This window comes from Escherichia fergusonii ATCC 35469 (assembly GCF_000026225.1).
GTDB lineage: Bacteria > Pseudomonadota > Gammaproteobacteria > Enterobacterales > Enterobacteriaceae > Escherichia > Escherichia fergusonii.
The window spans coordinates 346,029-403,523 of sequence record NC_011740.1; the positions used below are offsets into that span (position 1 = coordinate 346,029).

Sequence of the window (57,495 nt, forward strand, 5' to 3'; positions counted from 1 at the left end):
CAAACCATTATCAATTCGTTGACCTTTGGCGGTAAAGAAATGGCCTAAAATCTCGCCTATTGCCCCCGAGGCTGATATCGCATTAATTTCACTCACGTCGATCATCCCGGCCTCCACCAGCTGAGCTGCGGGTTCCACAGTACCAATCCCCACTAATTTCATTGCGCTACCCATTGCCATATCAAACACCTGACGCACACCGTGTTGAGAAAGCATCACTTCTTTGTCTTCAACACTATTGGCGATGAATGGCACGGGCATCATATAAGCCTGAGCTCCGGTTTTTTCGGCAATGCGATGCATAACATCATGGGGATTGAGGGCGTAATTGCGCGTCAGGCAGCCGAGCAGCGAAACAAAGCGCACCTGATGGGCATCGATTTGGCGTAGCTGATGAATAGCAGCAGAAAGGGTTCGCCCATGGCCCATTCCTATGGTGATATCAGGATGATTTTTCAGTATGTTGCGAAGGTAATCCGCGCCTGCCATCCCCAGTGCGCGGACCGGGAGTCCTTCCTCTGCGGTATCCGGCGCCACACAACAAAATGTGAGGCCGAAGCGTTTTGCTAACTGCGACTCCAGTTCTACGCAGGCTACAATATCACCCTCGATACTGACCTTAACCGCGCCTTCAGATACGGCGCGGGCAATCAGTCGATGCGTTTTCACCGATGGCAATCCCAGCCGTTTTGCCACTTCCGCCTGGGTGAGACCGCCAACATAGTGCAGCCATGCCGCACGCAAACTAAGTGTCTCGTCGCTATCCATATATTTCATCTCTTGTTCCAGACTTTTTACAGCGTTCAGATATTCAAATCCTCAACGCCGGTATCAATATAAGGCGCCCAGTAGGCAACGCTTTCGGCTATTTCAGCGCAAGTCAGGCTGTCGGTCGGTTCCCGTTCTTTGAAACTCAGTTCCAGGCATATCTCATTATCTTTAGCGCCGCCACGGGCCAGGGCATTCAGTAACGCTTCTGGCTGAATGCGACCGTGTTTATTGTACTGAGCAGTAAAGGGGCGGTGCCCACCTTTATCCTGCATACTTTGCTTTATATGAATAATAGGCGAGTAGCGGGGAACGGCTTGCGCCCAGGCATACGGATCATAATCCCGCGGATCGGGTGAGGTGACATCACCATGATCAATATCTGCCATCATCCACATGGGAATGGCAAACGGGGCCGCGCTCAGTCTGTTTTGCAGCGCCAGACAAGCGGGGATGGTTTCACCGAACTCGCGGCCTATACTCATTGGTTCCCAGAAGAGATATTTTAATCCGGCAGATTTTGCGTGTTCTGCCACTTCTCCCCAGCAATCAATGGCGATGTTAATCAACGCTTCCCGCTGCTGTGGGTCGTTGTGATCCTGTTGCGTGAAAATCGCAAACTGTGAACCAATGGCGTCACCGCCAAGTTCAGCCGTGATATCCGCAAAAGTTTTAAACCAGTCGATGTAGTAACGGCGTACTGACGCATCCGGATGCCCGAAATGGTTTAGCCGACCATAAGGCCCGGTCATACCGGATGTCACACGTACCCCGGTGGAAAGCTGGGCTTTTTTCATTCGCCGCAGCATCTGGGCGATCGTCGACGCAGGCCAGCCTGGGTTGATAAATTCATGAGTAAGCTGAATATCCCGAATACGAATTTGCCGGGCAATGGTATTAAGCAGATCTTCCGGCGTCGCAATCCGGTTAACCAATGGATTGGTATTTAAAGACAAAGAAAGCGCCATTATTCTCTCCTTAGCTGGCTTTAGCCTGTAGTGGCGAATGTCTGGTGGCGGTAAACCATCCGCTAAAGGCCCGTTGCTCATCGTCGCTAAGGTGAAGACCATGCTTGGTCCGTCGCCAAAGAATATCATCCGCCTGTTTCGCCCACTCTTTTTCGATGAGGTAACGCGCTTCGGCTTCATAAAACAGACCGCCGAAGTGCAGGCCTAACTCCTCAAGGCTCGTAGCTTCCCCTAACAGCTGTGGCATCCGCGCGCCATACAGACGGGCGTAATGCTTACACAGATGCTGAGGTAACCAGTTGTAACGGCTTTTCATGGATTGCAGGAAAGTTTCAAAATCGGCATCGGCTATTTCTCCGCCGGGCAGCACTGCTGTGCGCGTCCAGTCGGCACCCATGTGCGGAAAAAAGGGTTTCAGTTTTTGCAGGGCGTGTTCCGCCAGTTTACGGAAGGTGGTGATTTTCCCGCCAAACACATGGAGCAACGGCAATTGTTGTTGCTCATCAAGCTCAAACACATAGTCGCGCGTTACTGCCGAAGGGTTACCTTTGCCATCATCAAACAGTGGCCTGACCCCGGAAAAACGGGTGATGACATCACTGGCGCAGAGCTGAATTTTGAAATAACGATTAATCACATCCAGCAGATATTGCTGCTCGCTGTCATCGGCAGTCACGGAGTCAGCATCACCTTCCCAGGGAATATCGGTGGTGCCAATCAGTGCCTTATCGCCTTCATACGGGTTAATAAAAATGACGCGTTTATCGTTATTTTGCATCAGGTAGGCTTGCTGACCTTCCCAGAATTTCGGCACGATGATGTGTGAACCTTTCACCAGACGAACGTTGCGGCTGCTGCGGGTTTGGGTCACCTGGTTGATTATCTCCAGAACCCAGGGGCCAGCCGCATTGACCAGCGCTTTGGCACGCAGCGTCTGTTGTTCACCAGTTTGAGTGTTTTGTAATGTGATAACCCATGCGTCGGCAGCGCGGTGGGCGGAGATACAACGCGTACGGGTGAGAATAGTGGCTCCGTGCTCGGCGGCGTCCAGTGCGTTCAGTGAGACCAGTCGCGCATCATCTACCCAGCAGTCGGAATACTCAAACCCTTTGCGATACGCATTTTTGATTGGCGCGCCTTCCGGATCTTGATGTAAATCGAGGATCCGTGTACCGGGAAGTTTTTTACGCCCACCCAGGTGGTCATATAAGTAAAGCCCCATACGGACAAGCCATGCCGGACGATCGCCTGGGCTATGCGGAAGGACAAAGCGCATCGGCCAGACAATATGCGGTGCCGCATTTAACAACACTTCGCGTTCGATAAGCGCTTCACGGACCAGACGAAATTCATAATATTCCAGATAACGTAACCCGCCATGTACCAGCTTGCCGGAACGAGAAGATGTGCCCTGGGCCAGATCGTCCTTTTCACACATGGCGACAGATAGCCCGCGCCCGGCGGCATCACGTGCGATACCCGCACCGTTGATGCCACCGCCAATAACAAACAGATCAAGAATCTTTTCACTCATGGCTGACTCCATAAATCAAATTAACATGCGGCTGACGGGGGATTTAATACATTCCAGGCTGGTGGCAGTTCGCGGCGAAGTTGCTGGTAGCAGTTAAATAAATGCTGGTAACGGTCAGTCAGCGCGGAAGATGGGGGTTCAGGGGCATCGAGAAGCGGTGTTACCCATGTTGCAATGCACTGTTCCATGGAGGGATACGCGCCGATAGCGACGGCAGCCATCATTGCCGCTCCGGCGGCACCCGCTTCTTCACGTTTGCTGCTGCGAACTGGCACGCCAAGGCAGGCTGATAGCACCTGACGAAGCTGTGGCGAACGAATCGCGCCACCGGTAAGACGTAATTCGCCGGGCAATTGCTCACCCATTGCCAGATAACAATCCCGTGCGGCAAAGCCGATCCCTTCAATGACGGCGCGAACCAGATCCGCAAAACCGTGGCTATAACTCAGGCCAACTAAACTTGCCCTCGCATTCGCATTGACGAAAGGCCCACGTTCCCCGGCTTCGGAAATATAGGGGTGATACAGCAAGGCACCGGGTTTTGCCTCACTGAGCCAGCGATCAAGATGCTGGACCAGTCTGGCGTGGCTGACTTCGCAACCAAAGCTTGCCAACAGCTCACTGGCGACATGTAATAGCCAGTCGAGATTAAGGGTCGATGCCATATTGGTTTGCACCTGGGTGACATAACCAGGGCAGGGCAGTTGAATGACATACCCTGTTTGCTCACTGTTAAGCCACACGTTGTCGGTCGATACGCTACGAAGATGCACGCCTGTTGAGCCGACAATCGAACAGGCGGTATTTGCCTCGCCGGTATGTACGCCTGCTCCCAGCGCCGTCATCACCATATCGACATAACCCAGACTGACGGGCGTCCCGGCGCGTAGCCCGGTAAGCGCCGCGGCCTCTTTGGTTAACGCGTGGGTGATGTTACTGCCGTCGATAATCTCAGGCAGAAGATGGTGACGATGCTCAAGCCCCAGCGCCGCAATAACCAGATCGTCATAGCGTTGGTGGCGAAAATTACCAAAGGTAAAACTGGCTTCGGAAGGATCGGTCGCCCGGATACCCGTTAAATTCAGATACAGCCAGTCTTTGCAATGGAGCGCCACCTCGCTGTTGTCCAGCAACTGCGGATAAAAGCGGTCCATATGCGCCATCTGCGCACTTTGCTGACAGGTATTTAACCCTGTTCCCGTTGCTTCAAAGCGTGCACGCGCCAGCGGTGAGCGCGAAAGAGTCTCAACGGTAGGCGCGGCGCGGGCGTCCAGCCAAATCCAGGCGTCATCGACCGGGCGGTTTTGGTGGCCCACCAGCCAGGTGCCGTCGCCTTGCCCGGTGACAGCAATCGCAACCACACGCTCAGCCAGATTTTCCACACGTTCAGCAAGTTTGCGGATAGACACCACGGCATCCTGCCAGGTCTGTTCCATGGACTGTTGCGCTGCGCCGCCCGCACTGCGTGAATAGCTATTGCGTACGGAAGCGCACTCTATTTGTTCACCCTCAAGATCAAACGCCACGGCCTTTACGACTGAAGTGCCGGAGTCCAGCCCAAGAATGATGTCACGATTATCCATCGATGCCTCTGTTATCAGGTTGACCGCAGTGGTTGCAAAAATAGTTGTTAATTACGTGTAACTTTTATTGAGTAATAACGTTACTTAACATTTATCACAAACTTAACATTACTGGTGAATTATTTTTCTTAAGTGGGAATAAATTTCACTCAGGAGAGCGGGCTGGATCACAAATTTGCCGCGTTAAGCCGATTATTTCCGCTAGTGAGCCGCCGTGTTATGGGGAGTCTGATGAAATGTTTATGAGATAAAAATGTTAGATCCAGATCGCGCTATCGATAAAAACAAACGTCTTGCAGTTGACAACCAGGCAACAAACGAACAATTCTCATCACATATAGTTATCTTATCTATAACATTGGGTCGGGACAATACGCCTGTGCCAACTGTCTGTGAGGTCAACATTATGTCTGGTGTTTCCGCACTTGCTTCTCAACATTCACGTCGTCGCGCCAGGCGCTTTACGGTTATTGGCATCGTGATTGTCGCGGTATTTATTGCAATGGCCGCCGATACAAAGGTGGTCAAAATAAGTGAGCAACAGACTGAAAAAGAAGGGATTTTTTCCGCTGAGATCTATGGAGATAAAACTTTTCCCGGCGTTAAAAGCAGCATCGAATCCCGAGCGGTGGATGCCACGCAACTCGCCGAAGCGCTAAAAACGAATCAACCCGAGGCCGTCAAAAAATATGGCGTTGGTTCGACGTTACCGGTGATCCCGGTGCGCTTTGAGGGGCTGGTGGGAGAGGGCAAATCCGGTATTTATAACATTCACGTGGAAGGTTTCCCTGAAGATGTGAAATTACGCCTGCAAACTGGCCCGGTATTAACCGGCACGGAATTACGTGATGCCACCGGGGAGATTCATTTTGGCGATTTCACTAACCAGATCGAATATCAAAATGCGGGGGCCGCGCTTAACCGGACATTAAAAAATACGCTGCTGGATAAGTTAGATCGCGAAACGCTGCCGGGTAAAAATATCACTGTGGTTGGTGTATTTCGTCTGTTAACTCCAGGCAACTGGTTAGTTGTTCCTGTTAGTCTGGAGGCGAAATGAAACAGCTAAAATTACATCCCGCATTGACGAAAGGTGAAATTATTCTTTCTGCCCGCAATGTCAGTAAGGTTTATGGCTCCACGCATGCGCTGAAAGGCGTTAACTTTGATATCCGACGCGGCGAAGTGACGACCTTATTTGGTGAAAATGGGGCCGGTAAATCGACACTGATGAAAATTCTTTCCGGCATTATTACCCCCAGCAGCGGTGAGATTGTCCTTAATGGTGAAGTCAAAATATTCGACTCTGCCAACGATGCGCGAAATAACGGTATTTCTATTATTCATCAGGAGTTAAATCTCGCCCCGAATATGAATGTGCGCGATAACATTTTTATCGGGCGGGAAATCATAACCTCGGGCGTGGTGGATTATGCCGAAGAATATCGCATCACCGAATTTTTGATGCGTTCCCTGGAAGAAGATATTGATCCGCTAACACCAGTGGAAAACCTTCGCCTCGGGCAGCAACAAATCGTCGAAATTGCCCGCGCGTTGTCGGTGAATTCGCAAATCCTCATTATGGATGAACCGACATCGGCGCTGAGTGCGGCGGAAGTCGATGTGTTATTCCAGGTTATCCGCGATCTCACCAGCCACGGCGTTGCCATTGTTTATATCTCTCACCACCTTGAAGAAGCGCTGGAAATTACCGACCGGGCCGTTGTACTGCGCGATGGCGTGATGACGGCGTATGCACGGCGCAATGAGATCGATCTCGACTGGATTGTGCACAACATGGTTGGTGAGCACTTTGACCTGGGATCGCCGCCCGAAGGCTATGCGTTCGGGTCGCCTGCGCTGGCAATTAACGGCCTGACGGTGAAGGGGAAAGCAGGAATTCGGCTTGTCGATAACCTCTCGCTGGATGTTCGGGCCGGAGAAATTGTCTGTATTTATGGCCTGATGGGGGCCGGACGCACGGAGCTTATGGAGTGCGTTGCGGGGCGTTTATCCCAATCTTCCGGCACCATTCTTCTTGAAGATCAGGATGTTTCCTCTCTCTCCATCTCACAGCGTATCGCCAGTGGGCTGGCTTTAGTGCCGGAAGATCGCCAGCGAGACGGCTTAGTCCAGACAATGAGCGTGGGCGAAAACCTGACGCTTTCCAGCATTAACACCTTTATTCGCGGGCTGATGTTATCGGCACGAAAGGAAAAGCAGCTCATCGCGGACAGCATTCGTACCGTAACCGTCAAAACGGCGGGGGGAGAGGCGGCAATCGGTTCTCTTTCTGGCGGCAATCAACAAAAAGTGGTCATAGGCAAAATGTTAGCCACCAATCCGAAGGTGATTTTATTAGATGAACCCAGTCGGGGAATCGACATTGGGGCAAAAGCGGAAGTTTTCCGTTTACTGGCGGAAAACGCCAGAAAAGGCTTAGCCGTGATCTATTCCACATCAGAAGTCGGTGAGTGTCTGAGTATTGCTCACCGGGTGGTGGTGATGAGTAAAGGACGCATTTCGGCAGTGTTTGATTCCGGGGTAAGCAAAGAGCGCATCATGGCGGCTTCCGGTGAGTCCGTGGTGGCACAACAATGAAAACGGGAGCGAAAACCATGACAGACAGAACCCAGTCGCTGGCGGACATTCAGCCAGAGATAAAACTACGCACCAAAAAAGGCCCAGGGCTTGCGCATATCCTGCTTGAAGGCCGCGCATTTATCGCCTTACTGGTGATTATTGCGGTGTTTTCATCACTCTCGCCAAATTACTTTAGCGGCGCAAATTTCCTGACGATGGCCTCGCATGTGGCGATTTTCGGCCTGCCAGCCATTGGTATGCTGCTGGTGATCCTTAATGGCGGTATCGATCTCTCGGTTGGCTCCACGCTCGGGCTGGCGGGAGTATGTGCCGGTTTCATGATGCAGGGGATCAATATTGAAGCGCTGGGCGTCGTGCTTTATCTCCCGGTCTGGGCAGTTGCGATTCTGACACTTGCCGTCGGCGCACTGGTGGGGCTGGTCAACGGGATATTGATTGCATGGTGTCGGGTACCTGCTTTCGTGGCAACGCTCGGATCTTTATATGTCGCCCGTGGCATTGCTTTACTCATTACTAACGGCCTGACCTACAACAAGCTCTCGGGCAGTGAATCTCTGGGAAATACCGGTTTTGACTGGTTAGGATTTAATCGAATCTTCACCGTGCCGATTGGCGTATTGATTCTGGGGATCGTCGCGCTGGCCTGTGGTTTTTTGTTGAGCAAAACGGCGTTTGGTCGTTGGCTTTATGCCTCTGGTGGTAACGAACGCGCGGCGGAGCTGTCGGGCGTTCCGGTGAAACGCGTCAAAATCAGCGTCTACGTCCTTTCCGGGATCTGCGCTGCCATGGCCGGACTGGTGCTTTCGTCTCAGCTAACCTCTGCCGGTCCGACGGCAGGCACGACTTACGAACTTACCGCCATTGCTGCCGTTGTGATCGGTGGGGCTGCGCTGACCGGCGGGCGTGGCAACGTGCGCGGCACACTTCTCGGCGCTTTTGTTATCGGTTTTCTCTCTGACGGTCTGGTCATTATTGGTGTGTCTGCGTATTGGCAGACCGTATTCACGGGAGCGGTGATTGTTCTGGCAGTGCTGCTCAACACCCTGCAATACGGTCGTCGGGGGCGTTAGTGAGTTTTTATCCAGCACGGAACCCGGTTGTATCCGTTCTGAAATCGTTCCAAAACTTTACCCTAAAATAACGGAGCAACAACGCTATGTATAACAAAAGTAGACGTTTTATTCTGGCTGCAACCACCGTGGTGATGACCGCCTTCGCCACGCCAGTCTGGGCGGAAGGGCTGATGACCATTATCGTTAACGATCCTTCTAACCCTTACTGGCTAACGGAAGGGGACGTTGCGCAAAAAACGGCAGAAAAAATGGGTTATACCGCCAAGGTTAGTGCGCATAAAGGCGATACCAACACCGAAAGCCAACTGATCGACACGGCAATTACCAATAAATCCAAAGCGATTATTCTCGATCCGGCTAACGCAGATGGATCAATCGGATCGGTGAAAAAAGCGATCGCCGCCAATATTCCGGTGTTTGTGATTAATGCTGAACTGAATCAAAGCGGGCTGGCGAAGGCACAGTTGGTTTCTAACAACGCACAAGGCGCGGCGTTAGCGGCCCAGCAATGGGTGCAACTGGTGGGCGATAACGGTGATTATGTAGAACTGAAAGGGCCACCTTCAGACAATAACTCCGCAACCCGCGCTAACGGTTTTGAAACGGTACTTAGCCAGTATCCTGATTTGAAGAAATCCGGGTCGGAGGTAGCAAACTGGGACCGCACTCAGGGATACAACAAGATGCAATCACTGTTACAGGCAAATCCCAATGTGAAAGGGGTGATTAGCGGTAACGATGAAATGGCATTAGGGGCAATAGCGGCACTGAAAGAAGCCGGAAAATTGAAAGGGGTAACGGTCGGCGGCTTTGATGGTTCGCCAGATGCCGTTGATGCGGTAAAAGACGGCACACTGGCTTATACCGTTATGCAGCCAGTTGCCACGTTTGCGGCAAAAGCCATTGAACAGGCTGACACTTTCCTCAAAACCGGCAAAACAGGCGCGTCATCCGAGAAACAGTTATTTGACTGTATTTTAATCACTAAAGAGAACGCAGCTAAAATTACGGCACCGTTTATGTTGTCAGAATAGTGCCGTGACCCGCGGGGGCGTTTTCGCCCCCCTTTATGATATTCTTATTACTCGCTGCCAATCCCGGCAATACAAACCCGGAAGTGTTATGACGCAAATGTCTCAGGATCATTCTCTCAATCTCTTTCTTGCTGAAACGCTGCCAGGCGATAGCCGACAGGCACGGCAGCTGGCGCGTCGTCAGCTCATTGTTGAAGCGGTTATGGCGGAAGGGGCGATTCGTATTGAGGAGATCACTGAGCGCTACGGTATTAGTTTAATGACCGCCCACCGGGATATCGATGAGCTTGCCGAACGTGGACTGCTGCATAAATCCCGTGGCGTGGTTTCGGCAACATCGACCAGCCTGGTTGAATCCAGCGATCTCTATCGCGCAACCCGTCAACTGGAAGAGAAACAGGCTATCGCCGAAGTGGCGGTGACTTATCTTGAACCTGGGCAGGCTATTTTTCTCGATGACTCAACAACGGTATTTCAGATGGCGCGTTACCTGCCAGCCAGAACCCCTCTGACCGTGATTACTAATTCATTGACCTTAATGAATGAACTTAAAAACATCCGGGATTTAACCTTATTAGGGCTGGGGGGGCAGTACCACAACTGGTGCAATGCGTTTATGGGGCATATGACACGAGAAGAAATTGCCGGCCTGCGGGCGAATACCTTTTTTGTCAGTATGTCGGCAATTATGGGCGATACGGTATTTCATCAGTCAGCCGAAACCGTAGAAACGAAACGGGCGATGTTTGAATCTGCAGAAAAGCGTTTCTTATTGATGGACCATACTAAATTTGAGCGCCGCGCTTTGTATCAGTTCGCTCATTTAAGGGAGTTTGATGCGGTCATTGTTAATCAGGGGACGCCTGTGCAGGTATTACGCCACCTTAAAGATTTGGGGGTAAATGTGGTTGTCGCTGGAATGAAAGTGAAAGCGGAATAGTAATTATGCGGCGAACGGTTGGGAAATGTTAAAGCGCTATGCTTCTCAGACATACTGATTAATCACCCCTTTCTTCGCACCAATATTCAGTTGTCTCCTCCATCCTACCTACAATAGCCCGTCACTCGATAAAGTTGTAGAATAAATGCACCTTACAAAGTCAGGAGGCAGCATGTCCGGCAAACGTATTGCTCGAGAAAAATTGACCATTCAGAAAATGATTGCACTCTACCAAAACCGTTGTCCTGAGGCTTCCACTGAGGAAGGGCATTACGACGCACTGTTTGCCTACGCGCAAAAACGGCTGGATAAATGCATATTTGGCGAAGAGAAACCAGCTTGTAAGCAGTGCCCGGTGCACTGTTATCAGCCAGCTAAGCGTGAGGAGATGAAGCAGATTATGCGCTGGGCGGGGCCGCGAATGTTATGGCGCCATCCAATGTTAACCGTGCGTCATCTTATCGACGACAAGCGCCCGGTACCGGAGTTGCCGGAGAGATATCAGCGGAAAAAAGAGAATGCCGGAAAGCAGTAAGACACTCCGGCATCATGCGATTAAGCGCGCATCGCAATCAGAATGGCAGATGCTTTAATCAGTGCAATCACGCGGCTTCCCTGAGACAGTTTCATCTCGTGTTGGCTTTCATTGGTAATACCAGCCACAAGCTCAAAACCTGCATCAGTTTTGATATGTACCGTGGCATTGACCGCACCTTCAGTTACCTGAGAAACACGACCCGCAAACTGGTTACGGGCAGAAAATTTTAAGCCGCAATCCTCAGTCGCCAGAGTTACCCACGGCGCTTTAATCAGAGCAATGGCTTCTTTTCCTTTTTTCAGTCCCAGTGCCAGCTGGTTCCTGCGGGTTACAATCGCTACCAGTTTTGCCCCACCAGCCAGTGTGAGTTCAACTTCATCATTGACGGCACCCAATGCCAGTGCGCTTATTGTTCCGATTAATTGATTACGTGCTGAAACTGCCATATTGCCTCCATTCCTTTAACGTAAATAACGATTATGGCATACCCTGGATTAGCGCATCCTTATTGATTCCTAATCGTTTCATACGTGAAAGCAGTGTTGTTCGCTTCATCCCCAGACGCTGGGCCGCGCCTTTCGGCCCCGCTACCACACCGTTTGTCTCTTTCAACACCCGGACAATAAGCTGATATTCGTCTTCCCCTTCCTGGGCGACTTCTTTCTCAACAGGAGGCTGTACTTGCGTCGCTGGGGCAATATCGGGTAACGAAAGTTGCAGCACGTTACCGCGTGTCAGTAACACCGCACGTTCAATCACGTTCTCCAGTTCCCGCACATTGCCAGGCCATTCCATATCACACAAGGCGCGAAGGGTTTCGGCAGGAATACTGTCGATATTACGCCCCATACGGCGGGCAATTTTATGAGTGAACGCTTTAACCAACAACGGGATATCTTCTGGTCGCTCACGCAATGGCGGTAAATGGATCGGGAACACGTTCAGACGGTAGTAAAGATCGCTACGGAATTCACGATCCGCGACCATTTTTTGTAGATCGCGGTTGGTTGCGGCGATCAATCGCACATCTGTCTGAATGATCTTATTACTGCCAAGCCGTTCAAACTCTTGTTCCTGCAGCACGCGAAGCAACTTCGGTTGCAATTCCAGTGGCATATCGCCCACTTCATCAAGGAACAGCGAGCTTTTATCCGCCAGTTCGAAACGGCCAATACGCTGTGTGCTGGCACCGGTAAAAGCTCCACGTTCGTGGCCAAACAGGTCGCTTTCCAGCAGTCCGGCTGGCATTGCGGCGCAGTTCATCTTTACCATCCGCCGACTATTACGTCCGCTCAGATTGTGAATCGCTCTGGCAATCAGTTCCTTACCAGTACCAGTTTCACCAAGAATTAATACGGTACTGTCACTTTGCGCCACCATCTCGACCTGTTTCATCACCCGATACATGGCATCGCTGCGCCCGATGATTTCACCAAAATCACTCTCGACGTTATTCAGTTGTTCGGTCAGGGCGAGGTTCTCATCGACAAGACGCTCTTTCAAACGATGAATTTCCTGGTAGGCAAGGGCATTATCGACGGCGATAGCCACACGTTCGGCAATCTGGCGCAGTAGATTCAGGTTAGCGGTGGTGAAGACTTTCTCTTCGCACTGTGCCAGTTTCAATACGCCGAGCATGGTATTACCCGACTTCAATGGCAGCAGGCATAACGTTTGAATTTGATTCCCCCAGGTTTCAAACAGCATCCGTTCATAAGGTGCCAGCGAATCACGCTCGTGGAGGTTAATCAGCAGCATCTCTTTGCTTTTAAAGACCCGTTCGGTCAGGGTTCCGGCTTCATCCACTTCACTCTGTTCGTGGGCAGGATGATGTTTATCGAGATAGTGCGTGGAATAGATATTGAGCTTATGTTTGCGATGACTACGCAGAACAATGCTGATGTCATCGATATTGAAATAATGGTGGATCTCTTTGGCAACTTCACTCACCAGTTCGTCCATATCCAGTCGTGATAACACCGCATTGGTTATCGCCACCAGGATGCGGAAATTATCCCGCTCACGACAAAGCAGGTCATAGTCGATATTGTTACTCACCCGGCTTTGAATTTGCTCGGCAACCACTGAGACAATTTGGGTAAAGGTTTGCAGGCGTGAAAACTCTTTTTCGCTCCACGGACGATCATCAACACGGGTAAATTCACAGCCACCAAAAATCCGCCCTTCAGCGGCGAGTGGTAATAAGCAGTAGTGTCCAAATTGTGGGTAAAGTGTACCGGCGGCCAGTTGCGGCCAGGTTTCACTAAATTCTGCATAGTTACAGTGCAGGGTATCCGGGCGCGATAAAATCCGCCTAATCGGCCCGTGAGCCAGTACGGTTTCATCTTCGTAAGCAATCGGACCGCTACTGCTATGCGTCGTATAGTACGACGCACGTTGCGTCTGCGCTTGCCACAACACGATGGCGGCGTTGTCGGCCAGCGCAGACTGCTTTACCAGTTGCGAAAGAGCCTCGCTCAGTGAGGCCAAATCGGGCTGCTGTAATAACGTACGAGTGATATCGAACAGCCCTTGTTGTCCGAGATCGCTCATTGGTGTATACGACATTTTGCTATCCAGGAATGCACCGCAACCTGCGGTGCTAAAAGAAAATTACTACAAGAAAAGAGTAGATCGAGAATGATGATAATGCCGCTTAATATCCCCAGATGCGTTGTATTAGGGGAGCGGCAATATCACTATCAACGATCTTAATTAGCATATACGCGGAAGCGGTTCGGCGTGTGGTAAATCGAGGGTTCGCTTCACGCCATAAAGACCGGCAAGGCGAACACCTTTACGTTCCACCACTTCACCAATTAGCGCCGCGTCTTTCCCCTGTGGATGGGAATGTAACGCCGCCAGCACTTGCTCTGCTGCGTTGCGTTCAACGGCGATCACCAGTTTGCCTTCGTTGGCAAAGTTAAGGGCGTCCAGCCCCAGCAGTTCGCAAACGCCGCGCACGGCAGGTTTAACTGGCAACGCTGATTCAGAAATTTCAATACCGCAACCGCAGGCTGCCGCGAACTCATGAACTACCGCGTTCACTCCACCACGGGTGGCATCACGCAACGCTTTCACGCCGGGAATGTCACGCAGCGTCTGAATAAGCGGCGTCAGCACCGCGCAGTCGCTGACCAGTTCGCCATCCAGCCCCAGTTGCTCACGCAGGTTAAGGATAGTCGCCCCGTGGTCTCCGAGTGTACCGCTAACCAGCAATACATCGCCTGCGGTTAGCGTTTGTGCGCCCCAGTGAATATTCGCCGGAATTGCGCCCATGCCAGCGGTGTTGATAAACAGTTTATCTGCCGCGCCGCGCTGCACCACTTTAGTGTCGCCAGTAACGATGGCAATGCCTGCAGCGCGGGCGGTTTCTGCCATGCTGGTCACCACGGCTTTTAGCGTCTCCATCGGTAATCCTTCTTCAAGGATAAATCCACAGGAGAGATAGCGCGGAATAGCGCCACTGACCGCTACGTCGTTCGCGGTGCCGCAAATCGCCAGCTTGCCGATATTGCCACCAGGAAAGAACAGCGGGTCGATGACGTAGCTGTCGGTGGAGAACGCCAGACGGTCGCCTTCCGCCACCAGTTGCGCCAGATCAAGGCGCGCCTGGTCTTCCTGTTCTGCCAGCCACGGATTGGCAAAAGCTTCCATAAACAGGCTGTTGATTAATTGCTGCATCGCCTGGCCGCCGCTGCCGTGGGCGAGTTGGATATTATTCACGCTTCACTCTCCTGCTGACGATACTGATACCACGCGGCGCATGCTCCTTCGGAGGAAACCATCAGCGCGCCAAACGCGGTTTGAGGATTACAGGTGTTACCAAACAGCGGGCATTGATGCGGCTTACATTTGCCCGTTAATACTTCGCCACAACGTGCGCGCGGGTCATCGCAAACCTGCTGCGGTGCCGGGCGGAAATGCGCTTCGGCGTCAAATCGTTGATAGTCCGGCGTCAGGTGTACACCAGAAGATTCAATCACGCCTAAGCCGCGCCATTCGCTGTCGCCGTTGACGCAGAAGACATCCGCAATCGCCTGTTGCGCCAGCAGGTTACCGGCATCTGGCACCACCCGCCGATACTGATTTTCTACCTTGCTGTGGGCCGCTATTTTCTGCTCCACCAGCATGACCACGCCTTGTAGTAGATCAAGCGGTTCGAATCCAGCAACCACCAGAGGACGATGAAAATCACTGGCGATAAAATTATAGGCGTCGGTGCCGATAACCATACTGACGTGGCCCGGCGCGAGGAACGCATCGATACCGTTATCCGGCTGTTCCAGCAAACTGCGTAGCGTTGGGATCAGCGTAATATGCTGGCAGAAAAAGTAAAAATTTTGCACACCGCGGGCTTTCGCCTGTTGCAGAGTGATGGCCGTCGTCGGCATGGTGGTTTCAAACCCTAAGCCGAAGAACACCACTTTACGAGTTGGATTCTCCTGCGCCAGTTTCAACGCATCCATTGGCGAGTAAACGATGCGAACATCGGCACCGCGCGCTTTTGCCTGTAACAGCGACCCCTGTTTCCCTGGTACGCGCATGGCGTCGCCAAAGGTACAGAAGATGACTTCCGGATGGCTGGCAATCTCCACGCAGGTGTCGATTCTTCCCATCGGCAGTACACATACCGGGCAACCCGGACCGTGGATAAACTCAACGTTCTCCGGCAGTAACTGGTCGAGGCCGAATTTAAAAATGGCGTGGGTATGGCCGCCGCACACTTCCATAATCCGCAGAGGGCGTTCAGCGGTGTAAGAGAGATGTGAAGCACGTTCGCGTAGATGCTCAATTAACTGCATCACCTGTTCCGGCGCGCGATATTCATCAACAAAACGCATTATTTTTCCTCGCCATACAACAGCGCGCCGACATCCGGCTCAACGTCAAACATGTTTTGTAAGGCGTCGAGGGTGTCGCGCGCTTCGGCTTCATTAATTACGCTCATGGCAAAGCCAACGTGAACCAGTACCCACTGGCCCACGCGTGGCTGACCGTTTTCATCGCAGCTGCCGACTAACGTTAGGTCGACGTCGCGCTGAATACCGCAGACGTCGACTTTCGCCTGGTTGCCGTCAATGGTGCGGATCTGGCCGGGAACGCCTATGCACATCGCTGTGTCTCCAGCCAGTTCAGCCACTGGTCCATCCCTTCGCCGCTGGTGGCTGAAATAAGGATGATTTCAATTTCTGGATTGACTTCGCGGGCGCAGGCGATGCACTTCTCAACGTCGAAATTGAGATACGGTAGCAGGTCAACTTTGTTGAGCAGCATCAGTGAGGCGGCGGCAAACATATGTGGATATTTCAGCGGTTTGTCTTCACCTTCGGTAACGGAAAGCACCGCCACTTTGTGTTTTTCACCGAGATCGAAGCTCGCCGGACATACGAGGTTGCCAACGTTTTCGATAAACAGAATACCGTTATCGTCCAGTGGCAGGCGCGGCGCGGCGTCGGCGATCATCTGTGCGTCAAGATGGCAACCTTTACCGGTATTCACCTGAATCGCTGGCGTGCCGGTAGCGCGAATGCGCGCGGCATCGTTCACGGTTTGCTGGTCGCCTTCAATCACCGCACACGGAACGTTATCTTTCAGGCGCATTAAGGTTTCAGTCAGCAGCGTGGTTTTACCGGAACCAGGGCTGGAAACCAGGTTGAGTACCAACTGATTGCGGGCAGCAAAGCGCGCGCGGTTGCGTTCAGCCAGACGGTTGTTTTTGTCCAGCACGTCAATTTCGACTTCCAGCATCCGACGCTGGCTCATGCCCGGCGCGTGAGTGCCCGCTTTGCCATGACCGTAATGCAGGTCGCCTTCTTCAGTCTGGCTGGGGGTAAATTCAGGCGCTTTAATGCCGGTGATTTTCATCTTCGGGCGTGCCGCCGGGGCAAATGGCGCGCTACGAAACGCGGAATGAGGGTTATGTTCATCACCCTCGATATACAGGTTGCCTTCACCGCAACCGCATGTTGTACACATCGCTCACTCCTGGTCTATTTCTATCCGCCGAATCTGTAAACCGTCGTCTGCCACAATCTGTAGCATGTCACCATGACACTGTGGACAGCGGCGGACGCGCTGGGTCAGTAGCGTCACATACTGTTGGCATGTTTCACACCAGCATTCGGCCTCTTGTTCTTCGAGGTGCAGTTTACAACCTTCCGCCACGCTGCCGCGGCAAACCAGATCAAAACAAAAGGCAAGAGAGCTGGTTTCGACACAAGAAAATGCGCCAATTTTGAGCCAGACCCCAGTTACGCGTTTTGCGCCGTGTTTTGCGGCCTGCTGTTCGATCAATTCCAGTGCCCGTTGGCAGAGGGTTATTTCGTGCATATTGCCTCCCGTCATCGTATCTCCGGGATAAGCAATATTTGTGCCATCCTGTTTTAATCGCTACAGCCTCTGGTGACGATAATGACGAAATGACATGTCATCACAGCGTCAAAAATCACAGTGATTCAGGTGATTTACTGATAAAACAATGAGTTAAAAAATGGCATGAAAAATGCTTATAGCTGGTCGTCTCTGTTAACCGGGTAACCTGACATGACTATTTGGGAAATAAGCGAAAAAGCCGATTACATCGCGCAGCGGCACCGTCGCCTACAGGACCAGTGGCATATTTACTGCAACTCACTGGTCCAGGGGATCACGCTATCAAAAGCACATTTGCATCACGGAATGAGTTGTGCGGCAGAAAAAGACCTCTGCTTCGTTCTCTTCGAACACTTCCGTATCTACGTCACCCTGGCGGATGGTTTTAATAATCACATCATTGAGTATTACATCGAATCCAAAGAGCCCAACAGTAAACAACTGATTGGGCGAGCAGAGTTGTCAATAGACGGCAAGATAGACGGTGAGATCAGCAACCGTGATCGCGAGCAAGTGCTTGAACACTATCTCGGCAAAATCGCCCGCGTCTATGACGGCCTGTATGCCGCTGTAGAAAGTAATGCGCCAGTGGATCTGGGCTTACTGATTGATGAGCAAAACCCGGTCGTATAAGCCGCCGTTTTGTCCGTATAGCGCCGTCACGGGCGTTGTACTGCATCACAACTAACTGGAAATGGGCGTGTCGAGGGATGTCAAAAATGACATCTCATCGGCATGTTTTCGTCAAAAATGACAATCACCTGAGGAATGACTGGTGAATCGTTTTGTAATTGCTGACTCCACGCTCTGTATCGGCTGTCACACCTGTGAAGCTGCCTGTTCAGAGACGCATCGCCAGCATGGGCTGCAATCTATGCCGCGCCTGCGAGTGATGTTGAATGAAAAAGAATCTGCGCCACAACTTTGCCACCACTGTGAAGATGCACCCTGCGCAACGGTCTGCCCGGTTAACGCCATCACCCGCGTTGATGGGGCTGTGCAGCTAAATGAAAGTCTGTGCGTAAGCTGCAAACTGTGCGGCATCGCCTGCCCGTTTGGCGCAATCGAATTTTCCGGCAGCCGTCCGCTGGATATTCCGGCAAACGCCAATACCCCGAAAGCACCACCGGCACCGCCTGCTCCGGCGCGTGTCAGCACGCTGCTTGACTGGGTGCCGGGTATTCGCGCGATCGCCGTCAAATGTGACCTCTGTAGCTTTGATGAACAAGGTCCGGCCTGCGTGCGGATGTGCCCAACCAAAGCCCTGCATCTGGTGGATAACACCGATATCGCCCGCGTCAGCAAACGTAAGCGTGAGCTGACCTTTAACACGGACTTTGGCGATCTCACCTTGTTTCAGCAGGCTCAAAGTGGAGAGGCTAAATGAGCGCAATTTCCCTGATCAATAGCGGCGTGGCGTGGTTTGCTGCCGCCGCTGTTCTGGCATTTCTCTTTTCTTTTCAAAAGGCGCTAAGCGGCTGGATTGCCGGAATTGGCGGCGCGGTGGGTAGCCTGTATACGGCAGCCGCGGGCTTCACTGTGCTGACTGGCGCGGTTGGCGTGAGCGGCGCGCTTTCGCTGGTAAGCTACGATGTGCAAATCTCTCCGCTTAATGCGATTTGGCTGATTACCCTCGGCCTGTGCGGTCTGTTTGTCAGCCTCTACAACATTGACTGGCATCGCCATGCGCAGGTGAAGTGTAACGGCTTGCAGATCAATATGTTGATGGCTGCTGCCGTCTGTGCCGTCATTGCCAGCAATCTGGGCATGTTCGTAGTAATGGCAGAAATCATGGCCCTGTGTGCGGTGTTCCTCACCAGCAACAGCAAAGAGGGCAAACTGTGGTTTGCGCTGGGGCGTCTTGGCACTCTGCTGCTGGCGATTGCCTGCTGGCTGCTGTGGCAACGTTACGGCACGCTGGATCTGCGCCTGCTGGATATGCGCGTGCAGCAACTGCCGCTCGGTTCCGATATCTGGCTGCTCGGCGTTATTGGCTTTGGCCTGCTGGCCGGGATTATCCCGCTGCACGGCTGGGTGCCACAGGCTCATGCTAACGCCTCTGCGCCAGCTGCCGCGCTGTTTTCCACGGTGGTGATGAAAATTGGCCTGCTGGGTATTTTAACCCTGTCGCTGCTGGGCGGTAATGCGCCGCTGTGGTGGGGAATTGCACTTCTGGTACTCGGCATGATCACCGCGTTCGTCGGCGGTTTGTATGCGCTGATGGAGCACAACATTCAGCGTCTGCTGGCTTACCACACTCTGGAAAATATCGGCATCATCCTGCTGGGGCTGGGCGCTGGCGTAACGGGTATCGCGCTTGAACAACCGGCGCTGATTGCCCTTGGCCTGGTCGGTGGTCTGTACCATCTGCTTAACCATAGCCTGTTCAAGAGCGTACTGTTCCTCGGGGCTGGGAGCGTCTGGTTCCGTACCGGTCATCGCGATATCGAAAAACTCGGCGGTATTGGCAAAAAAATGCCGGTTATCTCCATCGCCATGTTGGTCGGTCTGATGGCAATGGCTGCGCTGCCACCGCTGAACGGTTTTGCCGGGGAATGGGTTATCTATCAATCCTTCTTCAAACTGAGCAATAGTGGCGCGTTTGTTGCCCGTCTTCTCGGGCCGCTGCTCGCCGTGGGGCTGGCAATTACCGGTGCACTGGCAGTGATGTGTATGGCGAAAGTTTATGGCGTTACTTTCCTTGGCGCGCCGCGTACCAAAGAAGCCGAAAACGCCACCTGTGCGCCGCTCCTGATGAGCGTAAGCGTAGTGGCACTGGCGATTTGCTGCGTGATTGGCGGTGTTGCTGCGCCGTGGCTGCTGCCGATGTTGTCTGCTGCCGTAACTCTGCCGCTGGAGCCTGCTAATACAACCGTTTCTCAACCAATGATCACGTTGCTGCTGATTGCCTGCCCGCTGCTGCCATTCATCATTATGGCGATTTGCAAAGGCGACCGTCTGCCGTCGCGTTCCCGCGGCGCTGCTTGGGTATGTGGCTACGACCATGAAAAATCAATGGTGATTACTGCTCACGGTTTTGCCATGCCGGTGAAACAGGCGTTTGCGCCGGTGCTGAAACTGCGCAAATGGCTGAATCCGGTGTCGCTGGTACCGGGCTGGCAGTACGAGGGGAGTGCGTTGCTGTTCCGCCGGATGGCGCTGGTTGAACTGGCGGTACTGGTGGTGATTATTGTTTCACGAGGAGCCTGAGAATGAGTGTTTTATATCCGTTAATTCAGGCGCTGGTGTTATTTGCCGTTGCGCCGCTGCTCTCCGGTATTACCCGCGTGGCGCGCGCCCGCTTGCATAACCGTCGCGGGCCGGGCGTGTTGCAGGAGTATCGCGACATTATCAAACTGCTGGCTCGTCAGAGCGTTGGTCCCGATGCCTCCGGCTGGGTGTTCCGCCTGACACCGTACGTAATGGTTGGCGTCATGTTGACTATCGCTACCGCGCTGCCGGTAGTGACTGTCGGTTCTCCGCTGCCGCAACTGGGGGATTTGATCACTTTACTGTATCTCTTCGCCATTGCGCGTTTCTTCTTTGCCATTTCTGGTCTGGATACCGGTAGTCCGTTTACTGCTATTGGCGCGAGCCGTGAAGCGATGCTGGGCGTGCTGGTTGAACCGATGCTGCTGCTTGGTCTGTGGGTCGCCGCGCAGGTGGCCGGTTCCACCAACATCAGCAACATCACCGACACCGTTTATCACTGGCCGCTGAGCCAGAGCATTCCGCTGATGCTGGCGCTCTGTGCCTGCGCATTCGCCACCTTTATCGAAATGGGCAAACTGCCGTTCGACCTGGCGGAAGCCGAGCAGGAGCTGCAGGAAGGTCCGCTCTCTGAGTACAGCGGCAGCGGCTTTGGCGTCATGAAATGGGGTATTAGCCTGAAACAGCTGGTGGTGTTACAGATGTTCGTCGGGGTGTTTATTCCGTGGGGACAAATGGAAACCTTCACCGCCGGTGGGCTGCTGCTGGCGCTGGTGATTGCCATCGTCAAACTGGTGGTCGGCGTACTGGTTATCGCGCTATTCGAAAACAGCATGGCCCGTCTGCGTCTTGATATTACTCCACGCATTACCTGGGCTGGTTTTGGCTTTGCATTTTTAGCGTTCGTCTCCTTGCTGGCGGCGTGATTAAAGAGAGTTTGAGCATGTCTGAAGAAAAATTAGGTCAACATTATCTCGCCGCGCTGAATGAGGCATTTCCGGGCGTCGTGCTGGACCACGCCTGGCAGACCAAAGATCAGCTGACTGTCACCGTGAAGGTGAACTATCTGCCGGAAGTGGTGGAGTTCCTCTACTACAAGCAGGGGGGCTGGCTGTCGGTGCTGTTTGGTAACGACGAACGCAAACTGAATGGTCATTACGCCGTTTACTACGTGCTGTCGATGGAGAAGGGCACCAAGTGTTGGGTAACTGTTCGCGTCGAAGTTGACGCCAACAAACCGGAGTATCCGTCCGTGACGCCGCGCGTTCCGGCGGCGGTGTGGGGCGAGCGTGAAGTGCGCGATATGTACGGTTTGATTCCGGTAGGGCTTCCGGATGAACGCCGTCTGGTGCTGCCGGATGACTGGCCGGATGAACTTTATCCGCTGCGTAAAGACAGCATGGATTATCGTCAACGTCCGGCACCGACCACCGATGCTGAAACCTACGAGTTCATCAACGAACTGGGCGATAAGAAAAACAATGTCGTGCCGATTGGTCCGCTGCACGTCACTTCTGACGAACCGGGCCACTTCCGTCTGTTCGTCGATGGCGAAAACATTATCGACGCCGACTACCGCCTGTTCTATGTCCATCGCGGCATGGAAAAACTGGCGGAAACCCGCATGGGTTACAACGAAGTGACCTTCCTCTCCGACCGTGTGTGCGGGATCTGCGGCTTCGCCCACAGCACCGCTTACACCACGTCGGTGGAAAACGCGATGGGTATTCAGGTGCCAGAACGTGCGCAGATGATTCGCGCCATTTTGCTGGAAGTGGAACGCCTGCACTCGCATCTGCTCAACCTTGGCCTTGCTTGCCACTTCACTGGCTTTGACTCCGGTTTTATGCAGTTCTTCCGGGTGCGTGAAACCTCCATGAAAATGGCGGAGATCCTTACCGGTGCGCGTAAAACTTACGGTCTGAACCTGATCGGCGGGATTCGTCGCGATCTGCTGAAAGATGACATGATCCAGACCCGTCAACTGGCGCAGCAGATGCGTCGTGAAGTGCAGGAGCTGGTGGATGTGCTGCTGAGCACACCGAACATGGAACAGCGCACTGTCGGCATTGGTCGTCTGGACCCGGAAATTGCTCGCGATTTCAGTAACGTTGGCCCGATGGTCCGTGCCAGCGGTCACGCCCGCGATACCCGTGCCGATCACCCGTTTGTTGGTTATGGCCTGCTGCCAATGGAAGTCCACAGCGAGCAGGGCTGCGACGTGATTTCCCGTCTGAAAGTGCGTATCAACGAAGTCTATACCGCGCTGAACATGATTGACTACGGTCTGGATAACCTGCCGGGCGGCCCACTGATGGTGGAAGGCTTTACCTACATTCCACACCGTTTTGCGCTGGGCTTTGCCGAAGCGCCGCGTGGCGATGATATCCACTGGAGCATGACCGGCGACAATCAGAAGCTGTACCGCTGGCGCTGCCGTGCCGCGACCTACGCGAACTGGCCGACCCTGCGCTACATGCTGCGCGGCAACACCGTTTCTGATGCGCCGCTGATTATCGGTAGCCTGGACCCTTGCTACTCCTGTACTGACCGCATGACCGTGGTCGATGTACGTAAGAAGAAGAGCAAAGTGGTGCCGTACAAAGAACTTGAGCGCTACAGCATTGAGCGTAAAAACTCGCCGCTGAAATAAGGAATCGCCATGTTTACCTTTATCAAAAAAGTCATCAAAACCGGCACGGCGACCTCGTCTTACCCGCTGGAGCCGATTGCGGTTGATAAAAACTTCCGTGGTAAGCCAGAGCAGAACCCGCAGCAGTGCATCGGCTGCGCAGCCTGCGTCAATGCCTGCCCGTCAAACGCCTTAACCGTTGAAACTGATCTCGCCACCGGTGAGCTGGCGTGGGAGTTCAATCTTGGACGCTGCATCTTCTGTGGACGCTGCGAAGAAGTCTGCCCGACGGCGGCGATCAAACTGTCGCAAGAGTACGAACTGGCGGTGTGGAAGAAAGAAGATTTCCTGCAACAGTCCCGCTTCGCGCTGTGCAACTGCCGCGTCTGTAATCGTCCTTTCGCCGTCCAGAAAGAGATCGACTACGCCATTGCGCTGCTTAAGCACAATGGTGACAGCCGCGCGGAAAACCACCGTGAAAGCTTTGAGACTTGCCCGGAATGTAAGCGCCAGAAATGCCTGGTGCCGTCCGACCGTATTGAACTGACTCGCCATATGAAAGAGGCCATCTGATGAGCAATTTATTAGGCCCCCGTGACGCCAACGGCATTCCGGTCCCGATGACGGTGGATGAATCCATCGCCAGTATGAAGGTGTCGTTACTGAAAAAAATCAAACGTTCTGCCTACGTTTACCGCGTGGACTGCGGCGGCTGCAACGGCTGCGAAATTGAAATTTTCGCTACCTTATCGCCGCTGTTCGATGCAGAGCGCTTCGGCATTAAAGTTGTGCCGTCTCCGCGTCATGCGGATATTTTACTATTTACCGGCGCGGTCACCCGTGCAATGCGATCCCCTGCGCTGCGTGCGTGGCAGTCCGCGCCGGACCCGAAAATCTGTATCTCCTACGGTGCCTGCGGTAACAGCGGCGGGATCTTCCACGATCTCTACTGCGTGTGGGGGGGGACGGATAAAATCGTCCCGGTGGATGTCTACATTCCGGGGTGCCCGCCAACGCCAGCCGCCACGCTGTATGGCTTTGCAATGGCGCTCGGCCTGCTGGAGCAGAAAATTCACGCCCGTGGGCCGGGTGAACTGGATGAACAACCGGCAGAGATCCTGCATGGCGATATGGTGCAGCCGCTGCGTGTAAAAGTAGATCGCGAAGCACGCCGCCTGGCGGGTTATCGTTACGGTCGCCAGATTGCCGATGATTTCCTGACGCAGTTAGGGCAGGGTGAAGAGCAGGTTGCACGCTGGCTGGAAGCAGAAAACGATCCGCGTCTGAACGAGATTGTCAGCCATCTGAATCATGTTGTTGAAGAGGCGCGTATCCGATGAGTGAAAAGGTGGTGTTCAGTCAACTGAGCCGTAAATTTATTGATGAGAACGATGCCACGCCCGCCGAGGCGCAGCAGGTGGTCTATTATAGCCTGGCGATTGGTCACCACCTTGGGGTTATCGATTGCCTGGAAGCCGCGCTCACCTGCCCGTGGGATGAATATCTGGCATGGATTGCCACTCTGGAGGCGGGCAGTGAAGCCCGCCGTAAAATGGAAGGCGTGCCGAAATATGGTGAGATCGTTATCGACATTAACCATGTGCCGATGCTGGCCAACGCATTCGATAAAGCCCGGTCAGCGCAAACTTCGCAGCAGCAGGAATGGAGTACAATGCTGTTAAGTATGCTGCATGATATTCATCAGGAAAACGCCATCTATTTGATGGTGAGGAGATTGCGTGACTGACGTTTTACTCTGTGTTGGCAATAGCATGATGGGCGATGATGGCGCGGGCCCGTTGCTGGCGGAAAAGTGCGCCGCCGCGCCGAAAGGCAACTGGGTGGTGATTGACGGCGGTAGCGCACCGGAAAACGACATCGTCGCCATCCGTGAACTGCGCCCTACGCGACTGCTGATTGTCGACGCCACTGATATGGGGCTAAACCCCGGCGAGATCCGCATCATCGATCCGGATGACATCGCCGAGATGTTTATGATGACTACCCATAACATGCCGCTGAACTACCTTATCGACCAGTTGAAAGAAGATATTGGTGAAGTGATTTTCCTCGGTATCCAGCCGGATATCGTCGGTTTTTACTACCCGATGACCCAGCCGATTAAAGATGCGGTAGAAACCGTTTATCAACGTCTGGAAGGCTGGGAAGGGAACGGCGGTTTCGCGCAGTTAGCGGTGGAAGAAGAGTAGTTTTTCAATAAGGAATCAGGACAGGGATGTTCTTGATGGGGTGAACCAGCTCTGATGCCAAATGCTAAATTGCCCGATGCACTGCGCTTATCGGGCTTTCCTGGTTCGTGCGACACGTAGGCCGGATAAGGCGTTCACGCCGCATCCGGCACGGTTACTTACTCTAAATCTTCCCCATTACTGGCAATTACTTTTTTATACCACCAGAACGATTTCTTACGCGTGCGCGCCAGCGTGCCGTTGCCTGCGTCGTCACGGTCTACGTAGACAAAACCGTAGCGTTTGCTCATTTCACCCGTAGAGGCGGAAACTAAATCAATACAGCCCCATGTGGTGTAGCCCATCAGCGGAATACCGTCTGCAATCGCTTCGCCCATTGCGCGGATATGTTCGCGTAAATAGCTGATGCGATAGTCGTCGTTAATTTCGCCATTGGCAGCAAATTCATCTTTTGCGCCCAGGCCGTTTTCCACCAGAAACAGCGGCTTCTGATAACGGTCATACATCATGTTCATGGTGATACGCAGACCGAGTGGATCAATCCCCCAGCCCCAGTCGCTAACCTGCAGATAGGGGTTACGCAGCGATTTCACCACGTTCGCCGCACTGCTGTTGTTGGCATTCATCTCCGCCGAGGCGCAGCGCGAGGCGTAATAGCTGAAAGAGACAAAATCGACGGTATTTTTCAGGATTTCATCATCGCCCGGTGCTTTGTCGATGGTTACCCCTTTTTCGCGGAATACGCGGGCAGAGTAAGCCGGATACGTGCCCCGCGCCTGCACATCGATAAAAAACAGGTTTTCCCGGTCTTTCTCCAGCGCCGCCCAGACATCTTCCGGCTTGCAGCTGTAAGGGTAGAAGTTGCCGCCCGCCAGCATACAGCCCACCTGATTTTGCGGGTTAACCTCATGGGCGATTTTGGTAGCTAACGCACTGGCAACCAGCTGGTGGTGCGCAGCCTGATATTTCACCTGCTCCTGATTTTCCCCTTCTTCAAAAACCAGACCTGCGCCGGAGAACGGGCTATGCAACATAATGTTGATTTCATTGAAGGTGAGCCAGTATTTCACCAGGCCATCAAATGCTTCAAAGCAGGTCCGGGCGTAGCGGCTGAAAAACTCCACCAGCTTTCGGTTACGCCAGGAGCCATATTCAGTGACCAGATGCATCGGCACGTCGAAGTGACACAACGTGACCAGCGGTTCGATACCGTACTTTTTACACTCTTCAAATACCGCGCGGTAAAAAGCAATGCCCTGCTGATTGGGCGTCAGTTCATCGCCCTGCGGAAAGAGGCGGCTCCAGGCAATCGAGGTGCGAAAAACCTTGAATCCCATCTCTGCCATCAGGGCGATATCTTCTTTATAACGATGATAAAAATCCGTCGCCTCATGGCTGGGATAAAACTCGTCATCGCGCAACTGAAAACGTTTTTCCAGCCCCAGTTTCACCGCCATTCGATGTTCGCCGTGCGGGATCATATCGACCGTGGTCAGCCCTTTGCCGCCTTCACGGTACGCGCCTTCAGATTGGTTGGCGGCAAGCGCGCCGCCCCATAAAAAACCTTGCGGAAATACTGACATTTTCATCCTCAATTAAGACTTACTTCTTTGGCGACGGTCGGTTGTACGCTCTGATGCTTTCGCGCCTGGGCAGCCGCTTCCTCAACAGGAATATCCTCAAAGCCGAGCAACAGTGTGAGGATAAATGACAGCACGACCGCCAGCGCCATTACGGCGAACACCCAGACGATGCTCATTGGATTCGCCGGATCGAAGAACTGCACGCTGGTAAATAATCCCGGCGCTGCCATTGAGTGGCTGGCAAGCCCCGCCATACCGGCAACCGCGCCGCAAATAAAACCGCTGATAAGACTGGCGATAAGCGGACGTTTCAGGCGGATCGCCACGCCGTATAATGCCGGTTCGGAAATCCCCGCCATAATGGCCGATGCCGCCGCCGCCAGCGCCGTCTGGCGCAGTTCCGGGTTTTTCGTTTTCCACGCCACCGCCAGCGATGAACCGCCCAGCGACAGGTTAGCGCCGATTTCTGACGGCATGACCATCCCTTCTTTGCCGGTTTCGGCAATAGTTTGAATGATGGTTGGCGTAAAGACGCGGTGCATCCCGGTCATTACCAGCAGAGGCCACAGTGCGCCCATAATGGCGACTGAAAGCCAGCCCAGATAACCATGAATGGTGTAAACCAGCGCCGAAATGGCGCTACCGATCCAGATACCAATCGGGCCAATCAGCAGGATTGCCAGCGGTGCGGCAATCAACACAATCAGCATCGGCTTGAGGAAGTTTTTCGTCACCGCTGGCGTAATGCTGTCCACCCAGCGTTCGATAGATGACAGGCACCAGGTCATCACCAGCGCCGGGATCACTGTGTAGGTGTATTTCACCGCGGTGACCGGAATCAGGGCAAATTCAACATGTTCACCCTGGGCCGCTTTCGCCATCAGCTCAATAAAACTCGGATGTACCAGCACACCCGCAATGGCAATCGCCAGCGACATATTGGTTTTAAATTTGATGGCGGCAGAAGCAGCGACCATCAGCGGCAGGAAGAAGAAAGCACCATCACCAATCACATTGAGAATGGTTAAGGTCGGCGATCCTTTTGTCAGCACGCCGCTCATCTCGAGGATCATCGCCAGCAGTTTGACCATCGATCCGCCGATGATCGCCGGGATCAGCGGTGACATGGTGCCGATCAGCGCATCCAGGATCCCCGCACCAATGCGACGTAGCGTGAGTTTGGGTTTCCCCACGGGCTGCGTGGGCTGCATATCTCCCGGCAGCAGGCTGACGACTTCCTGAAAGGCCTGCGAAACCGTATTACCGATAATCACCTGACACTGGTTGTCACTACGTACCACACCGAGCACGCCGGAAATAGTTTTTAACGTTGGGCTGTCGATCAGTGCATCATCTTTGATAACAAAGCGTAAACGCGTCATACAGTGCGTGACTGCCGAGATGTTATCAACGCCGCCCAGTGCCGCTATCACCGAGCGTGCCAGCGTCGCATAATTTTTGGCCATCGGATTTTATCCTGTTATCAGTAGGGTAGAGGTAGTTGTTATCAGTCGACGTGACGGGAAATTGCCGATGCTGAAACGGAATTAAGAAACCGGTTTCACAAAATCATGAATAGTTGATACTGATTAAGCAAGAGAGTTAATTGCTCATTTTTTATATTTGTGAAACCGGTCACCTGAATATTTTTCCCGCTGCTTGCGCAAGGACAATCAGCCAACGGTGCAGTACACTGCGTTGATTGCGTGTAAAGGGATGAAAATGATGACGACGATGCTGGAAGTGGCGAAGCGCGCCGGGGTTTCAAAAGCGACCGTTTCCCGCGTGCTTTCAGGTAATGGCTACGTCAGCCAGGAAACTAAAGATCGCGTGTTTCAGGCGGTGGAAGAGAGCGGCTACCGCCCAAATTTGCTGGCGCGCAATCTGTCAGCGAAGAGTACCCAGACGCTGGGGCTGGTAGTGACCAACACGCTTTACCACGGCATTTATTTTAGTGAATTACTGTTTCATACCGCGAGAATGGCGGAAGAGAAAGGGCGTCAGCTGCTATTGGCAGATGGCAAACATAGCGCCGAAGAAGAGCGCCAGGCGATTCAGTATCTGCTGGATCTGCGCTGCGACGCCATTATGATTTACCCGCGCTTTTTAAACGTGGATGAGATTGATGACATCATTGACGCACAAAGTCAGCCGATAATGGTGCTCAATCGCCGCCTGCGCAAAAACAGCAGCCATAGCGTCTGGTGCGATCATAAACAGACCAGCTTTAACGCCGTGGCAGAGTTGATAAACGCCGGACATCAGGAGATTGCTTTCCTTACCGGTTCGATGGATTCCCCCACCAGCATTGAACGCCTTGCCGGATATAAAGACGCGCTGGCGCAGCATGGTATTGCACTCAATGAAAAACTTATCGCTAACGGTAAATGGACGCCTGCCAGCGGGGCCGAAGGGGTAGAAACGTTGCTCGAACGTGGGGCTAAATTTAGCGCGTTAGTTGCCAGTAACGACGATATGGCGATAGGTGCGATGAAAGCGTTGCATGACCGTGGTGTAGCGGTGCCGGGGCAAGTGTCGGTTATTGGATTTGATGATATCGCAATTGCCCCCTACACCGTTCCGGCGCTCTCCAGCGTAAAAATTCCGGTGACTGAGATGATTCAGGAAATAATTGGGCGGCTGATATTTATGCTCGATGGTGGTGCTTACACACCGCCGAAAACCTTCAGCGGAAAACTGATCCGCCGCGACTCCCTCATTGATCTTTCGCGATAAGCATTGTCATCACATGTCATCGTCACTAGTGTCGATGACATCGTTTTTTCTGCATTGCAGAATTTAATTTCTTTAAATAACAATCAATTAAAAGTTGGCATGATTTGTGAATGTATCGGCGCATTAACTGTCATTGCTGGAGAATTTGATGAACCGTTTCATCATTGCTGACGCAAGTAAATGTATTGGTTGTCGTACCTGTGAAGTGGCGTGCGTGGTTTCTCATCAGGAGAATCAGGACTGTGCATCGCTGACCCCGGAAACTTTTTTACCGCGAATCCATGTCATTAAAGGTGTGAACATTTCCACGGCGACAGTCTGCCGTCAGTGTGAAGATGCACCGTGCGCTAACGTCTGCCCGAATGGTGCTATCAGCCGTGATAAAGGGTTTGTTCATGTCATGCAGGAACGTTGCATTGGTTGCAAAACCTGCGTTGTGGCTTGCCCGTATGGTGCGATGGAAGTGGTAGTGCGTCCGGTGATTCGCAACAGCGGCGCAGGGCTTAACGTACGCGCTGACAAAGCCGAAGCTAATAAATGCGACCTCTGTAACCATCGTGAAGACGGCCCGGCCTGTATGGCTGCTTGCCCGACCCATGCGCTGATTTGTGTCGATCGTAATAAACTTGAACAACTGAGCGCAGAAAAACGCCGCCGCACGGCGCTGATGTTCTAAAAATCTTACAGAACTGTTCTGGCATCAAAGGAATTCCCGGAAATATTCGTAGAATACGGAGCGGGCGGTATCGCCAACCTGTGACTACCGGATGCGACGCGGTCGTGTCCGGCTGGGCGGGTTACGCAATTCATGATGGCGGGAATAACTTAATGGCAAAAAACACATCTTGCGGTGTCCAACTGCGTATTCGTGGCAAAGTGCAGGGCGTCGGTTTTCGTCCCTTTGTCTGGCAACTGGCACAGCAATTAAATCTTCACGGCGATGTCTGTAATGACGGCGATGGCGTAGAAGTCCGGCTGCTGGAAGACCCGGAAACGTTTCTTGTTCAATTGCATCAGCACTGCCCGCCGCTGGCGCGTATTGATAGCGTCGAATGTGAGCCGTTTATCTGGATGCAGCCGCCCACTGAGTTCACCATCCGCCAGAGCGCGGGCGGCGTCATGAATACGCAAATTGTTCCCGATGCCGCTACTTGCCCTGCCTGTCTTGCCGAAATGAATACCCCAGGCGAACGGCGTTATCGTTATCCGTTTATCAACTGTACCCACTGCGGCCCGCGTTTCACCATTATTCGCGCGATGCCTTACGACCGTCCATTTACCGTGATGGCGGCGTTTCCGCTTTGTCCGGCCTGCGATAAAGAATATCGCGACCCGCTCGATCGTCGCTTCCACGCCCAGCCGGTGGCCTGCCCGGAGTGTGGCCCACATCTTGAATGGCTAAGTCATGGTGAACATGCGAAACAAGAGGCGGCATTACAGGCGGCTATCGCTCAGTTAAAAATGGGCAACATTGTCGCTATCAAAGGGATTGGCGGATTTCATCTCGCCTGCGATGCGCGTAACAGTAGCGCGGTGGCGACACTACGGGCGCGCAAACATCGCCCGGCGAAACCGCTGGCGGTTATGTTGCCAACGGCAGAAGGTTTGCCCGACGCTGCCCGTCAGTTGCTCACCACGCCCGCCGCGCCGATTGTACTGGTGGATAAAATATATGTTCCGGAACTTTGTGACGATATCGCCCCTGGCCTTAACGAAGTCGGGGTGATGTTGCCTGCGAATCCGCTCCAGCATTTGCTGTTACAGGAACTGCAATGCCCGCTGGTGATGACCTCCGGCAACCTGAGCGGTAAACCACCGGCTATCAGCAACGAACAGGCGCTGGAGGACTTGCAGGACATTGCCGACGGATTCTTGATTCATAACCGCGACATCGTGCAGCGGATGGATGATTCAGTGGTGCGCGAAAGTGGCGAAATGTTGCGCCGCTCGCGGGGGTATGTACCGGATGCGCTGGCTTTGCCTCCGGGCTTTAAAAATATTCCTCCTGTGCTGTGTCTCGGTGCGGATCTGAAAAATACCTTCTGTCTGGTGCGTGGTGAACAGGCGGTGTTGAGTCAACATTTGGGCGATTTAAGTGACGATGGCATTCAGATGCAGTGGCGCGAAGCGTTGCGCCTGATGCAAAACATCTACGATTTTACTCCACAGTTTGTGGTGCATGATGCGCATCCGGGCTATGTCTCCAGCCAGTGGGCGCGTGAGATGAATCTGCCGACGCAAACGGTGCTGCATCACCATGCCCACGCGGCGGCGTGTCTGGCAGAACATCACTGGCCGCTGGATGGCAGTGATGTCATTGCGTTGACGCTCGACGGTATTGGTATGGGTGAGAACGGCGCTTTGTGGGGCGGCGAGTGCTTGAGGGTGAACTATCGCGAATGCCAGCACCTGGGCGGCTTGCCTGCGGTGGCGCTTCCGGGGGGCGATCTTGCGGCAAAGCAGCCGTGGCGTAACCTGCTGGCGCAGTGCCTGCGCTTTGTGCCGGAGTGGCAGAATTACCCTGAAACGGTAAGTGTGCAACAGCAAAACTGGAGCGTGCTGGCGCGGGCCATTGAGCGTGGAATCAATGCGCCGCTGGCATCATCGTGTGGGCGTTTGTTCGATGCTGTGGCGGCGGCACTGGGCTGTGCGCCAGCTACGTTAAGTTATGAAGGTGAAGCGGCTTGTGCTCTGGAGGCGCTCGCAGCTTCGTGCCAGGGAGTGACGCATCCGGTGACGATGCCGCTGGTGGACAATCAACTGGATCTCGCCACTTTCTGGCAGCAGTGGCTGAACTGGCAGGCACCGGTTAATCAACGCGCGTGGGCATTTCATGATGCGCTGGCGCAGGGTTTTGCCGCGTTGATGCGTGAGCAGGCCACGATGCGTGGTATCACTACGTTGGTATTTAGCGGCGGGGTTATTCATAACCGTTTGCTGCGTGCACGCCTAGCGCATTATCTTGCTGATTTTACGTTGCTCTTCCCGCAGAGTTTACCGGCGGGGGATGGCGGGTTGTCTCTGGGGCAGGGGGTTATTGTTGCGGCCCGTTGGGTGGCGGGTGAAGTCCAGAATGGATAAACGTGTTGCATTTGGGCGCAGTGCCGGATGCGGCGTGAACGCCTTATCCGGCCTACACATTCGCTCCCCGTAGGTCGGATAAGACGCGCCAGCGTCGCATCCGACATTTTGGGCACACTAGCCTGCCTACATCGGCAAGGTTTTCAACAATCCAAACGCCTCTTTCATCCGATCCTCACTGACTACAAAGGCGCGAAGCTGGTCGGCATCGTCAACGCCGCGCGCCACCATTCCCTGGCTTTCGGTACAAATCTGCCAGCGCAAATCCCGACGCTGGGTTTCCCCTGCCAGATGCAGCGGTAATTCCGGCGTTTTGATTTTCACCAGCATCGCCGGGAGTTTCAGCGGCGTGTTATTGCCGAGAAGATTTTTTGCCAGCACCATCGCGCTAAGTTGAATCGGCTGGAGGAACGGCAATACCTGACCGTTAATTTCCGCGCAATCGCCCAGCGCGTAAATATCGGCATTACTGGTTTGCAGATAGCTATCGACGCAAACGCCGCGATTAATCGTCAGCCCGGCGCGTCGTGCCAGGGCGGTTTCCGGGCGCAGTCCGGTGGCGGCAATTACCGCATCCACTTCGGTGCTGCGCTGGCGGTCCAGCGTTGCCAGAATGCCAGAATTCGTTTTTTCCAGCCCCTGCAACTGAGATTTCAACAGCAGATGAACGCCCATCTCCGTCAACCGATGCTGTAAGCGACTGCTTACTTCCGGTGGCATTAACGACGCCAGAATACTGGCAGCGTTGTCGATTAGCGTGACCGCTTTGCCTGCCCGACAAAAATCCATCGCCAGTTCGCTACCAATCAAACCACCGCCTACAATCAACACCCGTCGGGCATCCCGCAGCTGTGTTTCACAGGCGCGATACTCTTGCTGACTATTTAACGTCAGCATTAACTCACGCCCAGGCACCGGCGGGACAAAGGCGTTGGCACCGGTTGCCAGCACTAGCTTGTCGTATTGCCACTGATTATTCTGGCTTTTCACCACATGGGCTTCGGCATCGATATCCGTCACCCAGGTGTGCGGAAACAGGCGCAGATTAAACTGCTCGGCAAATTCACCCGCCGTCTGGCGGGTAAGGTCGTCGGCACGTTGCCCCTGACTGATCACATGGCTAAGATCAGGTTTGTTGTACTCATCCATGCTGTCGGCGGCAATCAGGGTCAATGGAATACCGGTATCCTGTTTACGAATATTTTTCACCAGTTGGCGGGCGGCGAAGCCTGAACCAATGATCACAATGCCGTTGCTCATTTTGCCTCCGATGCCAGTTCGTCAAAGACGTCTTTGCCGAGGGAGCATTCCGGGCACAGGAAGTTATCCGGGACTTCACTCCACGGCGTTCCTGGCGCAACGTCCTGCATTGGCTCGCCTTTTGCCGGATCGTAAATCCACTGGCAGACACTGCACTGCATCCGCGGACCGAGATCAGCCGTCGTGGTGGCACAGGTTTCTTCTTTAACCACTGTATTCACCGTGCTTTGCGGCAGCGGTGCGAGCGCCCACTGACGGGCGATTTCACGACCATGTTCACGGCATAATTCCAGTGCATCCTGGTCCGGTCGCCATTTGGCTTTCAGGCTAAGTGACATTTCGAAACCCGCATCTTGCAGGCGCGTGGAAAGACGATCCACGGCACCGCCGCTCCAGCCGTGAGAGCCGAAAGCACTGGCGCGTTTGTTACGGAAGCGTAATCCGGTCATCTCCTCCACCAGCCCGGCGATTTTCGGCATCATCACGTTATTCATCGTAGAAGTGCCGACCAGCACGCCTTTTGAGCGGAAGACATTGGTCAGGATTTCGTTTTTATCGCTTCGGGCAACGTTGAAAATTTTCACCGCCACGCGTGGGTCGGTTTCCGCAATCCCCTGGGCGATAGCATCAGCCATCATGCGGGTGTTATTCGACATGGTGTCGTAGAAAATGGTGATTCTGTCTTCCTGATAATCCGCCGCCCATTTCAGGTACAGCTCGACAATTTGCGTCGGGTTATCGCGCCATACCACGCCGTGAGAGGTCGCTATCATATCGACTGGCAAGTTAAAGCCCAGGATCTCGGTAATTTTCGGCGTTACCAGGCGGCTGAACGGCGTCAGGATATTGGCGTAGTAACGCTGGCACTGCTCGAAAAGCTCCGTCTGATCCACTTCATCGTTGAACAGATGCTCGTCGCAGTAGTGCTGACCGAAAGCATCGTTACTGAACAGCACCGCGTCGCCCGTCAGGTAAGTCATCATGCTGTCCGGCCAGTGCAGCATTGGCGTTTCGACAAAAATGAGTTGTTTGCCGTTGCCGATATCCAGCGTGTCGCCGGTTTTCACCACGTTGAAATTCCACTCTGGATGATGGTGATGACCATTTATTGAGTCGATAGCGTTGGCAGTACAATAGATCGGCGTATCGGGAATTTGCGCCATCAGTTCGGTCAGCGCCCCGGCGTGGTCCTCTTCAGCATGGTTAATCACGATGTAATCGATATCCGCCAGATCGATTTCATTACGCAGGTTCTGCACAAATTCGCGGCTGAATTTATGGTCGACGGTGTCGATCAGCACGTTTTTTTCTTCGCGAATGAGGTAGCTGTTGTAGCTGCTGCCGCGCAGCGTTTTATATTCTGTGCCGTGAAAATCACGCACTTCCCAGTCACGTTGACCAACCCAATGAATGTTATTTTTCACCACAATAGACATAGCAACCTCAATTTATTCAGCGTGTTCTAAAAAGATGTCTTGCTAATTGCAGATTGCGTGCCAGTTTTTTATCTGATTGTTTTTACTATATAAATAAAATTATGCTCATTAGTGAGCAGTCAAAATGACTATCAATAAAATGGTCGATATGACAATATCTATAGTCAAATTGACAGCGAGGCAAAGATGAGTTTTTCCGTTGATGTGCTGGCGAATATCGCCATCGAATTGCAGCGTGGGATTGGTCATCAGGATCGTTTTCAGCGCCTGATCACCACGTTGCGTCAGGTGCTGGAGTGCGATGCGTCTGCGTTGCTACGTTACGACTCGCGGCAGTTTATTCCGCTTGCCATCGACGGACTGGCGAAGGATGTACTCGGTAGACGCTTTGCCCTGGAAGGGCATCCGCGGCTGGAAGCGATAGCCCGCGCCGGGGACGTGGTGCGTTTTCCCGCAGACAGCGAATTGCCCGATCCCTATGACGGTTTGATTCCCGGGCAGGAGAGTCTGAAGGTTCACGCCTGCGTTGGTCTGCCGTTATTTGCCGGACAAAACCTGATCGGTGCATTGACACTCGACGGGATGCAGCCCGATCAGTTCGATGTTTTCAGCGACGAAGAGTTACGGCTGATTGCCGCGCTGGCGGCGGGAGCGTTAAGCAATGCGTTGCTGATTGAACAACTGGAAAGTCAGAATATGCTGCCGGGCGATGCCGCGCCGTTTGAAGCGCTGAAAGAGACGCAGATGATCGGCCTGTCGCCAGGCATGACGCAATTGAAAAAAGAGATTGAGATTGTGGCGGCGTCCGATCTCAACGTCCTAATCAGTGGTGAGACGGGAACGGGTAAGGAGCTGGTGGCGAAAGCGATTCATGAAGCCTCGCCACGGGCGGTGAATCCGTTAGTCTATCTCAACTGTGCCGCACTGCCGGAAAGTGTGGCGGAAAGTGAGTTGTTCGGGCACGTGAAAGGGGCGTTTACTGGCGCTATCAGTAACCGCAGTGGGAAGTTTGAAATGGCGGATAACGGCACGCTGTTTCTGGATGAGATCGGCGAGTTGTCGTTGACATTGCAGGCCAAGCTGCTGCGCGTGTTGCAGTATGGCGATATTCAGCGTGTTGGCGATGACCGCAGTTTGCGGGTCGATGTGCGCGTGCTGGCGGCGACTAACCGCGACTTGCGCGAAGAGGTGCTGGCAGGGCGATTTCGTGCCGACTTGTTTCATCGCCTGAGTGTGTTTCCGCTTTTGGTGCCGCCGCTGCGTGAGCGGGGTGATGACGTCATTCTTCTGGCGGGGTATTTCTGTGAGCAGTGTCGTTTGCGGCTGGGGCTCTCCCGCGTGGTATTAAGTGCCGGGGCGCGGAATTTATTGCAACACTATAGTTTTCCGGGAAACGTGCGCGAACTGGAACATGCTATTCATCGGGCGGTAGTACTGTCGAGAGCCACTCGCAGCGGCGATGAAGTGATTCTTGAAGCGCAACATTTTGCTTTTCCTGAGGTGACGTTGCCGCCGCCAGAAGCGGCGGCGGTGCCTATCGTTAAGCAAAACCTGCGTGAAGCGACAGAAGAGTTCCAGCGTAAAACCATTCGCCAGGCACTGGCACAAAATCATCACAACTGGGCTGCCAGCGCACGGATGCTGGAAACCGACGTCGCCAACTTGCATCGGTTGGCGAAACGTCTGGGGCTGAAGGATTAAATAATCCCGGCCTGATAGAAATCCTGCAGGTTAATCGCGCCGACGAGTTTGCCGTTTTCATCTACCACCGGTGCGGCGGTGATTTTGCGTTTCATCAGGATCTCTTTGGCGTCGATGGCGCGACTTTGCGATAGCAACGTCGTGCCGCCTGCCGTCATCGCTTCATTAACTGGCGTGGTGAGTGCACCGCCGCCAACCAGCCAGCGACGTAAATCCCCGTCGGTAAAGACGCCTTTCACCAGTCGTTGATCGTCGCACACGGCTACCAGTCCCAGACCGGTGCGACTGAGTTCCAGCATCGCATCCATCACGCTGGCGGTTAACGCCACCTGCGGGATTGCGTCATCACGGCGCATCAGATGATGCACTTTGTTCAGCAAGCGAGCGCCCAGTGCCCCAGCTGGGTGGGAGCGGGCAAAATCTTCTTCATTAAATCCGCGCGCCTGCATGACCGCCATCGCCAGCGCGTCGCCCATCATCAGGGTATTGACGGTGCTGGAGGTCGGCGCAAGATGCATCGGGCAGGCTTCGCGTTCTACAGAGATATCCAGCACCGCTTTCGCCGCCAGGCCCAGCGGTGATGTCAGTTTACCGGTCATCGCCAGCAGCGCGATAGATTTGTCTTCCAGACGCGGAATAATCAGATCCAGTTCCTTTGCGCCACCGGAGTAAGAGATAAACAGCATCACATCGCGGCTTTCAATCATCCCCAGATCGCCGTGCAGTGCTTCTGCCGGATGGACAAAAAAAGCAGGCGTGCCGGTACTGGCAAGCGTTGCGGCGATTTTCTTACCAATGTGGCCCGATTTGCCAATTCCCGAAACCACCACTTTGCCTTCGCAGTGCAGGATGATATTGGCGGCGCGAACAAAATCATCGCCCAGACGTTCTGGTAAACGGCTTGCTTCCTGCAACTCCAGCATTAACGTCTGACGTCCCGCGTTCAGTAGTGCTTCACTCATTGCTCTCTCCGGTTAAGGTCCATTTATTTATTCCAGCCAGGGATTGGTAGCCAGATTGAACGCTCATTATCCAATGCCATGGCTGGTGAAACAACTGATGTGAATTTAGTTACAACATTCTTTAAGAAAAAATATGAACTGAAAGAAGATACTGGAGAGAAACAGAGCACTGAAAACAGACAACCGCTTCCTTGTGCGGCAGGGGATGCTTTACCATACTTCACCCAGGCTGAATCTGTTTAATGGATGTCACATGTTCAAGCGTCGTTATGTAGCACTACTTCCCATTTTTGTATTACTTGCCGCCTGTAGCAGCAAGCCTAAGCCAACCGAGACTCAAACGACTACCGGAACGCCTTCTGGTGGCTTCTTGCTGGAGCCACAGCACAACGTTATGCAGATGGGCGGCGACTTCGCCAATAACCCGAATGCCCAGCAGTTCATCGACAAAATGGTGAACAAACACGGTTTCAATCGTCAGCAGTTGCAGGAAATTCTCTCCCAGGCGAAACGTCTGGATTCGGTATTGCGGCTGATGGATAACCAGGCACCAACCACATCGGTGAAGCCGCCATCAGGTCCGAACGGCGCATGGCTGCGTTATCGCAAAAAATTTATTACGCCGGACAACGTGCAAAACGGCGTGGTTTTCTGGAATCAGTATGAAGATGCGCTGAATCGCGCGTGGCAGGTGTATGGCGTACCGCCGGAAATTATCGTCGGGATTATCGGCGTTGAAACCCGTTGGGGGCGCGTGATGGGGAAAACCCGTATCCTCGATGCGCTGGCAACGTTGTCATTTAACTACCCACGCCGCGCGGAGTATTTCTCTGGCGAGCTGGAAACTTTCCTGCTGATGGCGCGCGATGAGCAGGACGATCCGCTCAATCTGAAAGGTTCCTTTGCCGGGGCGATGGGCTACGGACAGTTTATGCCGTCGTCTTACAAACAATACGCGGTAGATTTCAGCGGTGACGGGCATATCAACCTGTGGGATCCGGTTGATGCCATTGGTAGTGTGGCGAACTATTTCAAAGCGCACGGCTGGGTGAAAGGTGATCAGGTTGCGGTAATGGCAAACGGTCAGGCGCCAGGCTTGCCAAATGGCTTCAAAACCAGGTACAGCATTTCACAACTTGCCGCAGCTGGACTAACGCCACAACAGCCGCTGGGCAATCATCAGCAGGCCAGCTTACTGCGCCTGGATGTTGGCACCGGTTATCAGTACTGGTACGGTTTGCCGAACTTCTACACTATCACCCGTTACAATCACAGCACCCATTACGCAATGGCCGTCTGGCAGTTAGGACAAGCCGTGGCACTGGCGCGCGTTCAGTAACTCTTTGCAAGAGGGAGGTTAAACTTCCCTCTGTTTTCTTACTGTTTATTCGAATGACGTAATTGCTTGATTTTTTTCGACAGCGATATCGCATATCCCAGGCAGACAACGCCTAACGCAGCCTGACCGAAGTCGAAAGGTTCAAGGTAGCCAGAAGATAAAATTTTACATATCACTGAAACCAGTGCGCCGATGCCACCAATGATGACCCAAATACGCATTTGCGTGGTTTGTTTAATCGCGTTTTGTGGCGTGTTATCCGTTTTCTTTGTTGCCATTGCTATTCTCTCCCTGTGAATACATATCAATGTGAACGCGGCATGGTAGCGCTTTTTCTTTACCGACTGGTCGCAACAGTCTTTTTCCGGAACGCAACTCGTAAAATGAATCGCTCGTCCCCATCTTCTGCGGGAAAGTGCTATCTTGTCCGGCATATATTTTTTGACTGACTGAGGTTGTGATGATTGACAGTGAACTGATGCAGTTAAGCGAACAGGTAGGGCAGGCGCTGAAAGCCCGTGGCGCAACCGTAACAACTGCCGAGTCTTGTACCGGCGGTTGGGTAGCGAAAGTGATTACCGATATTGCCGGTAGTTCCGCCTGGTTTGAACGCGGATTTGTCACCTACAGTAACGAAGCCAAAGCGCAGATGATCGGCGTACGCGAAGAGACGCTGGCGCAGCATGGCGCGGTGAGCGAACCCGTCGTGGTGGAAATGGCGATAGGCGCACTGAAAGCGGCTCGTGCTGATTATGCTGTGTCTGTCAGCGGTATCGCCGGGCCGGATGGCGGCAGTGAAGAGAAACCTGTCGGCACTGTCTGGTTTGCTTTTGCCACTGCCCGCGGCGAAGGCATTACCCGCCGGGAATGCTTCAGCGGTGACCGTGATGCGGTGCGTCGTCAGGCTACTGCGTATGCATTGCAAACCTTGTGGCAACAATTTCTACAAAACACTTGATACTGTATGAGCATACAGTATAATTGCTTCAACAGAACATATTGACTATCCGGTATTACCCGGCATGACAGGAGTAAAAATGGCTATCGACGAAAACAAACAGAAAGCGTTGGCGGCAGCACTGGGCCAGATTGAGAAACAATTTGGTAAAGGCTCCATCATGCGCCTGGGTGAAGACCGTTCCATGGATGTGGAAACCATCTCTACCGGTTCGCTTTCACTGGATATCGCGCTTGGGGCAGGTGGTCTGCCGATGGGCCGTATCGTCGAAATCTACGGACCGGAATCTTCCGGTAAAACCACGCTGACGTTACAGGTGATCGCCGCAGCCCAGCGTGAAGGTAAAACCTGTGCGTTTATCGATGCTGAACACGCGCTGGACCCAATCTATGCACGTAAACTGGGCGTCGATATCGACAACCTGCTGTGCTCCCAGCCGGACACCGGCGAGCAGGCACTGGAAATCTGTGACGCTCTGGCGCGTTCTGGCGCAGTAGACGTTATCGTCGTTGACTCCGTGGCGGCACTGACGCCGAAAGCGGAAATCGAAGGTGAAATCGGCGACTCTCACATGGGCCTTGCGGCACGTATGATGAGCCAGGCGATGCGTAAGCTGGCGGGTAACCTGAAGCAGTCCAACACGCTGCTGATCTTCATCAACCAGATCCGTATGAAAATTGGTGTGATGTTCGGTAACCCGGAAACGACTACCGGTGGTAACGCGCTGAAATTCTACGCTTCTGTTCGTCTCGATATCCGTCGCATCGGCGCGGTGAAAGAGGGCGAAAACGTGGTGGGTAGCGAAACCCGCGTGAAAGTGGTGAAGAACAAAATTGCTGCGCCGTTTAAACAGGCTGAATTCCAGATCCTCTACGGCGAAGGTATCAACTTCTACGGCGAACTGGTTGACCTGGGCGTGAAAGAGAAGCTGATCGAGAAAGCGGGCGCGTGGTACAGCTACAAAGGTGAGAAGATCGGTCAGGGTAAAGCGAATGCGACTGCCTGGCTGAAAGACAACCCGGAAACTGCTAAAGAGATCGAGAAGAAAGTACGTGAGTTGCTGCTGAGCAACCCGAACTCAACGCCGGATTTCTCTGTAGATGACAGCGAAGGCGTAGCAGAAACTAACGAAGATTTTTAATCGTCTTGTTTGATACACAAGGGTCGCATCTGCGGCCCTTTTGCTTTTTAAGTTGTAAGGGTATGCCATGACAGAATCAACATCCCGTCGCCCGGCATATGCTCGCCTGTTGGATCGTGCGGTACGCATTCTGGCGGTGCGCGATCACAGTGAGCAAGAACTGCGACGTAAACTTGCGGCACCGATCATGGGCAAAAATGGCCCGGAAGAGATTGATGCCACGGTAGAAGATTACGAGCGTGTTATTGCCTGGTGCCATGAACATGGCTATCTCGATGACAGCCGATTTGTTGCGCGCTTTATCGCCAGCCGTAGCCGCAAAGGTTATGGACCTGCGCGTATTCGTCAGGAACTGAATCAGAAAGGTATTTCCCGCGAAGCGACAGAAAAAGCGATGCGTGAATGTGACATCGACTGGTGCGCACTGGCGCGCGATCAGGCGACGCGAAAATATGGCGAACCTTTGCCAACTGTCTTTTCAGAAAAAGTTAAGATCCAGCGTTTTCTGCTCTATCGCGGCTATCTGATGGAGGATATCCAGGATATTTGGCGAAATTTTGCCGACTGAACGCATACGGTATTTTACTTCCCAGTCAAGAAAACTTATCTTATTCCCACTTTTCAGTTACCAGCCCGGCGGTTAAGACACGCTGTAGCTGGTGGCGATATTTCGTTAGCTTGATTTCAGGATAATTATGAGCAAGAGCACCGCTGAGATCCGTCAGGCGTTTCTCGACTTTTTCCATAGTAAGGGACATCAGGTAGTTGCCAGCAGCTCCCTGGTACCCCATAACGACCCAACTTTGTTGTTTACCAACGCCGGGATGAACCAGTTCAAGGATGTGTTCCTTGGGCTCGACAAGCGTAATTATTCCCGCGCTACCACTTCCCAACGCTGCGTGCGTGCGGGTGGTAAACACAACGACCTGGAAAACGTCGGTTACACCGCGCGTCACCATACCTTCTTCGAAATGCTGGGCAACTTCAGCTTCGGCGACTATTTCAAACACGATGCTATTCAGTTTGCATGGGAACTGCTGACCAGCGAAAAATGGTTTGCCCTGCCGAAAGAGCGTCTGTGGGTTACCGTCTATGAAAGCGACGACGAAGCCTACGAAATCTGGGAAAAAGAAGTAGGGATCCCGCGCGAACGTATTATTCGCATCGGCGATAACAAAGGTGCGCCATACGCATCTGACAACTTCTGGCAGATGGGCGACACTGGTCCGTGTGGCCCGTGCACCGAAATCTTCTACGATCACGGCGACCACATTTGGGGTGGCCCTCCGGGAAGTCCGGAAGAAGACGGCGACCGTTACATTGAGATTTGGAACATCGTCTTCATGCAGTTCAACCGCCAGGCAGATGGCACGATGGAACCGCTGCCGAAGCCGTCTGTAGATACCGGTATGGGTCTGGAGCGTATTGCTGCGGTGCTGCAACACGTTAACTCTAACTATGACATTGACCTGTTCCGCACGCTGATCCAGGCAGTAGCAAAAGTCACTGGCGCGACCGATCTGAGCAATAAATCGCTGCGCGTAATCGCTGACCACATTCGTTCTTGTGCGTTCCTGATCGCGGATGGCGTAATGCCGTCCAACGAAAACCGTGGTTATGTACTGCGTCGTATCATTCGTCGCGCAGTGCGTCACGGTAATATGCTCGGCGCGAAAGAAACCTTCTTCTACAAACTGGTTGGTCCGCTGATCGACGTTATGGGCTCGGCGGGTGAAGACCTGAAACGCCAGCAGGCGCAGGTTGAGCAGGTGCTGAAGACTGAAGAAGAGCAGTTTGCCCGCACTCTGGAGCGCGGTCTGGCGCTGCTGGACGAAGAGCTGGCGAAACTTTCTGGCGATACGCTGGATGGCGAAACTGCTTTCCGTCTGTATGACACCTACGGTTTCCCGGTTGACCTGACGGCTGATGTTTGTCGTGAACGCAACATCAAAGTTGACGAAGCTGGTTTTGAAGCAGCAATGGAAGAGCAGCGTCGTCGTGCGCGCGAAGCCAGCGGCTTTGGTGCCGATTACAACGCAATGATCCGTGTTGACAGCGCATCTGAGTTTAAAGGTTATGACCATCTGGAACTGAACGGCAAAGTGACCGCGCTGTTTGTTGATGGTAAAGCGGTTGATGCCATTAATGCAGGCCAGGAAGCTGTGGTCGTGCTGGATCAAACGCCATTCTATGCGGAATCTGGCGGTCAGGTTGGCGATAAAGGCGAACTGAAAGGTGCTAACTTCTCCTTTGCGGTGGAAGATACGCAGAAATACGGCCAGGCGATTGGTCATATCGGTAAACTTGCTGCGGGTTCTCTGAAAGTGGGCGACGCGGTGCAGGCTGATGTTGATGAGGCTCGTCGCGCTCGTATTCGTCTGAATCACTCCGCAACGCACCTGATGCACGCTGCGCTGCGCAAGGTTCTGGGTACTCATGTATCGCAGAAAGGTTCACTGGTTAACGACAAAGTGCTGCGCTTCGACTTTTCACACAACGAAGCGATGAAACCAGAAGAGATTCGAGCAGTCGAAGACCTGGTGAACGCGCAGATTCGCCGTAACTTGCCGATCGAAACCAACATCATGGATCTCGAAGCGGCGAAAGCGAAAGGTGCGATGGCGCTGTTTGGCGAGAAGTATGATGAGCGCGTACGCGTGCTGAGCATGGGCGATTTCTCCACCGAGCTGTGTGGCGGTACTCACGCCAGCCGCACCGGTGATATTGGTCTGTTCCGCATCATCTCTGAATCGGGTACTGCTGCAGGCGTTCGTCGTATCGAAGCGGTAACCGGAGAAGGCGCTATCGCCACCGTTCATGCAGACAGCGATCGCTTAAGCGAAGTCGCACATCTGCTGAAAGGCGATAGCAATAATCTGGCTGATAAAGTGCGTTCAGTACTGGAACGTACGCGTCAGCTGGAAAAAGAGTTACAACAGCTTAAAGAACAGGCTGCCGCACAGGAGAGTGCAAATCTTTCCAGTAAGGCAATTGATGTTAATGGTGTTAAGCTGTTGGTTAGCGAGCTTAGCGGTGTTGAGCCGAAGATGTTGCGTACCATGGTTGACGATTTAAAAAATCAGCTGGGGTCGACAATTATCGTGCTGGCAACGGTAGCCGAAGGTAAGGTTTCTCTGATTGCAGGCGTATCTAAGGACGTCACAGATCGTGTGAAAGCAGGGGAACTGATTGGTATGGTCGCTCAGCAGGTGGGTGGCAAGGGTGGTGGACGTCCTGACATGGCGCAAGCCGGTGGTACGGATGCTGCGGCCTTACCTGCAGCGTTAGCCAGTGTGAAAGGCTGGGTCAGCGCGAAATTGCAATAATATAAGCGTCAGGCAATGCCGTGGACTCGCTTCACGGCATTCGCATTAACGCTATCGACAACGATAAAGTCAGGTTGAAGTTGTGTATATCGGCTAAACTTAGGTTTAACAGAATGTAATGCCATGACTGCTTACATGTAATGTGTTTGTCATTGCTTACTTTTTGGCGTTATATGATGGATAATGCCGGGATACAGAGAGACCCGACTCTTTTAATCTTTCAAGGAGCAAAGAATGCTGATTCTGACTCGTCGAGTTGGTGAGACCCTCATGATTGGGGATGAGGTCACCGTGACAGTTTTAGGGGTAAAGGGCAACCAGGTACGTATTGGCGTAAATGCCCCGAAGGAAGTTTCTGTTCACCGTGAAGAGATCTACCAGCGTATCCAGGCTGAAAAATCCCAGCAGTCCAGTTACTAATCTTTCCGCGTCTCATCTTTATCGGTGAGACGCACCCTCAAAATTACTCCTTCACTCCATTGCCTTTTCGCTTTACTCCCGTTCATTCAACTTAAGTCTCCATTTTTTGCATTACTGCTATCTGTCAGACCTCCGTTTTTCTGTTGATAAAACACTCTTTTTGACGTTTTTACAGACTAATTGAGCGTGAAGTGTGCAAACGATAAAAGTGTGGGAAAAATTGTTTGACTTATAAGTCTCAGAAAGTAATATGTGCGCCACGCAGCGACGATGAGCGATAAACAAGTTCTTCGAAGCACTCGTAAGAGGCGTGTGGTGAGGTGGCCGAGAGGCTGAAGGCGCTCCCCTGCTAAGGGAGTATGCGGTCAAAAGCTGCATCCGGGGTTCGAATCCCCGCCTCACCGCCATTTGCATCCGTAGCTCAGCTGGATAGAGTACTCGGCTACGAACCGAGCGGTCGGAGGTTCGAATCCTCCCGGATGCACCATATTCTACGAAATCTTCAGCGATGAAGGTGTCGAAGAGGTGGCGGTACTAACCGCAAGCACCAGGGAGGATAACGTTGCTTTAGCAACGGCCCGAAGGGCGAGCCGTAAGGCGAGTAATCCTCCCGGATGCACCATCTCTTACTTGATACGGCTTTAGTAGTGGTATCAAAAAATCTACAGTAAAGTAAGTTTCCCGATGCATCCGTAGCTCAGCTGGATAGAGTACTCGGCTACGAACCGAGCGGTCGGAGGTTCGAATCCTCCCGGATGCACCATCTCTTACTTGATATGGCTTTAGTAGCGATATCAATATCAGCAGTAAAATAAATTTCCCGATGCATCCGTAGCTCAGCTGGATAGAGTACTCGGCTACGAACCGAGCGGTCGGAGGTTCGAATCCTCCCGGATGCACCATATTCTCCGAAATCTTCAGCAATGAAGATATCGAAGAGGTAGCGGAATTAACCGCAGGCACCAGGAAGGATAACGTTGCTTTAGCAACGGCCCGAAGGGCGAGCCACAAGGCGAGTAATCCTCCCGGATGCACCATCTCTTATTTGATATGGCTTTAGTAGTGGTATCAATATCAGCAGTAAAGTAAGTTCTCCCGATGCATCCGTAGCTCAGCTGGATAGAGTACTCGGCTACGAACCGAGCGGTCGGAGGTTCGAATCCTCCCGGATGCACCATATTCTCCGTAATCTTCAGCGATGATGGTATGGAAGAGGCGATGGTAATCACCGTCTGCTCCAGGGAGGATAACGTTGCGGCAGCAACGGCCCGAAGGGCGAACGCCAGTGAGTCATCCTCCCGGATGCACCATATTCTCCAAAAATTTCCGTCAAAAATATCTCATTTCTAAATAGCTACTTTATCCATTTTCTGAATATTCTTCTCCTTCGCCATCAGCGACAAAATCAAGCAATTACGCTAAAGTAGCGTCATATTTTTCGACTTGCGAGAAGACCATGTACGAGCGTTATGCAGGTTTAATTTTTGATATGGATGGCACAATCCTGGATACGGAGCCTACGCACCGTAAAGCGTGGCGCGAAGTATTAGGGCACTACGGTCTTCAGTACGATGTTCAGGCGATGATTGCGCTTAATGGCTCGCCCACGTGGCGCATTGCTCAGGCGATTATTGAGCTTAATCAGGCCGATCTCGATCCCCATGCATTAGCCCGCGAGAAAACCGATGCCGTAAGAAGCATGTTGCTCGATAGCGTCGAACCACTCCCCCTTGTCGAAGTGGTGAAAAGCTGGCACGGACGTCGACCAATGGCTGTAGGAACGGGGAGTGAAAGCGCCATCGCTGAGGCACTGCTAACGCACCTGGGATTACGCCGTTATTTTGACGCCGTCGTTGCTGCCGATCACGTCAAACATCATAAACCTGCGCCAGACACATTTTTGTTGTGCGCGCAGCGTATGGGCGTGCAACCAACGCAGTGTGTGGTCTTTGAAGATGCCGATTTCGGTATTCAGGCGGCCCGTGCTGCAGGCATGGACGCTGTGGATGTTCGCTTGCTGTGAGTGAAGCTTTATCGCTTTTCTCGTTGTTTGCCAGTAGTTTCCTCAGCGCTACACTATTACCCGGTAATTCCGAAGTCGTGCTGGTTGCAATGTTGCTTTCCGGGGTAAGTCATCCCTGGGTTTTAGTTTTAACAGCAACAATGGGTAATAGCCTTGGAGGGTTAACTAACGTTATCCTTGGGCGTTTCTTTCCATTGCGTAAAACATCGCGCTGGCAAGAGAAAGCTACCGGCTGGCTGAAACGCTATGGTGCAGTCACGCTATTATTAAGCTGGATGCCCGTGGTTGGCGATTTACTGTGTCTGTTAGCGGGATGGATGCGCATCTCCTGGGGGCCAGTAATCTTTTTTTTGTGCCTTGGTAAAGCGTTACGCTATGTTGCAGTTGCAGCAGCGACCGTTCAGGGCATGATATGGTGGCACTAATTGTAGGCCTGCACACATGGTCACCATTACAGTTATGCTAATTAAAACGATTTTGACAGGCGGGAGGTCAACTTGATCCCGGACGTATCACAGGCGCTGGCCTGGCTGGAAAAACATCCTCAGGCGTTAAAGGGGATACAGCGTGGGCTGGAGCGCGAAACTTTGCGTGTTAATGCTGATGGCACACTGGCAACAACAGGTCATCCTGAAGCATTAGGTTCCGCACTGACGCATAAATGGATTACTACCGATTTTGCGGAAGCATTGCTGGAATTTATTACACCAGTGGATGGTGATATTGAACATATGCTGACCTTTATGCGCGATCTGCATCGCTATACGGCGCGCAATATGGGCGATGAGCGGATGTGGCCGTTAAGTATGCCATGCTATATCGCAGAAGGTCAGGACATCGAACTGGCACAGTACGGCACTTCTAACACCGGACGCTTTAAAACGCTGTACCGTGAAGGGCTGAAAAATCGCTACGGCGCGCTGATGCAAACCATTTCCGGCGTGCACTACAATTTCTCTTTGCCCATGGCATTCTGGCAAGCGAAGTGCGGCGATATCTCGGGCGCTGATGCCAAAGAGAAAATTTCTGCGGGCTATTTCCGCGTTATTCGCAATTACTATCGTTTCGGTTGGGTCATTCCTTATCTGTTTGGCGCGTCTCCGGCGATTTGTTCTTCTTTCTTGCAAGGAAAACCAACGTCGCTGCCGTTTGAGAAAACTGAGTGCGGTATGTATTACCTGCCGTATGCGACCTCTCTTCGTTTGAGCGATCTTGGCTATACCAACAAATCGCAAAGCAATCTTGGTATCACCTTCAACGATCTCTACGAGTACGTAGCGGGCCTTAAACAGGCAATCAAAACGCCATCGGAAGAGTACGCAAAGATTGGTATTGAGAAAGACGGTAAGCGGTTGCAAATCAACAGCAATGTGCTGCAGATTGAAAACGAACTGTACGCGCCGATTCGTCCAAAACGCGTTACCCGCAGCGGCGAGTCGCCTTCTGATGCACTGTTACGTGGCGGCATTGAATATATTGAAGTGCGTTCGCTGGACATCAACCCGTTCTCGCCGATTGGTGTAGATGAACAACAGGTGCGATTCCTCGACCTGTTTATGGTCTGGTGTGCGCTGGCTGATGCACCGGAAATGAGCAGTAGCGAACTTGCCTGTACACGCGTTAACTGGAACCGGGTGATCCTCGAAGGTCGCAAACCGGGCCTGACGCTGGGTATCGGCTGCGAAACCGCGCAGTTCCCGTTGCCGCAGGTGGGGAAAGATTTGTTCCGCGATCTAAAACGCGTGGCGCAAACGCTGGATAGCATTAACGGCGGCGAAGCGTACCAGAAAGTGTGTGATGAACTGGTCGCCTGCTTCGATAATCCCGATCTGACTTTCTCTGCCCGTATCTTAAGGTCTATGATTGATACTGGTATTGGCGGAACAGGTAAAGCGTTTGCTGAAGCGTACCGTAATCTGCTGCGTGAAGAGCCGCTGGAAATTCTGCGTGAAGAGGATTTTGTAGCCGAGCGCGAGGCGTCTGTACGCCGTCAGCAGGAAATGGAAGCCGCTGATACCGAACCGTTTGCGGTGTGGCTGGAAAAACACGCCTGACAGAAAAGAAAAAGGCCACTCGTGAGTGGCCAAAATTTCATCTCTGAATTCAGGGATGATGATAACAAATGCGCGTCTTTCATATACTCAGACTCGCCTGGGAAGAAAGAGTTCAGAAAATTTTTAAAAAAATTACCGGAGGTGGCTAAATGCCGTTGTTAGATAGCTTCACAGTCGATCATACCCGGATGGAAGCGCCTGCAGTTCGGGTAGCGAAAACAATGAACACCCCGCATGGCGACGCAATTACCGTGTTCGATCTGCGCTTCTGCGTGCCGAACAAAGAAGTGATGCCAGAAAGAGGGATCCATACCCTGGAGCACCTGTTTGCTGGTTTTATGCGTAACCATCTTAACGGTAATGGCGTAGAGATTATCGATATCTCGCCAATGGGCTGCCGCACCGGTTTTTATATGAGTCTGATTGGTACGCCAGATGAGCAGCGTGTCGCTGATGCCTGGAAAGCGGCAATGGAGGACGTGCTGAAAGTGCAGGATCAGAATCAGATCCCGGAACTGAACGTCTACCAGTGTGGTACTTATCAGATGCATTCGTTGCAGGAAGCGCAGGATATTGCGCGTAGCATTCTGGAGCGCGATGTACGCATTAATAGTAATGAAGAACTGGCACTGCCAAAAGAGAAGTTGCAGGAATTGCACATCTAGTCAGTTTAAGCAGAAGAGGCCGGGCTGGTGAAATCACCGCCCGGCTTTTATTACCTGTCAGTCACCCGATATTCCACGCTATGTGCTTCATCAGGTTGAGGAACTTCCAGCCTTGAGGCCATCCGCATCACGACCGCTTCAGGAACGGCATACTCGCGCCTGGCATTTTGCTGCTTCCATTGCGCCCACGGTACTTCCAGATAAACGATTTTTACTCGTGCACCGTAAGCCGTAAACAGACTGATGAGCTGGCTACGCAACTGGCGGGTAATGTTCGTTGCATTCCAGATGAACGGCTTCTTCTGGCGTAAAAAAACGCGCGCTTCTTCTTTTGCCTGTTGCACAATACGCCCAGTGGCGGTTTTGTCGTCCGGACTGGCATTGATTCGCCGCCGCATATCATCAAGGCTGATAACGTTCACTCTCTGGCACTGTTCACTGATAAAGCGATCTTTGCCCATACCCGGTAAACCACACAGCAAAATAACCTCAAAAGATTCAGCCTCCCAGGGAACAAAATCAGGAGAACTTTGTTCATGGGTCAGGTAATGCCAGCGTGCGGAATCCGAAGCGAATGAACGCACTTTTCCCCAGCATTGTTGCTCCTGGCAAAATAGCTCGAACAGATCGATGCGTTCCAGCATTGATTGCTGATCATGACAATGGCGACCAAGCAGATCGGCACGAGCAAGCAAAGCGAGCAGACGCGTGTCGATGCGCATTGCAGCCGTGAGCAGCAAACGCTCCGGTTCCGGACGTTCCAGTAACCATAGCGGTAACCCATGCAGACGCACCAGCGCAACAATTTGCTCGCGCAGCACGAACGGCGTTGGGATATCGCGCCATAAAATTTGTCGGGCCGTCAATTCCCCCCGACGAGCATGACCAGGAGACTGAATACGTCCGTTTTCTTGCACGGTAGTACTGCGCTTTTCAACGTCATGCAATAACGCCGCCGCCCATAAAATTTCCTGCTGCTGAGCGGGGAGTTGCTGGAACTCTGGCAGAGCCACGAGCGCGTTCAGCACCATTTCAGTATGTACACCGACGTCGCCTTCACCATGATGCTCCGGGTCTTGTGGCGTGTGATGCATATCCTCAACCCAACTAAAATGCTGGCGTAGCGTCGACCAGCGTTTGTCGTCGGTAAGTTGCCAAATCATGACTGTTCTCCATAAGCGAACTCATGGGCCATCCGCGCCCGTTGCCAGTGTCGTTTCCAGTGCACGGTGGTTTTGACATGATTTTTGCGCACATACTTGAAGACGTTATGCGAAAAGTCAGCGACGGAAAACGCATCACGATTCCGGCTGACAATGCCTTCCAGCGTACAGGGTTGCCCGGTTTGTGTATCCCAGGGGGCGAACGCGCCGCGCGCATTGGTCAGCGCCAGAAAATCACGTTGCCAGCTTTGTTCATCATTCCCCGGCTGCGGGCCGGAGATTTCGGGAACGCAGGGGAAATCAAACAGAGCGGCGTAAAACTGCACCTCTTCCCAGCTCAGCCACATATCCTGGCAGCGAACGGCAAACAGATAAAAATCCTGCTCCAGGGCGCGATATTCAATCGAATGGACGGCATAAAGATTTTCACCAAACAACTCCAGGTCGCCGAGGTCGTTTTTCAGCAGTTGCCAGCGTTGGCGAATTTTATAGGTCCATGCCGACTGCGTAGGCGCGGCATGGGAACGGGCAAACACGCCGAAGCGATTAAGACAGTTATTTTCGCCGTCGAGTTTTTCAGTATGTACCAACTGCGAAATTGCCTGCATATCTTGCCAGTAACTGGCGTTAATGCGGTCATCGCTGGTGGTGCCAGGGGAGAAGGGATAATGCCAGGTTCTCCCGTATTTACGTTGGATAATCATAATAATCCATTATTTTGTGTGTAATAAATGTACGCCCGCGAGGGTGCGAGTTATGGGGTTAAAAGAAAAATGTGAGTATCACCCGCGAAAGCGAGGGCGAAGAAAAAAGAGAGTTAACAACCTGAGCGAATGCTCAGAACCGGTTAATGGTGAATGGAAGAGTTTGGGGCGGCGAAAAGATACACCGTTTGAGATGATAAAACAACCGTTTACAGAATGAGCAAATAAAAAGGGAGCCGCAGCTCCCTTTAACAACCTTAGTGCGCACCGCCTCCGCCGCCACCTGCGCCAAATGGCGGTTTAGCAAACCACACCAGCCCCAGCAGGACGAGGAATATCCCGGCTGACATCCAGAAGATCTCATTGGCGGAAATAATCAGCCCCTGATTAGTGATCTGCTGGGCAATCCAGCCTGATGCCTGTTGTTGCGTCATCCCCAGCCCTTCCAGTTGGCTGTACATCGCCTGAGCGTTCGGGTTAAACGGGTTTACCGACTCGGTTAACTGTGCGTGGTGCATCGACTCGCGGTTAGTCCACATGGTGGTGGTGATGGATGTGCCGATAGACCCCGCCAGCGTTCGCGTAAAGTTGGAGAGACTCGATGCCGCCGCCAGTCGTTCCGGTGGCAAACCGGACAGCGTAATGGTGGTCAGCGGCATAAAGAAGCAGGCCACCGCGAAGCCCTGGATAAACTGCGGCCAGGCCGACGCGCCAAAATCCATCCCCGGTTCAAAGGTATAAGCACGCCAGTAGAAGCAGACGGCATACATAATAAAGCTGAAGGTTACCAGTCGCCGCATATCCAGTTTATGTGCGAAGCGGCCGATAATCGGCGACAGGATCACCGGAATAATCCCTACCGGCGCAGAGGCCAGCCCAGCCCAGGTTGCTGTATAGCCGTAGACCTCTTGCAATAACTGCGGCAGCAGAACAATCGCGCCGAAGTAAAGCATATACGCGAGGCTGATACACAAGCAGCCGATGGTGAAGTTGCGCGATTTAAACAACGACAGATCGACTATCGGATTATCGTCAGTTAGCTCCCAGACAATGAGGAAGCTGATAGCCACCACCGCCACCACGGTGAGGATGATTATTTCCTGCGATGAGAACCAGTCCAGCTCTTTACCGCGGTCGAGCATAATCTGCAGGCTGCCGATACCAATCACCAGCAGTGCCAGCCCCACGGCATCAATCCGCCGCCGTTCGGTGCGGGTTTCGCGTCCGCGCAGGGTTTGCAGTGTCATCAACACCACCGCCACGCCAATCGGCACGTTGATGAAGAATATCCAGCCCCAGTGGTAATTATCACTGATATAACCGCCGAGGATTGGGCCGCAAATTGGCGCGACAATCACCGTCATCGACCACAACGCCAGCGCGATCGAGCGTTTGGCTGGCGGGTAGTTATTCAGCAATAGACTTTGCGAAAGCGGGATCAATGGCCCAGCGACAATCCCCTGAATCACGCGGAAGAAGATCAGCATATTCAGGCTGCTGGAGACACCACACGCCCACGATGCAATAGCAAAGGCGATGGTGGACCAGAGGAATAGTTTCACCTCCCCGACACGCTTTGCCAGCCAGCCGGTAAGCGGGATCGAGATGGCATTCGCCACCCCGAAAGAAGTGATTACCCACGTTCCCTGGCTGAGCGATGAGCCCAGGTTTCCGGCGATAGTGGGGATCGCTACGTTAGCAATGGTGGAGTCCAGCACCTGCATGAATGTCGCCAGTGACAGCGCAATCGTCATAATGACCAGTTGCGCGCCTTCCAGCGGTTTTTGCTGTTGCATTACACGCACCTCTGGATTAGCCAGCGTTAGCTTTTACGATATCGTCGATCAGTTTATTGACAGGTGCCAGGCTGATTTCACGCGCGGTGCTTACCGCTACCGGTGTGGAACGTACTTTATTTGCCAGTACCTGACCGTCACGGTTAGTGGTATTGACGCTCACCAGGGTGGATAAACCGATACGCAGCGGGTATTGCTCCAGCTGTTTTTGGTCCAGTTCAATACGTACAGGCAGACGCTGAACGACTTTTATCCAGTTACCAGTGGCATTTTGCGCCGGAAGCAGCGAGAACGCGCTACCTGTCCCCATATCCAGACCAACCACTTTACCGGTGTATTTCACATCATCGCCGTAAATATCGGTGGTGATGGTGACCGGCTGACCGATACGCATATTGGCAATCTGCGTCTCTTTAAAGTTGGCATCCACCCACATATTGGTGGCTGGAACGACCGCCATCAGCGGCGTCGTTGGGCTAATTTGCGCGCCAGGCTGTACTGCGCGGCGGGAGACATAACCGGTCATCGGACTGACAATACGGGTACGCTCCAGCGCCAGCCAGGCGTTACGTACTTCGGTGGCAGCCTGTTGCACGGCAGGCTGATCTTCCAGTTTAGTCCCCAGAATCATCGCCTGATTGGCATTGTATTGTTGAATGGCGACATCCAATTGCGCCTGGGCACTGATCACCGCGTCGCGGGCATGTTGCAGCTCTTCGCGACCAATCAGGTTGGCATTGCCCAGCGGCACACGACGGTTGTAGTCGCTTTGTGCTTTCGCGAGGGCGATTTTCTGCACCTCAATATTCGCCTGCAACTGTTTGCTGTTAATCATCAGTTGGTGGGTTTGGCGAACGCTGGAAGCCAGTGCCGTTTTGGCTTTTTCAAACGCCTGGCGAGCATCTGTCGGGTCGAGAGTGACCAGCACATCGCCTTCTTTTACAAAATCGGTGTTATCGGCCCAGACTTTCGTCACGCTGCCAGACACCTGAGACATAATTTGAATCTGATTCCCTGCCACATATGCGTCATCGGTTTCTTCGAAATGACGCAGTACCAAAAACCAATAAATCCCTATCGCTACGGCAATAATTATAAAGAGCAAGGTGAGAAGGAGGAGCAGACGCTTACGTTTGCCGCTCTTCTTTACCGGTTGCTGCGGGGTTTGAGTCTCCGCATTTGCGCTCATATTGTTCTCCACGATCTTCTTAACTCATCGGCTGAGCCGACCTGCTTGCCAAAAAGGCCAGCATGTTGCGATGCTGGCCAGTCATTTTTTCTGTTATAAATCTGGATTTTTGAGCGAGATGACGCGTTAGCTCATCGCTTCGAGAACCACACCGTCTTGTTCCATCTGGTCGAGACGGGAGAGCAATTTGCGGGTGATTTGCTCGAGTTGATCTTTTTCTGTTGTGCTGAGCGCGGACCAGAGTTGATGCAGGCAGTTATGCTGCGGCGGTAAAACCTCGCGCAAAAACTCGTGACCTTTTTCCGTTAATTGCAGATGCAGGCAACGACGATCGTTATCGCTTTCACGACGTTCGATCCAACCCCGTTTTTCCAGTTCATCTGCAATACGCGTCGCGTTGGTACGGGAAGAGCCCAGCGCACAGCTTAGTTCAGAAGGCTGAATACTGTGATTTTCCTGAGACTCAAGCGTAATCAACGCCATAAACAACGTCTCGTTAATCCCCTGAGCCTTAAGCATTTTATTGCGGTTTTCCAGCAGCTTGCTTTGCATATGCATACAAAGACGGGTCAGAAGGATCTCCTGATAAGGAAAATCTTCGTGGCGGCTGGCGCGAAATTTTAGCATTTGTTCAATGGGCGTAAACGAACTATCCATTTGGGTATGACCTCATTAATTTCAGCCGATATAGTAACGACAGTGACAAATAAAGTAAATGTATTGTTTTAGAAAAATGATTCTTTTGGTTTATATAACCGCCATCACTTTCCAGGCTAATCCGTAGCCCAGCGCACTCAAAAGAGTCGGAACAATGATGCTGCGTGTTTTGTAAAAACTCGCTCCCAGTACAGCAAAACCCACCAGCGTTGGAATGAACCGACGGCTGTCATGCATCACTTCTGGTGCAGTAGAAACAACCAGTAGTGCGCAAATCGAGGCGATGCCAATTGTGTCGAGTAAGATCCCGATCGTGCCGCGCCGTCCGGGGCGGACATTACCGACCCGCAGACGTAGCGGCAAATAGCGAAAACAGTAGTTAACCGCGCCAACCAGCAATCCAAGCAGCAGAACCTCATAACTCATCTGGAGCTCCTTGCCAGAACGCCTGAATTAACGCGGTAATACAACCACAGACAATACCTGCCAGAATGGCAACGGGGATAGAAAACAGCGTTACACCCGCAAGGGCACCAACTAACGCTGCGGTAACGCAAAGCGATTGTTTGCGTTGAAAAGAGGCGAGCAAAAAGCTCATAAAAAGCGCGGGCAACATAAAGCCTAATGCTGCTTCAACAGCAGGATAGCCTTGTAACAGACCGCAGCCAGAAAATGCGCCTATCACCGTGCCAAATACCCAGGACGACCAGGAGCTGAAAGCAATCCCGATCATCCAGTTTTCACTCCAGCGGCGATTATTACGTACCAGTTTTGCGGTTGCAGCAGCAAAAACTTCATCCGTCAGGCCAAACGCCCACAGTGCCGTTTTCGGTTTACTCAAACGCAGAGCAATGCGGCTACGCAACGACGGACCATACAGCACATGGCGTACATCCATCGCCATTACCGTCAGCGCCGCGACCCATAAACTGCTGCCAGCTGCCAACATGGTTGTAATGACGAACTGGCTCGCCCCTGCATAAATAATGCAGGAGAAAAACAGACTTTCGACGGGCGTAAAGCCCAGACGAGTCGCATTCATGCCAAATGCAAACGCTACCGGAATATAACTAATAACAATCGGTAAACTGTCTTTGCATCCTTCCATGAAAGTTGCCGAACCAGAAGCGGGCAGAGGGGCAGGGCTTTCCATAGAGTATTACGCTTATCTACCGCTAAAATTATAAATAGAGTGAATGAATATCATAACCTTATCAGACTGGGGGGCTTCTTAACACCCTTATCAGTGCAAAGCCACGTAAACGGTTGCCAATCGATTAATTTGCGGCTTCCTGACGGTGAAATCCTCGCCACCAGACCAGTAAATTCAACAGGGCAAGTGATGCGCCCGCCAGGCAAACACCTGTCCACCCTGCATGTTGCCATGCAGAGGCCGAAATCAGTGAACCGGCGGCGCCGCCAATAAAATAGCTGGTCATATATCCTGCGGTCAGACGATTACGGGCATCAGGGTAAATTCGGTAAATTACGGTCTGATTGGTGATATGCACGCCCTGCACGGTGAGATCCAGCACCAGGATGCCGATAATCAGCGCCAGTACGGATGTGTGACCAAACCAGATCGCCAGCCATGAAAGTAACAGCAGCAGCAGACCGAAAGTTGTGGTGTGGTGCGATTTGCCCTTATCGGCAAAACCGCCCGCCGGACGAGCGCCCAACGCTCCGGCAGCTCCCGCGAGTCCAAACAGACCAATTACGCCATCGCTGTAATTAAAAGGCGGTGCGGCGAGCAAAAAGGCCATTGAGGTCCAGAGAATGCTGAAGTTGGCAAAGGTCAGGCAGCCCAGCAACGCGCGGGTGCGCAGAATTTT

At 52.8% G+C, this 57,495-nt stretch carries 55 protein-coding genes and 5 tRNA genes (2 of these 60 running past the window's edge); 35 read left to right on the plus strand and 25 right to left on the minus strand.

The features are described 5' to 3' along the window. The 4 genes in view from EFER_RS01845 to EFER_RS01860 are tightly spaced (at most 26 nt apart) and all read right to left on the minus strand, a layout consistent with a single transcriptional unit that may run on beyond the window. Nucleotides 1-777, minus strand: partial view of a sugar-binding transcriptional regulator gene (locus EFER_RS01845; RefSeq protein WP_000876522.1) — the 5' portion only. Its footprint begins 177 nt before the window's first position; 777 of the gene's 954 nt are visible here — the first part of the coding sequence; the start codon lies at nt 775-777; its stop codon lies beyond the left edge, outside the window. Nucleotides 778-803: 26 nt separating this feature from the next. Next, nucleotides 804-1,736, minus strand: a complete 933-nt coding sequence (locus EFER_RS01850; RefSeq protein WP_001218513.1) for a sugar phosphate isomerase/epimerase family protein — start codon at nt 1,734-1,736, stop codon at nt 804-806. A 10-nt stretch (nt 1,737-1,746) separates the two neighbouring features. Next, entirely contained in the window at nt 1,747-3,270 is a 1,524-nt protein-coding gene (locus EFER_RS01855; protein ID WP_001290829.1) for a glycerol-3-phosphate dehydrogenase, read from the minus strand. A 20-nt stretch (nt 3,271-3,290) separates the two neighbouring features. After that, nucleotides 3,291-4,853, minus strand: coding sequence for an FGGY-family carbohydrate kinase (locus tag EFER_RS01860; RefSeq protein WP_000370226.1), 1,563 nt, complete (start codon nt 4,851-4,853; stop codon nt 3,291-3,293). 406 nt (nt 4,854-5,259) lie between these two features. Between EFER_RS01860 and EFER_RS01865 the strand changes: the two genes are divergently transcribed. The 6 genes from EFER_RS01865 to EFER_RS01890 all read left to right on the plus strand — a co-directional run bounded on the left by EFER_RS01865 (nt 5,260) and on the right by EFER_RS01890 (nt 11,039). Continuing rightward, a complete protein-coding gene (locus tag EFER_RS01865; RefSeq protein ID WP_024256379.1) occupies nt 5,260-5,913 on the plus strand; it encodes a DUF2291 family protein in 654 nt (217 codons plus the stop codon). Further along, nucleotides 5,910-7,454 (plus strand): sugar ABC transporter ATP-binding protein, encoded by a 1,545-nt coding sequence (locus tag EFER_RS01870; protein ID WP_000811528.1) that lies wholly within the window; start codon nt 5,910-5,912, stop codon nt 7,452-7,454. The genes EFER_RS01865 and EFER_RS01870 overlap by 4 nt, the downstream gene beginning before the upstream one ends. Before the next feature lie 17 nt (nt 7,455-7,471). Then, entirely contained in the window at nt 7,472-8,527 is a 1,056-nt protein-coding gene (locus EFER_RS01875) for an ABC transporter permease (RefSeq protein ID WP_024256380.1), read from the plus strand. An 86-nt stretch (nt 8,528-8,613) separates the two neighbouring features. Further along, the gene (locus tag EFER_RS01880; RefSeq protein WP_000282431.1) at nt 8,614-9,564 is read left to right on the plus strand and encodes a D-ribose ABC transporter substrate-binding protein; all 951 of its coding nucleotides are present in this window, start codon (nt 8,614-8,616) and stop codon (nt 9,562-9,564) included. Nucleotides 9,565-9,652: 88 nt separating this feature from the next. Next, nucleotides 9,653-10,504: a DeoR/GlpR family DNA-binding transcription regulator gene (locus EFER_RS01885; protein WP_000192919.1), complete on the plus strand. Its 852-nt coding sequence runs from the start codon at nt 9,653-9,655 to the stop codon at nt 10,502-10,504. Nucleotides 10,505-10,676: 172 nt separating this feature from the next. Beyond that, the gene (locus tag EFER_RS01890; RefSeq protein WP_000015477.1) at nt 10,677-11,039 is read left to right on the plus strand and encodes a nitrous oxide-stimulated promoter family protein; all 363 of its coding nucleotides are present in this window, start codon (nt 10,677-10,679) and stop codon (nt 11,037-11,039) included. Nucleotides 11,040-11,059: 20 nt separating this feature from the next. Here the strand turns inward: EFER_RS01890 and EFER_RS01895 are convergent, their stop codons facing one another. From EFER_RS01895 to hypA, 7 genes are all read right to left on the minus strand, one after another. After that, the gene (locus tag EFER_RS01895; RefSeq protein ID WP_000301061.1) at nt 11,060-11,488 is read right to left on the minus strand and encodes a TOBE domain-containing protein; all 429 of its coding nucleotides are present in this window, start codon (nt 11,486-11,488) and stop codon (nt 11,060-11,062) included. A gap of 31 nt (nt 11,489-11,519) precedes the next feature. Beyond that, nucleotides 11,520-13,610 carry a formate hydrogenlyase transcriptional activator FlhA gene (gene flhA, locus EFER_RS01900; protein ID WP_000122678.1) on the minus strand — a complete coding sequence of 697 codons (2,091 nt, stop codon included), beginning with the start codon at nt 13,608-13,610 and terminating at the stop codon, nt 11,520-11,522. A gap of 147 nt (nt 13,611-13,757) precedes the next feature. Further along, nucleotides 13,758-14,768, minus strand: a complete 1,011-nt coding sequence (gene hypE, locus EFER_RS01905; protein WP_001059913.1) for a hydrogenase maturation carbamoyl dehydratase HypE — start codon at nt 14,766-14,768, stop codon at nt 13,758-13,760. After that, nucleotides 14,765-15,886 carry a hydrogenase formation protein HypD gene (gene hypD, locus EFER_RS01910; RefSeq protein ID WP_001212990.1) on the minus strand — a complete coding sequence of 374 codons (1,122 nt, stop codon included), beginning with the start codon at nt 15,884-15,886 and terminating at the stop codon, nt 14,765-14,767. The genes hypE and hypD overlap by 4 nt, the downstream gene beginning before the upstream one ends. After that, on the minus strand, nt 15,886-16,158 hold the full coding sequence (hypC, locus tag EFER_RS01915) for a hydrogenase 3 maturation protein HypC (RefSeq protein WP_000334881.1): 273 nt from the start codon (nt 16,156-16,158) through the stop codon (nt 15,886-15,888). The genes hypD and hypC overlap by 1 nt, the downstream gene beginning before the upstream one ends. Next, complete coding sequence (gene hypB, locus EFER_RS01920; RefSeq protein ID WP_000337680.1) at nt 16,149-17,021, minus strand: hydrogenase nickel incorporation protein HypB; 873 nt, start codon at nt 17,019-17,021, stop codon at nt 16,149-16,151. Before hypB ends, hypC begins: the two co-directional genes overlap by 10 nt. A 3-nt stretch (nt 17,022-17,024) precedes the next feature. Beyond that, a complete protein-coding gene (hypA, locus tag EFER_RS01925) occupies nt 17,025-17,375 on the minus strand; it encodes a hydrogenase maturation nickel metallochaperone HypA (protein WP_001299100.1) in 351 nt (116 codons plus the stop codon). A gap of 213 nt (nt 17,376-17,588) precedes the next feature. Here hypA and hycA point away from each other — a divergent pair, with 213 nt between their 5' ends. The 9 genes from hycA to hycI all read left to right on the plus strand — a co-directional run bounded on the left by hycA (nt 17,589) and on the right by hycI (nt 25,469). Further along, complete coding sequence (gene hycA, locus EFER_RS01930) at nt 17,589-18,050, plus strand: formate hydrogenlyase regulator HycA (protein ID WP_000158048.1); 462 nt, start codon at nt 17,589-17,591, stop codon at nt 18,048-18,050. Nucleotides 18,051-18,192: 142 nt separating this feature from the next. Further along, a complete protein-coding gene (gene hycB / locus EFER_RS01940; protein WP_001079173.1) occupies nt 18,193-18,804 on the plus strand; it encodes a formate hydrogenlyase subunit HycB in 612 nt (203 codons plus the stop codon). After that, nucleotides 18,801-20,627, plus strand: coding sequence for a formate hydrogenlyase subunit 3 (hycC, locus tag EFER_RS01945; RefSeq protein ID WP_001274371.1), 1,827 nt, complete (start codon nt 18,801-18,803; stop codon nt 20,625-20,627). The genes hycB and hycC overlap by 4 nt, the downstream gene beginning before the upstream one ends. Before the next feature lie 2 nt (nt 20,628-20,629). Beyond that, nucleotides 20,630-21,553, plus strand: coding sequence for a formate hydrogenlyase subunit HycD (gene hycD, locus EFER_RS01950; protein ID WP_000115205.1), 924 nt, complete (start codon nt 20,630-20,632; stop codon nt 21,551-21,553). 17 nt (nt 21,554-21,570) lie between these two features. After that, the gene (gene hycE, locus EFER_RS01955) at nt 21,571-23,280 is read left to right on the plus strand and encodes a formate hydrogenlyase subunit HycE (protein WP_001288134.1); all 1,710 of its coding nucleotides are present in this window, start codon (nt 21,571-21,573) and stop codon (nt 23,278-23,280) included. A 9-nt stretch (nt 23,281-23,289) separates the two neighbouring features. Continuing rightward, nucleotides 23,290-23,832, plus strand: a complete 543-nt coding sequence (gene hycF / locus EFER_RS01960; RefSeq protein WP_000493785.1) for a formate hydrogenlyase subunit HycF — start codon at nt 23,290-23,292, stop codon at nt 23,830-23,832. Then, entirely contained in the window at nt 23,832-24,599 is a 768-nt protein-coding gene (gene hycG / locus EFER_RS01965; protein WP_000067425.1) for a formate hydrogenlyase subunit HycG, read from the plus strand. Before hycF ends, hycG begins: the two co-directional genes overlap by 1 nt. Continuing rightward, entirely contained in the window at nt 24,596-25,006 is a 411-nt protein-coding gene (hycH, locus tag EFER_RS01970) for a formate hydrogenlyase assembly protein HycH (protein WP_001291926.1), read from the plus strand. The genes hycG and hycH overlap by 4 nt, the downstream gene beginning before the upstream one ends. Beyond that, complete coding sequence (gene hycI / locus EFER_RS01975; protein WP_000132961.1) at nt 24,999-25,469, plus strand: hydrogenase maturation peptidase HycI; 471 nt, start codon at nt 24,999-25,001, stop codon at nt 25,467-25,469. The genes hycH and hycI overlap by 8 nt, the downstream gene beginning before the upstream one ends. Before the next feature lie 158 nt (nt 25,470-25,627). Here the strand turns inward: hycI and ascB are convergent, their stop codons facing one another. Both ascB and ascF read right to left on the minus strand, forming a co-directional pair. After that, the gene (gene ascB, locus EFER_RS01980; protein ID WP_000110375.1) at nt 25,628-27,052 is read right to left on the minus strand and encodes a 6-phospho-beta-glucosidase AscB; all 1,425 of its coding nucleotides are present in this window, start codon (nt 27,050-27,052) and stop codon (nt 25,628-25,630) included. 8 nt (nt 27,053-27,060) lie between these two features. After that, entirely contained in the window at nt 27,061-28,518 is a 1,458-nt protein-coding gene (gene ascF / locus EFER_RS01985) for a PTS cellobiose/arbutin/salicin transporter subunit IIBC (protein WP_001107902.1), read from the minus strand. 259 nt (nt 28,519-28,777) lie between these two features. Here ascF and ascG point away from each other — a divergent pair, with 259 nt between their 5' ends. The 3 genes from ascG to hypF all read left to right on the plus strand — a co-directional run bounded on the left by ascG (nt 28,778) and on the right by hypF (nt 32,869). Further along, nucleotides 28,778-29,788, plus strand: a complete 1,011-nt coding sequence (gene ascG / locus EFER_RS01990) for a DNA-binding transcriptional regulator AscG (protein ID WP_048814553.1) — start codon at nt 28,778-28,780, stop codon at nt 29,786-29,788. Nucleotides 29,789-29,936: 148 nt separating this feature from the next. Continuing rightward, nucleotides 29,937-30,464 carry an electron transport protein HydN gene (gene hydN / locus EFER_RS01995; RefSeq protein ID WP_001078777.1) on the plus strand — a complete coding sequence of 176 codons (528 nt, stop codon included), beginning with the start codon at nt 29,937-29,939 and terminating at the stop codon, nt 30,462-30,464. Between the two features lie 152 nt (nt 30,465-30,616). Then, nucleotides 30,617-32,869, plus strand: coding sequence for a carbamoyltransferase HypF (gene hypF / locus EFER_RS02000; RefSeq protein WP_012599896.1), 2,253 nt, complete (start codon nt 30,617-30,619; stop codon nt 32,867-32,869). Nucleotides 32,870-32,995: 126 nt separating this feature from the next. Here hypF and norW read toward each other — a convergent pair whose 3' ends face one another. Next, nucleotides 32,996-34,129, minus strand: a complete 1,134-nt coding sequence (gene norW / locus EFER_RS02005) for an NADH:flavorubredoxin reductase NorW (RefSeq protein WP_000064762.1) — start codon at nt 34,127-34,129, stop codon at nt 32,996-32,998. Next, nucleotides 34,126-35,565, minus strand: coding sequence for an anaerobic nitric oxide reductase flavorubredoxin (gene norV, locus EFER_RS02010; protein WP_000029615.1), 1,440 nt, complete (start codon nt 35,563-35,565; stop codon nt 34,126-34,128). Before norV ends, norW begins: the two co-directional genes overlap by 4 nt. A 186-nt stretch (nt 35,566-35,751) precedes the next feature. Between norV and norR the strand changes: the two genes are divergently transcribed. Continuing rightward, nucleotides 35,752-37,266, plus strand: a complete 1,515-nt coding sequence (gene norR, locus EFER_RS02015) for a nitric oxide reductase transcriptional regulator NorR (RefSeq protein WP_000010716.1) — start codon at nt 35,752-35,754, stop codon at nt 37,264-37,266. On the opposite strand, the gene gutQ is transcribed toward norR, so the two are convergent. Continuing rightward, nucleotides 37,263-38,228, minus strand: a complete 966-nt coding sequence (gutQ, locus tag EFER_RS02020; protein WP_001287409.1) for an arabinose-5-phosphate isomerase GutQ — start codon at nt 38,226-38,228, stop codon at nt 37,263-37,265. The genes norR and gutQ overlap by 4 nt on opposite strands. A gap of 78 nt (nt 38,229-38,306) precedes the next feature. On the opposite strand from gutQ, the gene EFER_RS24405 reads away from it, so the two are divergent. Both EFER_RS24405 and mltB read left to right on the plus strand, forming a co-directional pair. Continuing rightward, nucleotides 38,307-38,471, plus strand: a complete 165-nt coding sequence (locus EFER_RS24405) for a hypothetical protein (protein ID WP_159424279.1) — start codon at nt 38,307-38,309, stop codon at nt 38,469-38,471. A 10-nt stretch (nt 38,472-38,481) separates the two neighbouring features. Next, nucleotides 38,482-39,567 (plus strand): lytic murein transglycosylase B, encoded by a 1,086-nt coding sequence (mltB, locus tag EFER_RS02025; RefSeq protein WP_000476809.1) that lies wholly within the window; start codon nt 38,482-38,484, stop codon nt 39,565-39,567. A gap of 38 nt (nt 39,568-39,605) precedes the next feature. Here mltB and EFER_RS02030 read toward each other — a convergent pair whose 3' ends face one another. After that, nucleotides 39,606-39,845 carry a hypothetical protein gene (locus EFER_RS02030; RefSeq protein WP_000201676.1) on the minus strand — a complete coding sequence of 80 codons (240 nt, stop codon included), beginning with the start codon at nt 39,843-39,845 and terminating at the stop codon, nt 39,606-39,608. A 182-nt stretch (nt 39,846-40,027) separates the two neighbouring features. On the opposite strand from EFER_RS02030, the gene pncC reads away from it, so the two are divergent. From pncC to luxS, 14 genes are all read left to right on the plus strand, one after another. After that, on the plus strand, nt 40,028-40,525 hold the full coding sequence (gene pncC / locus EFER_RS02035) for a nicotinamide-nucleotide amidase (protein ID WP_002431970.1): 498 nt from the start codon (nt 40,028-40,030) through the stop codon (nt 40,523-40,525). 79 nt (nt 40,526-40,604) lie between these two features. Further along, nucleotides 40,605-41,666: a recombinase RecA gene (gene recA / locus EFER_RS02040; protein WP_000963143.1), complete on the plus strand. Its 1,062-nt coding sequence runs from the start codon at nt 40,605-40,607 to the stop codon at nt 41,664-41,666. A 67-nt stretch (nt 41,667-41,733) separates the two neighbouring features. Continuing rightward, nucleotides 41,734-42,234: a recombination regulator RecX gene (gene recX, locus EFER_RS02045; RefSeq protein WP_000140516.1), complete on the plus strand. Its 501-nt coding sequence runs from the start codon at nt 41,734-41,736 to the stop codon at nt 42,232-42,234. A gap of 127 nt (nt 42,235-42,361) precedes the next feature. Then, complete coding sequence (gene alaS / locus EFER_RS02055; protein WP_000047167.1) at nt 42,362-44,992, plus strand: alanine--tRNA ligase; 2,631 nt, start codon at nt 42,362-42,364, stop codon at nt 44,990-44,992. 234 nt (nt 44,993-45,226) lie between these two features. After that, nucleotides 45,227-45,412, plus strand: a complete 186-nt coding sequence (gene csrA / locus EFER_RS02060; RefSeq protein ID WP_000906486.1) for a carbon storage regulator CsrA — start codon at nt 45,227-45,229, stop codon at nt 45,410-45,412. A 314-nt stretch (nt 45,413-45,726) separates the two neighbouring features. Continuing rightward, nucleotides 45,727-45,819 (plus strand) — tRNA-Ser (locus EFER_RS02065). Nucleotides 45,820-45,822: 3 nt separating this feature from the next. Next, nucleotides 45,823-45,899, plus strand: a tRNA-Arg gene (locus EFER_RS02070). 199 nt (nt 45,900-46,098) lie between these two features. Then, a tRNA-Arg gene (locus tag EFER_RS02075) sits at nt 46,099-46,175 on the plus strand. 62 nt (nt 46,176-46,237) lie between these two features. Beyond that, nucleotides 46,238-46,314 (plus strand) — tRNA-Arg (locus tag EFER_RS02080). 198 nt (nt 46,315-46,512) lie between these two features. Then, nucleotides 46,513-46,589: transfer RNA gene (locus EFER_RS02085), tRNA-Arg, on the plus strand. Nucleotides 46,590-46,868: 279 nt separating this feature from the next. Further along, a complete protein-coding gene (yqaB, locus tag EFER_RS02090) occupies nt 46,869-47,435 on the plus strand; it encodes a fructose-1-phosphate/6-phosphogluconate phosphatase (RefSeq protein ID WP_000273299.1) in 567 nt (188 codons plus the stop codon). Beyond that, nucleotides 47,432-47,860, plus strand: coding sequence for a YqaA family protein (locus EFER_RS02095; protein ID WP_001287461.1), 429 nt, complete (start codon nt 47,432-47,434; stop codon nt 47,858-47,860). The genes yqaB and EFER_RS02095 overlap by 4 nt, the downstream gene beginning before the upstream one ends. Before the next feature lie 72 nt (nt 47,861-47,932). Further along, complete coding sequence (gene gshA, locus EFER_RS02100; protein WP_000611806.1) at nt 47,933-49,489, plus strand: glutamate--cysteine ligase; 1,557 nt, start codon at nt 47,933-47,935, stop codon at nt 49,487-49,489. 149 nt (nt 49,490-49,638) lie between these two features. Beyond that, nucleotides 49,639-50,154: an S-ribosylhomocysteine lyase gene (gene luxS, locus EFER_RS02105; protein WP_001130211.1), complete on the plus strand. Its 516-nt coding sequence runs from the start codon at nt 49,639-49,641 to the stop codon at nt 50,152-50,154. Between the two features lie 50 nt (nt 50,155-50,204). Here luxS and EFER_RS02110 read toward each other — a convergent pair whose 3' ends face one another. The 8 genes from EFER_RS02110 to EFER_RS02145 form a co-directional block, all read right to left on the minus strand. Then, on the minus strand, nt 50,205-51,317 hold the full coding sequence (locus tag EFER_RS02110) for an ATP-binding protein (RefSeq protein ID WP_000638147.1): 1,113 nt from the start codon (nt 51,315-51,317) through the stop codon (nt 50,205-50,207). After that, a complete protein-coding gene (locus EFER_RS02115) occupies nt 51,314-52,021 on the minus strand; it encodes an RNA ligase family protein (RefSeq protein ID WP_000586685.1) in 708 nt (235 codons plus the stop codon). The genes EFER_RS02110 and EFER_RS02115 overlap by 4 nt, the downstream gene beginning before the upstream one ends. 257 nt (nt 52,022-52,278) lie before the next feature. Continuing rightward, nucleotides 52,279-53,817, minus strand: a complete 1,539-nt coding sequence (emrB, locus tag EFER_RS02120; RefSeq protein ID WP_012599898.1) for a multidrug efflux MFS transporter permease subunit EmrB — start codon at nt 53,815-53,817, stop codon at nt 52,279-52,281. 16 nt (nt 53,818-53,833) lie between these two features. Continuing rightward, nucleotides 53,834-55,006: a multidrug efflux MFS transporter periplasmic adaptor subunit EmrA gene (gene emrA, locus EFER_RS02125; protein WP_012599899.1), complete on the minus strand. Its 1,173-nt coding sequence runs from the start codon at nt 55,004-55,006 to the stop codon at nt 53,834-53,836. Nucleotides 55,007-55,132: 126 nt separating this feature from the next. Further along, nucleotides 55,133-55,663, minus strand: a complete 531-nt coding sequence (emrR, locus tag EFER_RS02130; RefSeq protein ID WP_000378442.1) for a multidrug efflux transporter EmrAB transcriptional repressor EmrR — start codon at nt 55,661-55,663, stop codon at nt 55,133-55,135. Nucleotides 55,664-55,753: 90 nt separating this feature from the next. Continuing rightward, nucleotides 55,754-56,089, minus strand: a complete 336-nt coding sequence (gene ygaH / locus EFER_RS02135) for an L-valine transporter subunit YgaH (protein WP_000119758.1) — start codon at nt 56,087-56,089, stop codon at nt 55,754-55,756. Beyond that, entirely contained in the window at nt 56,079-56,816 is a 738-nt protein-coding gene (locus tag EFER_RS02140; RefSeq protein WP_000445602.1) for an AzlC family ABC transporter permease, read from the minus strand. The genes ygaH and EFER_RS02140 overlap by 11 nt, the downstream gene beginning before the upstream one ends. Nucleotides 56,817-56,940: 124 nt before the next feature. Next, nucleotides 56,941-57,495 carry the final stretch of an MFS transporter gene (locus tag EFER_RS02145; RefSeq protein ID WP_000165704.1) on the minus strand. Its footprint extends 630 nt past the window's final position, so the window shows 555 of its 1,185 coding nt (coding positions 631-1,185); the start codon falls outside the window, past its right edge — the gene reads right to left on this strand; it ends in the stop codon at nt 56,941-56,943.

Bases quoted from the DNA above. Each gene is read 5' to 3' on its own strand.
- EFER_RS01850 (WP_001218513.1), bottom strand. From the start codon at position 1,736: ATGGCGCTTTCTTTGTCTTTAAATACCAATCCATTGGTTAACCGGATT.
- EFER_RS01855 (WP_001290829.1), bottom strand. From the start codon at position 3,270: ATGAGTGAAAAGATTCTTGATCTGTTTGTTATTGGCGGTGGCATCAAC.
- EFER_RS01860 (WP_000370226.1), bottom strand. From the start codon at position 4,853: ATGGATAATCGTGACATCATTCTTGGGCTGGACTCCGGCACTTCAGTC.
- EFER_RS01865 (WP_024256379.1), top strand. From the start codon at position 5,260: ATGTCTGGTGTTTCCGCACTTGCTTCTCAACATTCACGTCGTCGCGCC.
- EFER_RS01870 (WP_000811528.1), top strand. From the start codon at position 5,910: ATGAAACAGCTAAAATTACATCCCGCATTGACGAAAGGTGAAATTATT.
- EFER_RS01875 (WP_024256380.1), top strand. From the start codon at position 7,472: ATGACAGACAGAACCCAGTCGCTGGCGGACATTCAGCCAGAGATAAAA.
- EFER_RS01880 (WP_000282431.1), top strand. From the start codon at position 8,614: ATGTATAACAAAAGTAGACGTTTTATTCTGGCTGCAACCACCGTGGTG.
- EFER_RS01885 (WP_000192919.1), top strand. From the start codon at position 9,653: ATGACGCAAATGTCTCAGGATCATTCTCTCAATCTCTTTCTTGCTGAA.
- EFER_RS01890 (WP_000015477.1), top strand. From the start codon at position 10,677: ATGTCCGGCAAACGTATTGCTCGAGAAAAATTGACCATTCAGAAAATG.
- EFER_RS01895 (WP_000301061.1), bottom strand. From the start codon at position 11,488: ATGGCAGTTTCAGCACGTAATCAATTAATCGGAACAATAAGCGCACTG.
- flhA (WP_000122678.1), bottom strand. From the start codon at position 13,610: ATGTCGTATACACCAATGAGCGATCTCGGACAACAAGGGCTGTTCGAT.
- hypD (WP_001212990.1), bottom strand. From the start codon at position 15,886: ATGCGTTTTGTTGATGAATATCGCGCGCCGGAACAGGTGATGCAGTTA.
- hypC (WP_000334881.1), bottom strand. From the start codon at position 16,158: ATGTGCATAGGCGTTCCCGGCCAGATCCGCACCATTGACGGCAACCAG.
- hypB (WP_000337680.1), bottom strand. From the start codon at position 17,021: ATGTGTACAACATGCGGTTGCGGTGAAGGCAACCTGTATATCGAGGGT.
- hypA (WP_001299100.1), bottom strand. From the start codon at position 17,375: ATGCACGAAATAACCCTCTGCCAACGGGCACTGGAATTGATCGAACAG.
- hycA (WP_000158048.1), top strand. From the start codon at position 17,589: ATGACTATTTGGGAAATAAGCGAAAAAGCCGATTACATCGCGCAGCGG.
- hycC (WP_001274371.1), top strand. From the start codon at position 18,801: ATGAGCGCAATTTCCCTGATCAATAGCGGCGTGGCGTGGTTTGCTGCC.
- hycD (WP_000115205.1), top strand. From the start codon at position 20,630: ATGAGTGTTTTATATCCGTTAATTCAGGCGCTGGTGTTATTTGCCGTT.
- hycE (WP_001288134.1), top strand. From the start codon at position 21,571: ATGTCTGAAGAAAAATTAGGTCAACATTATCTCGCCGCGCTGAATGAG.
- hycF (WP_000493785.1), top strand. From the start codon at position 23,290: ATGTTTACCTTTATCAAAAAAGTCATCAAAACCGGCACGGCGACCTCG.
- hycG (WP_000067425.1), top strand. From the start codon at position 23,832: ATGAGCAATTTATTAGGCCCCCGTGACGCCAACGGCATTCCGGTCCCG.
- hycH (WP_001291926.1), top strand. From the start codon at position 24,596: ATGAGTGAAAAGGTGGTGTTCAGTCAACTGAGCCGTAAATTTATTGAT.
- ascB (WP_000110375.1), bottom strand. From the start codon at position 27,052: ATGTCAGTATTTCCGCAAGGTTTTTTATGGGGCGGCGCGCTTGCCGCC.
- ascF (WP_001107902.1), bottom strand. From the start codon at position 28,518: ATGGCCAAAAATTATGCGACGCTGGCACGCTCGGTGATAGCGGCACTG.
- ascG (WP_048814553.1), top strand. From the start codon at position 28,778: ATGACGACGATGCTGGAAGTGGCGAAGCGCGCCGGGGTTTCAAAAGCG.
- hydN (WP_001078777.1), top strand. From the start codon at position 29,937: ATGAACCGTTTCATCATTGCTGACGCAAGTAAATGTATTGGTTGTCGT.
- hypF (WP_012599896.1), top strand. From the start codon at position 30,617: ATGGCAAAAAACACATCTTGCGGTGTCCAACTGCGTATTCGTGGCAAA.
- norW (WP_000064762.1), bottom strand. From the start codon at position 34,129: ATGAGCAACGGCATTGTGATCATTGGTTCAGGCTTCGCCGCCCGCCAA.
- norV (WP_000029615.1), bottom strand. From the start codon at position 35,565: ATGTCTATTGTGGTGAAAAATAACATTCATTGGGTTGGTCAACGTGAC.
- norR (WP_000010716.1), top strand. From the start codon at position 35,752: ATGAGTTTTTCCGTTGATGTGCTGGCGAATATCGCCATCGAATTGCAG.
- gutQ (WP_001287409.1), bottom strand. From the start codon at position 38,228: ATGAGTGAAGCACTACTGAACGCGGGACGTCAGACGTTAATGCTGGAG.
- EFER_RS24405 (WP_159424279.1), top strand. From the start codon at position 38,307: ATGGCTGGTGAAACAACTGATGTGAATTTAGTTACAACATTCTTTAAG.
- mltB (WP_000476809.1), top strand. From the start codon at position 38,482: ATGTTCAAGCGTCGTTATGTAGCACTACTTCCCATTTTTGTATTACTT.
- EFER_RS02030 (WP_000201676.1), bottom strand. From the start codon at position 39,845: ATGGCAACAAAGAAAACGGATAACACGCCACAAAACGCGATTAAACAA.
- pncC (WP_002431970.1), top strand. From the start codon at position 40,028: ATGATTGACAGTGAACTGATGCAGTTAAGCGAACAGGTAGGGCAGGCG.
- recA (WP_000963143.1), top strand. From the start codon at position 40,605: ATGGCTATCGACGAAAACAAACAGAAAGCGTTGGCGGCAGCACTGGGC.
- recX (WP_000140516.1), top strand. From the start codon at position 41,734: ATGACAGAATCAACATCCCGTCGCCCGGCATATGCTCGCCTGTTGGAT.
- alaS (WP_000047167.1), top strand. From the start codon at position 42,362: ATGAGCAAGAGCACCGCTGAGATCCGTCAGGCGTTTCTCGACTTTTTC.
- csrA (WP_000906486.1), top strand. From the start codon at position 45,227: ATGCTGATTCTGACTCGTCGAGTTGGTGAGACCCTCATGATTGGGGAT.
- yqaB (WP_000273299.1), top strand. From the start codon at position 46,869: ATGTACGAGCGTTATGCAGGTTTAATTTTTGATATGGATGGCACAATC.
- luxS (WP_001130211.1), top strand. From the start codon at position 49,639: ATGCCGTTGTTAGATAGCTTCACAGTCGATCATACCCGGATGGAAGCG.
- EFER_RS02110 (WP_000638147.1), bottom strand. From the start codon at position 51,317: ATGATTTGGCAACTTACCGACGACAAACGCTGGTCGACGCTACGCCAG.
- EFER_RS02115 (WP_000586685.1), bottom strand. From the start codon at position 52,021: ATGATTATCCAACGTAAATACGGGAGAACCTGGCATTATCCCTTCTCC.
- emrB (WP_012599898.1), bottom strand. From the start codon at position 53,817: ATGCAACAGCAAAAACCGCTGGAAGGCGCGCAACTGGTCATTATGACG.
- emrA (WP_012599899.1), bottom strand. From the start codon at position 55,006: ATGAGCGCAAATGCGGAGACTCAAACCCCGCAGCAACCGGTAAAGAAG.
- emrR (WP_000378442.1), bottom strand. From the start codon at position 55,663: ATGGATAGTTCGTTTACGCCCATTGAACAAATGCTAAAATTTCGCGCC.
- ygaH (WP_000119758.1), bottom strand. From the start codon at position 56,089: ATGAGTTATGAGGTTCTGCTGCTTGGATTGCTGGTTGGCGCGGTTAAC.
- EFER_RS02140 (WP_000445602.1), bottom strand. From the start codon at position 56,816: ATGGAAAGCCCTGCCCCTCTGCCCGCTTCTGGTTCGGCAACTTTCATG.